General features: G+C 41.8%; 43 protein-coding genes and 1 other RNA gene (2 of these 44 cut by a window edge). 26 read left to right on the top strand and 18 right to left on the bottom strand.

Translation table 11 applies throughout. The features are described 5' to 3' along the window. The 8 genes from menD to alaE all read left to right on the top strand — a co-directional run. Positions 1-1,131, top strand: the 3' portion of a protein-coding gene (menD, locus tag CXF93_RS07385; RefSeq protein WP_101061784.1) for a 2-succinyl-5-enolpyruvyl-6-hydroxy-3-cyclohexene-1-carboxylic-acid synthase. Its footprint begins 720 nt before the window's first position; only the last 1,131 of its 1,851 coding nucleotides appear in the window; the start codon falls outside the window, past its left edge; its stop codon occupies positions 1,129-1,131. Beyond that, on the top strand, positions 1,115-2,011 hold the full coding sequence (menH, locus tag CXF93_RS07380) for a 2-succinyl-6-hydroxy-2,4-cyclohexadiene-1-carboxylate synthase (protein WP_101061783.1): 897 nt from the start codon (positions 1,115-1,117) through the stop codon (positions 2,009-2,011). Before menD ends, menH begins: the two co-directional genes overlap by 17 nt. 149 nt (positions 2,012-2,160) lie before the next feature. Continuing rightward, the gene (menB, locus tag CXF93_RS07375) at positions 2,161-3,027 is read left to right on the top strand and encodes a 1,4-dihydroxy-2-naphthoyl-CoA synthase (RefSeq protein WP_101061782.1); all 867 of its coding nucleotides are present in this window, start codon (positions 2,161-2,163) and stop codon (positions 3,025-3,027) included. A 21-nt stretch (positions 3,028-3,048) separates the two neighbouring features. Continuing rightward, positions 3,049-4,140, top strand: coding sequence for an o-succinylbenzoate synthase (gene menC, locus CXF93_RS07370; RefSeq protein WP_101061781.1), 1,092 nt, complete (start codon positions 3,049-3,051; stop codon positions 4,138-4,140). After that, on the top strand, positions 4,133-5,635 hold the full coding sequence (menE, locus tag CXF93_RS07365; RefSeq protein ID WP_101061780.1) for an o-succinylbenzoate--CoA ligase: 1,503 nt from the start codon (positions 4,133-4,135) through the stop codon (positions 5,633-5,635). Before menC ends, menE begins: the two co-directional genes overlap by 8 nt. Before the next feature lie 152 nt (positions 5,636-5,787). Continuing rightward, a complete protein-coding gene (locus tag CXF93_RS07360) occupies positions 5,788-7,674 on the top strand; it encodes a bifunctional diguanylate cyclase/phosphodiesterase (RefSeq protein WP_101061779.1) in 1,887 nt (628 codons plus the stop codon). A gap of 141 nt (positions 7,675-7,815) precedes the next feature. Beyond that, positions 7,816-7,912, top strand: an RNA gene (gene ffs / locus CXF93_RS07355) — signal recognition particle sRNA small type. 714 nt (positions 7,913-8,626) lie between these two features. Then, on the top strand, positions 8,627-9,061 hold the full coding sequence (gene alaE / locus CXF93_RS07350) for an L-alanine exporter AlaE (RefSeq protein ID WP_101061778.1): 435 nt from the start codon (positions 8,627-8,629) through the stop codon (positions 9,059-9,061). A 293-nt stretch (positions 9,062-9,354) separates the two neighbouring features. On the opposite strand, the gene CXF93_RS07345 is transcribed toward alaE, so the two are convergent. Beyond that, positions 9,355-9,858 (bottom strand): Spy/CpxP family protein refolding chaperone, encoded by a 504-nt coding sequence (locus CXF93_RS07345; protein WP_157824429.1) that lies wholly within the window; start codon positions 9,856-9,858, stop codon positions 9,355-9,357. Positions 9,859-10,485: 627 nt separating this feature from the next. Beyond that, the gene (locus tag CXF93_RS07340; RefSeq protein ID WP_101061776.1) at positions 10,486-11,751 is read right to left on the bottom strand and encodes a PD-(D/E)XK nuclease family protein; all 1,266 of its coding nucleotides are present in this window, start codon (positions 11,749-11,751) and stop codon (positions 10,486-10,488) included. A 410-nt stretch (positions 11,752-12,161) separates the two neighbouring features. On the opposite strand from CXF93_RS07340, the gene CXF93_RS07335 reads away from it, so the two are divergent. The 3 genes from CXF93_RS07335 to CXF93_RS07325 all read left to right on the top strand — a co-directional run bounded on the left by CXF93_RS07335 (position 12,162) and on the right by CXF93_RS07325 (position 14,947). Then, positions 12,162-12,950, top strand: coding sequence for a hypothetical protein (locus CXF93_RS07335; RefSeq protein ID WP_101061775.1), 789 nt, complete (start codon positions 12,162-12,164; stop codon positions 12,948-12,950). A 443-nt stretch (positions 12,951-13,393) separates the two neighbouring features. Further along, the gene (hxpB, locus tag CXF93_RS07330) at positions 13,394-14,059 is read left to right on the top strand and encodes a hexitol phosphatase HxpB (RefSeq protein ID WP_101061774.1); all 666 of its coding nucleotides are present in this window, start codon (positions 13,394-13,396) and stop codon (positions 14,057-14,059) included. Between the two features lie 570 nt (positions 14,060-14,629). Then, a complete protein-coding gene (locus tag CXF93_RS07325) occupies positions 14,630-14,947 on the top strand; it encodes an HPF/RaiA family ribosome-associated protein (protein WP_101061773.1) in 318 nt (105 codons plus the stop codon). 80 nt (positions 14,948-15,027) lie between these two features. Here the strand turns inward: CXF93_RS07325 and CXF93_RS07320 are convergent, their stop codons facing one another. Continuing rightward, positions 15,028-15,933 (bottom strand): LysR family transcriptional regulator, encoded by a 906-nt coding sequence (locus CXF93_RS07320; protein ID WP_101061800.1) that lies wholly within the window; start codon positions 15,931-15,933, stop codon positions 15,028-15,030. A 180-nt stretch (positions 15,934-16,113) separates the two neighbouring features. Between CXF93_RS07320 and CXF93_RS07315 the strand changes: the two genes are divergently transcribed. From CXF93_RS07315 to CXF93_RS07290, 6 genes are all read left to right on the top strand, one after another. Further along, positions 16,114-17,112, top strand: coding sequence for an NADP-dependent oxidoreductase (locus CXF93_RS07315; protein WP_101061772.1), 999 nt, complete (start codon positions 16,114-16,116; stop codon positions 17,110-17,112). An 82-nt stretch (positions 17,113-17,194) separates the two neighbouring features. Next, the gene (locus tag CXF93_RS07310) at positions 17,195-17,863 is read left to right on the top strand and encodes a DsbA family oxidoreductase (RefSeq protein WP_101061771.1); all 669 of its coding nucleotides are present in this window, start codon (positions 17,195-17,197) and stop codon (positions 17,861-17,863) included. Between the two features lie 408 nt (positions 17,864-18,271). Next, a complete protein-coding gene (locus CXF93_RS07305; RefSeq protein ID WP_101061770.1) occupies positions 18,272-19,429 on the top strand; it encodes an HNH endonuclease signature motif containing protein in 1,158 nt (385 codons plus the stop codon). A 189-nt stretch (positions 19,430-19,618) separates the two neighbouring features. Beyond that, positions 19,619-20,056 (top strand): hypothetical protein, encoded by a 438-nt coding sequence (locus CXF93_RS07300; protein WP_101061769.1) that lies wholly within the window; start codon positions 19,619-19,621, stop codon positions 20,054-20,056. A 193-nt stretch (positions 20,057-20,249) separates the two neighbouring features. Further along, positions 20,250-21,359: a site-2 protease family protein gene (locus tag CXF93_RS07295; RefSeq protein ID WP_101061768.1), complete on the top strand. Its 1,110-nt coding sequence runs from the start codon at positions 20,250-20,252 to the stop codon at positions 21,357-21,359. Between the two features lie 271 nt (positions 21,360-21,630). Next, on the top strand, positions 21,631-24,720 hold the full coding sequence (locus tag CXF93_RS07290) for a hypothetical protein (protein WP_101061767.1): 3,090 nt from the start codon (positions 21,631-21,633) through the stop codon (positions 24,718-24,720). A gap of 165 nt (positions 24,721-24,885) precedes the next feature. Here the strand turns inward: CXF93_RS07290 and CXF93_RS07280 are convergent, their stop codons facing one another. Further along, complete coding sequence (locus CXF93_RS07280; RefSeq protein ID WP_232784135.1) at positions 24,886-26,310, bottom strand: discoidin domain-containing protein; 1,425 nt, start codon at positions 26,308-26,310, stop codon at positions 24,886-24,888. 293 nt (positions 26,311-26,603) lie between these two features. On the opposite strand from CXF93_RS07280, the gene CXF93_RS07275 reads away from it, so the two are divergent. After that, entirely contained in the window at positions 26,604-27,242 is a 639-nt protein-coding gene (locus CXF93_RS07275) for a LysE family translocator (protein ID WP_101061798.1), read from the top strand. 70 nt (positions 27,243-27,312) lie between these two features. Here CXF93_RS07275 and CXF93_RS07270 read toward each other — a convergent pair whose 3' ends face one another. The 7 genes from CXF93_RS07270 to CXF93_RS07240 all read right to left on the bottom strand — a co-directional run bounded on the left by CXF93_RS07270 (position 27,313) and on the right by CXF93_RS07240 (position 36,961). Beyond that, entirely contained in the window at positions 27,313-28,074 is a 762-nt protein-coding gene (locus CXF93_RS07270) for a spermidine synthase (protein WP_101061766.1), read from the bottom strand. A 369-nt stretch (positions 28,075-28,443) separates the two neighbouring features. Continuing rightward, entirely contained in the window at positions 28,444-29,655 is a 1,212-nt protein-coding gene (locus tag CXF93_RS07265; RefSeq protein ID WP_101061765.1) for a bifunctional alpha/beta hydrolase/OsmC family protein, read from the bottom strand. Between the two features lie 331 nt (positions 29,656-29,986). After that, positions 29,987-30,619 carry a copper resistance protein CopA gene (locus CXF93_RS07260; protein ID WP_101061764.1) on the bottom strand — a complete coding sequence of 211 codons (633 nt, stop codon included), beginning with the start codon at positions 30,617-30,619 and terminating at the stop codon, positions 29,987-29,989. A gap of 21 nt (positions 30,620-30,640) precedes the next feature. Then, positions 30,641-33,814, bottom strand: a complete 3,174-nt coding sequence (locus CXF93_RS07255) for an efflux RND transporter permease subunit (RefSeq protein WP_101061763.1) — start codon at positions 33,812-33,814, stop codon at positions 30,641-30,643. Then, entirely contained in the window at positions 33,814-35,361 is a 1,548-nt protein-coding gene (locus tag CXF93_RS07250) for an efflux RND transporter periplasmic adaptor subunit (protein WP_101061762.1), read from the bottom strand. Before CXF93_RS07250 ends, CXF93_RS07255 begins: the two co-directional genes overlap by 1 nt. Positions 35,362-35,369: 8 nt before the next feature. After that, the gene (locus CXF93_RS07245) at positions 35,370-36,626 is read right to left on the bottom strand and encodes a TolC family protein (RefSeq protein WP_101061761.1); all 1,257 of its coding nucleotides are present in this window, start codon (positions 36,624-36,626) and stop codon (positions 35,370-35,372) included. Between the two features lie 38 nt (positions 36,627-36,664). Then, positions 36,665-36,961 (bottom strand): hypothetical protein, encoded by a 297-nt coding sequence (locus tag CXF93_RS07240; RefSeq protein WP_157824428.1) that lies wholly within the window; start codon positions 36,959-36,961, stop codon positions 36,665-36,667. 322 nt (positions 36,962-37,283) lie between these two features. Here CXF93_RS07240 and CXF93_RS07235 point away from each other — a divergent pair, with 322 nt between their 5' ends. The 4 genes from CXF93_RS07235 to CXF93_RS07220 all read left to right on the top strand — a co-directional run bounded on the left by CXF93_RS07235 (position 37,284) and on the right by CXF93_RS07220 (position 44,981). Further along, positions 37,284-37,607 (top strand): hypothetical protein, encoded by a 324-nt coding sequence (locus tag CXF93_RS07235; protein ID WP_232784137.1) that lies wholly within the window; start codon positions 37,284-37,286, stop codon positions 37,605-37,607. Between the two features lie 225 nt (positions 37,608-37,832). Further along, on the top strand, positions 37,833-38,273 hold the full coding sequence (locus CXF93_RS07230) for a DUF411 domain-containing protein (protein ID WP_101061758.1): 441 nt from the start codon (positions 37,833-37,835) through the stop codon (positions 38,271-38,273). A 589-nt stretch (positions 38,274-38,862) separates the two neighbouring features. Beyond that, entirely contained in the window at positions 38,863-43,470 is a 4,608-nt protein-coding gene (gltB, locus tag CXF93_RS07225; RefSeq protein ID WP_101061757.1) for a glutamate synthase large subunit, read from the top strand. Between the two features lie 20 nt (positions 43,471-43,490). Continuing rightward, positions 43,491-44,981 (top strand): glutamate synthase subunit beta, encoded by a 1,491-nt coding sequence (locus CXF93_RS07220; RefSeq protein ID WP_101061756.1) that lies wholly within the window; start codon positions 43,491-43,493, stop codon positions 44,979-44,981. Between the two features lie 223 nt (positions 44,982-45,204). Here CXF93_RS07220 and CXF93_RS07215 read toward each other — a convergent pair whose 3' ends face one another. The 7 genes from CXF93_RS07215 to lamB form a co-directional block, all read right to left on the bottom strand. Continuing rightward, positions 45,205-46,641 (bottom strand): ATP-binding protein, encoded by a 1,437-nt coding sequence (locus CXF93_RS07215; protein WP_101061755.1) that lies wholly within the window; start codon positions 46,639-46,641, stop codon positions 45,205-45,207. Continuing rightward, entirely contained in the window at positions 46,628-47,287 is a 660-nt protein-coding gene (locus tag CXF93_RS07210; RefSeq protein WP_101061754.1) for a response regulator, read from the bottom strand. Before CXF93_RS07210 ends, CXF93_RS07215 begins: the two co-directional genes overlap by 14 nt. A gap of 2 nt (positions 47,288-47,289) precedes the next feature. Further along, positions 47,290-47,961 carry a tetratricopeptide repeat protein gene (locus tag CXF93_RS07205; RefSeq protein ID WP_101061753.1) on the bottom strand — a complete coding sequence of 224 codons (672 nt, stop codon included), beginning with the start codon at positions 47,959-47,961 and terminating at the stop codon, positions 47,290-47,292. A gap of 23 nt (positions 47,962-47,984) precedes the next feature. Next, a complete protein-coding gene (locus CXF93_RS07200; RefSeq protein ID WP_101061752.1) occupies positions 47,985-48,788 on the bottom strand; it encodes an SDR family oxidoreductase in 804 nt (267 codons plus the stop codon). 31 nt (positions 48,789-48,819) lie between these two features. Continuing rightward, positions 48,820-51,009, bottom strand: coding sequence for an AMP-binding protein (locus CXF93_RS22465; protein ID WP_101061751.1), 2,190 nt, complete (start codon positions 51,007-51,009; stop codon positions 48,820-48,822). Next, positions 51,006-51,644 carry a thermostable hemolysin gene (locus tag CXF93_RS07190; protein WP_101061750.1) on the bottom strand — a complete coding sequence of 213 codons (639 nt, stop codon included), beginning with the start codon at positions 51,642-51,644 and terminating at the stop codon, positions 51,006-51,008. Before CXF93_RS07190 ends, CXF93_RS22465 begins: the two co-directional genes overlap by 4 nt. 259 nt (positions 51,645-51,903) lie before the next feature. Continuing rightward, positions 51,904-53,106 carry a maltoporin LamB gene (lamB, locus tag CXF93_RS07185; RefSeq protein ID WP_101061749.1) on the bottom strand — a complete coding sequence of 401 codons (1,203 nt, stop codon included), beginning with the start codon at positions 53,104-53,106 and terminating at the stop codon, positions 51,904-51,906. A 292-nt stretch (positions 53,107-53,398) separates the two neighbouring features. Here lamB and CXF93_RS07180 point away from each other — a divergent pair, with 292 nt between their 5' ends. The 4 genes from CXF93_RS07180 to treC all read left to right on the top strand — a co-directional run. Further along, positions 53,399-54,358 carry a glucokinase gene (locus CXF93_RS07180; RefSeq protein WP_101061748.1) on the top strand — a complete coding sequence of 320 codons (960 nt, stop codon included), beginning with the start codon at positions 53,399-53,401 and terminating at the stop codon, positions 54,356-54,358. An 87-nt stretch (positions 54,359-54,445) separates the two neighbouring features. Then, entirely contained in the window at positions 54,446-55,462 is a 1,017-nt protein-coding gene (gene treR / locus CXF93_RS07175) for a trehalose operon repressor TreR (protein WP_232784134.1), read from the top strand. Between the two features lie 137 nt (positions 55,463-55,599). Next, a complete protein-coding gene (gene treB, locus CXF93_RS07170; protein ID WP_101061747.1) occupies positions 55,600-57,048 on the top strand; it encodes a PTS trehalose transporter subunit IIBC in 1,449 nt (482 codons plus the stop codon). Positions 57,049-57,132: 84 nt separating this feature from the next. After that, positions 57,133-57,671 carry the 5' end (the start) of an alpha,alpha-phosphotrehalase gene (treC, locus tag CXF93_RS07165; protein WP_101061746.1) on the top strand. Its footprint extends 1,144 nt past the window's final position, so only the first 539 of its 1,683 coding nucleotides appear in the window; it begins with the start codon at positions 57,133-57,135; the stop codon falls past the right edge of the window.

The following is a 57,671-nucleotide window of genomic DNA, read 5'->3' as shown; positions in this document are numbered from 1 at the left end:
GTTATTGGCGCGATGAATACTGCTGACATGCAAGCGATTAAACAATGGGCTAAGGTCATGGGCTGGCCAGTATTGGTTGATCCACAATCTGGTGGTAGCAGTGCTTGGTCGCATTATGATGTTTGGCTACAGAACCAAACCTGTCAGGATAAATTAGCGGAAGCTGAGATCTTAGTGCAATTTGGCGCGCGGTTAGTATCAAAACGTTTGGGTCAGTTCATCGCCCTGCATGACTGGCAAGATTACTGGTTAATCGCCCCACAAGCGGGACAGTTAGACCCTTACCATCAGCGCTGTAAGCAATTTGTTAGCCCAATACAGCATTGGCTAACCTTGTTTGCCAATGGCGAATTAAATACTGAATTATCTACAAGTGGCAAGTTAGCTACAGGTCGCAACACTTTCGCCGAACTTGATGTGCAACACAGTGATGTTGACGGCTATGAATGGGCCAGAGTACTAACGGTTGCTAGTGTAACTGTTCGACAGTTGATTGAAATTAATCATATTGATGAGTTAACTGAGATTAGTTTTGCCGCCACCTTAGATACCTGCTTCTCCACAACATTGCGCAACAAGCCGACTAGTTTATTCATTGGTAATAGCTTAATTGTCAGATTATTAGATATGTTTGCAGCATTACCCAATGTCCCGGTATTTAGTAACCGTGGCGCGTCGGGTATTGATGGTTTATTAGCAACAGCGGCGGGTGTACAGCAAGGCCAGCAGCAAGCGATGCTTTGCCTGTTAGGTGATACATCCTTGTTATATGATTTGAACTCGCTGGCGTTATTTTCTAAGCCGACGCATCCGAGCGTTATTGTGGTATTGAATAATGACGGTGGCGCTATTTTCGATATGCTACCTGTTGCAGAAAAGCAAAAAGAACAGTTATATCGTATGCCGCATGGGTTTAATTTCTCACATGCAGCAGCGATGTTTGATTTAGATTATGTTCAACCTAAGAGCTTGGCTGATGCACTTTCTGTGATCCATCATAGCTTACACCCGATGACTGAAGTGACAGGTGAAGCCCGTACTTTACTTGTCGAGATAGTGACACCCGCAGGGGCCGCCGCCAAGCAACTGAAGCAATTATTCAGCGAGGTAAAAGATGCGAAATTTATCTAGCATGATTATCAAGACACAAACGCTATTACCGTTATATTCAGAATCTGTTGAGTCTGCCAGCAGCCTTTCACAAGGCGCTGTCGCCAAACCAAGCTTGGTATTTCTACATGGCTTGTTGGGATCTACGCAAGACTGGCAGCAAATCGTGTCGCATTTATCGCCGGACTATCAGTGTATTTGCATTGATTTACCTGGCCATGCTGGTAGCCAAGCGGTGACCGCGAATGACTTTCAACATGTGCAGCAACTTATCATTGCGACCTTGGCACAGTATGAACTTGAGCATATCGTTTTTGTTGGTTATTCGTTAGGGGCGCGTATTGCCATGCACATTGCTAGCGAGCCCGCGGCTAATTGGCCGTACAGCATCGATGGCATGTTATTAGAAAGCGGTAACCCTGGTTTAAACAGCAGCGCCGAACAATTACAACGTGGGTTACATGATTTAGGTTGGGTGACACGTTTTAGCGAAGCACCATTATCGCAGGTATTACCCGATTGGTATCAGCAAGGTGTATTCGCCTCATTAACCAATACGCAAAAAACCGCCCTGATTGCCACGCGCAGTCATATTCAAGCTGACTACAATGGATTTAATGGCGGTAAGCAGATAAGTAAAATGCTGGCGGCAACGTCACTGTCGAAACAAGGTTATTTATTACCACAATTACAAGACACCGCATTTCCGGTGTGCATGGTATGTGGTGAATTAGACCCTAAATTTGTGCAATTAACCCAAGCCAGTCAGCTCGACCATCATGTTGTCGCCGATGCTGGGCATAACGTACATGCAGACCAGCCGATTGTATTTTCAGCGTTAGTCAGAGGGTTAGTTAGTGACAGCATTAAGAATAAAGCTGCACAACAGAGCGCTGCTTAAGGACGTTGTTTCGACTGTAGTGGTAGAATGATTTTAGAAAGTAGATGTAGACATTTAGTTTTGAGATTTAGTTTAGACATGCAGATTAGACATTTAGCTATTTATACATAAAAGATTAGCTATTCATATATACAAGATCAGGAATTATTATGAGCAGAACAGTTGGTATTACCGAAGAAGAACTATACGCACAGGTTGAATGGCAAGATTGCACAGGTGAATACCAAGATATTCATTTTCATAAATCGTTAGATGGTATTGCAAAAATCACCATAGCCCGACCACAAGTACGTAATGCGTTCCGTCCACAAACTGTAAACGAAATGATGCAAGCGTTAGCTGATGCGCGTTATGACTCAAAAGTAGGCGTGATCATTTTAACTGGCCTAGGCGAACATGCATTCTGTTCTGGTGGCGATCAAAGTGTTCGTGGCGATTACGGCGGTTATAAAGACGACGAAGGCATGCATCACTTAAACGTATTAGATTTCCAACGTCAGATCCGTACCTGTCCAAAACCTGTTATTGCTGCAGTCGCGGGTTATGCCGTGGGTGGTGGTCATGTATTACACATGATGTGTGATTTAACCATTGCAGCAGACAATGCTCAATTTGGCCAAACAGGTCCTAAAGTGGGTTCATTTGACGGCGGCTGGGGCGCATCATATATGGCGCGTATTGTTGGTCAGAAGAAAGCCCGTGAAATTTGGTTCTTGTGTCGTTTCTATGATGCTAAAGAAGCCGAAGATATGGGCTTAGTGAATACGGTTGTGCCACTGGCAGATTTAGAACGTGAAACAGTCCGTTGGTGTCGTGAAGTATTACAACACAGCCCTATGTCATTACGTTGTTTAAAAGCGGCATTAAATGCCGATTGTGATGGTCAAGCTGGCTTACAAGAATTAGCCGGTAATGCCACTATGATGTTTTACATGACGGAAGAAGGGCAGGAAGGCCGTAATGCCTTTAATGAAAAACGTCGTCCTAATTTCGATAAATTCCCGCGCAACCCTTAATGAGCAAGTGGAGCATTATTAATGCCACGTAAGGTTAAGCTGTATCATTATCAGTTACCTTTAGACTGTGCCATGATATTACGTGGCCAGTCTGTAAATGTACGTGAAGGTTGGCTGCTTGAACTGCAAGAAAATGAAGTGCAGCAAGAGCAGAACAACAGCTCTCAAGTCATGAATATAGGGCGCGGTGAAATTGCGCCTTTACTTGGTTTTAGTACAGAGACAGCAGCACAAGCAAAGCGACAACTAGAAAGTGTGATTAAGATCTGGTTAGATCAGGGTGTCGTAGCGCTAAGCGGCTGTTACCCCTCAGTGGCGTTTGGCTTTAGCATGGCGCTGTTAGAATTAGAAGATGGGCTACCGCAAACTACTCATAGCAACAATAATGATAATAACGCTAACAGTGCGTTATTATTGCCTGCTGATATTGGATTAATCACCGCTAAACATAACCAACTGGTGCAGAGTGCGTTATGTAAGTTGAAAATAGCGACGCAAACAACGGACGAAGCGGCTTGCCAAGACGGTGGCATTGCCCAGCACTTACTACAGACATATCCCCATTTACGCTTACGTTTAGATGCTAACCGCCGTTGGTCATTAGCTGCAGCACTGGCTTTTGCAGAGCAAATCCCTGTTGACTATCGCCAACGTATCGATTTTATTGAAGAACCTTGTCATACCCCGAATGACTGTTTACGTTTTTCCCGAGAAACGGGCATTGCCATTGCGTGGGATGAAAGCTTACGTGATGCACAAGGGCGGGGCGCTTTCGACCTTATTTCCTCGGCAAACAGTTCATCGAATGCCACTGTTAAAGCCATTGTCATCAAAGCCGTTGTTATCAAACCTATGTTGACGGGCACGGTTGCTTATTGTGCTGAGTTAATTGCCCATGCCCATCAACAGGGCTTAACAGCTGTAATCAGTTCAAGCTTAGAATCTAGCTTTGGTTTAGTGCAATTAGCACGTTTGGCACAAACCTTTACCCCTGAAACGACACCCGGCTTAGATACCGTCAATGTATTTAAACAGCAACTGGTTCAGCCTTGGCCAAATTGCACCTTACCCTTACTCCCATTATCTAACCTGCCAGTGACTATCTATGAATAACAATAAAACTATCATTACAGATAACGTTAACTTTACCGATTGGCCTTGGCTACATTGGGCTAATAGCAATCCAGCCCAAGTCGCTCTGGTGTATGGTGAACAGCAATTCACTTGGCAGCAGGTTAATGATCTCGTTAACGATCATGCTAAACAGTTAACAGGGCAAGGTGTTGGGAAAGGGCATGTTATAGCAGCAGTAAGCACTAACAACTTAACTGTGCTGTGGTTGTACTTGGCTTGCTTGCGACTCGGCGCTTGTTGCGTGATACTCGATCCGAAGCAAAGCTGCGAGCAGCTAAATGACAAGCTGGAAACCTTGGCGGCGAAGTTTATTTGGTTATCTGCTCCGGAGTTACATGTATTAGCGGCCCTGAATGATGACGGCGCTAAGCAGTTAGTCTTTACTTACGGTGAAGAGTCTTGCGTTGCAGGGGCTTGTACCCACCATGACCTTAATAATGCCGCTGTCGATGACGTTAAATGGCAAGCGCAGCGAATCGCCAGTATTGTCTTTACGTCGGGCTCAAGTGGCAAAGCCAAAGCCGTGGCGCATAATGCAAACAACCACTTGTATTCTGCCGCAGGTTTATTGCAATCCTTCGCTTATAGCGCGCAAGACAGCTGGCTATTATCCTTACCTTTATTTCATGTATCGGGACTGGCGATTGTCTGGCGCTGGTTATTTGCTGGTGGACAACTGGCGTTACCGGCAACAAACAGCTTAGTCGAACAGTTAGCAACAGTGACGCACGCCTCTTTAGTGCCAACGCAATTAAAGCGATATCTTAGTGAAATAGATTTAGATAAAGACACCATTAGCCTGAAACGTATTTTGTTAGGGGGTGCGGTCATCCCTGTGGTTTTAACCGATAAAGCCAAGTCCATGGGTATTGAATGTTGGTCTGGATACGGCATGACAGAAATGGCATCGACTGTTACCGCTAAACTAGCGGATAGTAGCGCGGGTGTTGGGACTGTATTGGCGTATCGTGAATTAATTCTGAGTGATAAAAGTATCAAAGTACGTGGCGCGAGTTTGGGGATCGGCTATTACAATCGTGGCGTATTACGCAGCATGACTGACGACAACGGTTGGTTGGTCACGGGCGATCTTGGCGAGACAAGATGCACTGATACACTATCTAATAAGCTACTCGATGAACTGTTTATTCTAGGACGTAGTGACAACATGTTTATTTCTGGTGGTGAGAATATTCACCCAGAGCAGATAGAGCGCGTTTTACTTTCGCATCCGTTAATTAATCAAGCGTTAGTGTTCCCACACGAAGATGCAGAGTTTGGTCATCGGCCAATTGCGGTGATTGACGCGATTGGACACTTATCAGTCAGTGAAATGAATAACTACTTACAAAACAAGCTGATTAAATACATGCGACCAGTAAATTATTATGCATTACCAGAGTCAATAAATGTGACCGGTATCAAGTTAAATCGCGCTGTTGTTCAACTATGGGTCACAAGTTTGTGTAAATAGTTGAGCTAGATGAGAATTACTCTTGCTTGCCATAAATCTGACTTGGTGTTCGCTTTGTTTTCTTGTAGTATAGCTATTCTTCCTTATTCATCAGAGGAATAGCGGTAAGGTACTTATGATTTACGATGCGATGTAACTAACAGAGATGTAGTATGCTTAATATTAATACTCAGGTAATTGAGATCCCGGAACCTATGTTTCGTGGTTGGCAACAAACTGTAGAGTTGATCGCTGGAATAATGAATTTACCAGCAGCATTAATTATGCGCGTTCACCATAGTGATGTACGCATATTTTCTTCAAACGACACCGCTAATCCAATATCTTCGCTATTATCTGAATCCAAGCAATTAAGCTGTTATAGCGCGCAGGTTATTTATAACCGTGCAGCAGTATTAATTGAAGATGCGCGACTCGATTCAATCTGGTCTTTTGACGATAATGTTAACGCTGACATTATGGCTTATTATGGTTTGCCGCTTACTTGGCCAGACGATCAAGCCTTTGGTACACTCTGTGTTTTAGATACCCAAGCGCGTGAATTTACCCCGCATTGCAAATTGCTGGTGGCGCGTTTCCAGCAATCGATGAATGCTGATCTCGCTGTTCTTTACGAAAAAGCAGAATTACAACAGGCTAACCGTAAATTACAGAACTTACTGACTAAAAAGACAATGGCGTTGAGTTTGTCTCATCAAGCGTTATTGCATGAACAAGATAGCCGTTCGGCACTAGAATCTACACTTATATACCAACAAGAATATGATGCACTTACCGGTGTCGCTAACCAGCGTTCATTAGTGCAACAGATGGAAAGCATGCTGAAATCTGTTGATGATGAAAATGAACTGGCGGTTATTTACCTTGGTATCCGCAATTTTAAATCGATTAATAACAGTTATGGCTATGATATTGGCGATAAAGTGCTGTTAGAAGTCAGTCAGCGTATTCATCAACAGTTAACGACTGAGTATTTAGTTGCACGTTGTTGGGGCGATTCGTTTGCGATAGTGGTTCGCGATGAAATTGTCGTTGAACAAGTGATTGATCTCATATCTCGTCTTACAGACGCTTTTGAATCGACGTTTCTTATTGATGATTTTACTATCACCACGCGCGTGTGTTTTGGTATTGCGTTAGCAGGGTCAGCCGCCGACAAAGGTATTTCCTTAGTTGAGAAAGCGGAAGCCGCGATGACGGCGAATAAAGATAAAGGCACGCATTACAATTTCTTTACCGAAGAATTAAGCGCGGTTATTGGTGAGCGTCATTATTTAGAATCGCATTTAGCTGAAGCACTGGATAAGCAAGAAATGTCGGTACATTACCAGCCGATGATATGTGTTAAAACTCAGCAGGTATTAGGTGCAGAAGCATTAATCCGTTGGCATAACCCAATATTAGGCGCGGTCGCTCCTGATCGCTTTATTAATTTAGCTGAGCAGAATGGTCAGATCTTAGCATTAGGTAATTTTGTATTACGTACGGCAATGAAACAGGCTGCGCAGTGGCGTAACAGCTTTGGTGATGACTTTTGTATTGCTGTGAATATATCGCCTGTACAGCTCCGTGATGACAATTTAGTGTCTCGGGTCGCTCAGCTATTGGCTTATTATCAGTTACCGGGTAGTTCGTTAGAGCTTGAAATCACTGAAGGTGTATTACTACAAGACGAGCAGAAGGTGACTAAATCGCTTGCTGGCTTGAAGAAGCTTGGTGTGAGTATTTCGTTAGATGACTTTGGTACGGGTTATTCGTCATTAAGCTATTTGCAGAAGTATTCGTTTGATACCTTGAAGATAGATCGCAGCTTCATTATGAATTTAATGGAATGTGAGCAAAATAAAGAATTAGCGCGCGCGATTATAGCCATGGCGAAGAAGCTTAATTTGCAAGTTGTGGCAGAAGGTGTAGAAACGCCAGAGCAACATCAGTTTATTGTTGATGAAGGTTGTGATTATGGTCAGGGTTATCTGTATGGTAAACCAGTACCAGCGACTATGTTTACATCTCAGTACCTTAGCCGACAAGCTATTTAATTGCGCTGGAATCGATCGACTTGGTTGGATAGTGTGCAAACGATGTTTATAGTGAATAAAACTACTATAAACGGTTGCAAAGAATCGGTGAATAGTTAATAATTCACTCGTTGTCAAGCACAACACGTTTGATGGGTGCCTTATGGGTCCCTCCGCATTGATACTCTGTGAACTCGGCCAGGTCCGGAAGGAAGCAACCGCAGCAGATGATTCAAGTGCCGGAGTGAGGCTTGTAGGGTATCCTTCAAAAGTGTTGTGCTTTTCGCGTTTCTGACGTTCTGCTTTTCAAATCAATCTCTTACCGAATAATCTTCATACCACCTATCTTAGTTACACTGCTCTTTGTAGTTATAGTCCTGTATCCGTTATTAATCCAGTTTTGTATTACATTACTACAGCGGTATGCCTGATATATATTGCTGCATCATCGCGCTACGCTGTGTCATTAGAGCATTAAATTGTTCTTTTTGAGGTTCAGTTAATACTTGATGGCGAGTTTTTAACATATTTAATCGGACATCAACCATGCAGATTTATTAATTTTTTATCTTGAAAAAAATAATGAAGTGGTGAACTAATTTTGGCTACTGAATCGGGTTTAGTTTTAGGGGGGGGCGGGATTAGAAGTACAACCTACTTTCTTGATTTTAAACATGATTTAATGCTGAATTTGTGTTGATTTGCAGTATGAAAGATTATTATAATATGTGTATAAGCAACCGCTCATTCTATTTAGGTTAACTCAGTGCAAACCGCTATATTTACGCCCCTAAACTTAACATTGTTTAACACTCTCACCGCTTTATTTGGCGGCCGTTGTATTTCCATTTTTTACGATTAATACCTTGCTGCGCTTCTCATTGCAATCTCCACTGCAACTTTTACATAAAAATTCATAACGACTCCATTTTTGGGGCTAACGAAGTGTGCGTTTAAAAGGTATTAACATTCAATGAAAATTAACCGACTTTGGCTGGCAGATACGCTCGCGCTTATGTCATTTACCATTATTACCGGCATGTTTATCGAAATTGCTATCGTAGGAATGACAGTACAACAATCGATTCAATCGCGCATACTGTGTCAACCCATCAATATATTGACGGGACGTATGTATGGTATTTATCGAGATAACATAATAGTTCAAACGGATAAGAAAATACCCGGTAAAGGCGCGAAAATAATCGGTGATATCCTTGCCTATATTACGTTTCAGCTCCCGCTTTACATCGGTATTTTATGGGTAATTGGGATGGATATATCCAGTATCGTCAAAGCGGCGTTCACCCAGACCGCTGCACTACTGGTATTAGGTGCGCCATATGGCTATTGGTTAACTAAAGTGCGAGCATTTATTATTCCCGCCCCCGTATCGGTTAAAATTTAAAACAAAAATATCCGTCTAGTGGTTCACTTTATTAATCTTTTTGTTTTTCGTAAACTATATGCCTGCTAGTAGTTAGTGAGTTTACTACACTAAATGAAGCATAAGCTGTCTACAAATTTTATTGTGACAATTTATGCTTCAAACTACAGCTTTTCGTGTTTCAGATGTTCTTATTTTAAATCAATGTCTTATCGAACAATATTCGCTTATTTATTAGTTAATTCTTTCTTAGTTTACTGCCCCATGTAGTTATAGTTCTGTATTCGTTATTAAGAAAATTTTGTATTACATTGCTACTGCGGTATGCCTGACATATATTGCTGCATCATCGTGCTACGCTGTGTCATTAAAGCATTAAATTGTTCTTTCTGAGGCTCAGTTAATACTTGAAATACTTGATGGCGAGTTTTTAACATATTTAATCGAACATCAACCATAGACGCCTGATGTTTGGTTATCATTTCACGTGCTTTAGATTCGTCAAACGTTGCACTGTTTATTAGTGATTGAGATTCTGTCATATGAGTTTGCATACTTGTTATCATGCTTTTCCCTCCTGACTTTTCCTCCATTGCCGTTGTCATAATTGATTGAATTTGTTGCTGCTGTGCTTTTGTCAGGTTTAATTGAGAGTACATCATGCCGCCGTGCATCATGCCTCCGCCTCCATGCATCATACCGCCGTACATCATGTCACCATGATTATTTTTCATGTTATCGTTCGCCTGACTCACTGAGATACCAGCGGAACTAAGGCTAAGTGCTAATACGATTATGCTAAATATATTATTGTTCACATCATGCTCCATATATTTTAAGGTTAAATAATTGGAAGGCTCAGAGCTTGTATTTTGCTACATAAAATAGAACACAAGAGAGGGCCACTTGATTCATATAACTGATGATTACAAAAGTATAATACGCCTTGCATAATTAAGCTCAACGATAGCGATAATAATCGAAAATAAGAAATAAAATACAGCGCCATTATTTTTAAGTTGTCGATATAGTTAGTAATGACGGTGTTATTTTATGAGTTGAATAGGGGAGGGCGTTCGATGTCTTCACTTCAGCTACAGCATATAATAAGTATCACCATCGGTTAGTACAATAACTTAACACTCTTATGGCCTACTGTGGATTGGTGCAATAGCGCTAAGCCGAATTTGCCCAGAAGTTAGTTAGTGCAACTACTAATGCATATTTTATTCATGACAGTTTGCCATACATTTACTCATGTAAGGAATGGGAGTGATTTGTCATATCACGACTGCACACTCGCTTTTGTCCCTGTAGCGATTTGTATTCTAAGATCAAAAAACTCCAGTTAGGAGGCCAATTTCAATGAACCACAATAACCACTACAGTAGTGGTCAACTAATTAGTTTTATCGATAGTTGTGGTTAGAATTAAGCCACAAAACTCTACTTACATAGCACTCTTAACTCACTATCCACTTTATCAAGCCGGTCGTATAACCCCTTAGGCTCAGACATTATTTTTTCTCTATATTGACCTATAGAAATCCGATTAGTTTCATCCCATTTATATGGTTGGCTATCCCATTTAGCCAAATATATGTGCCAATCGGCTAATAAAAAATACACCCTGTTATCGCTATATTTACTCTTTGCTACAAAGCCCACGTTTTTCCAATCACTTTTTTGACCAGTTTTATTAATCCAATTACTAATGTGAGTGCTAGTAAATTCGTTTAGTGCAATATCAGTAATATCACCATGCTTTAATGTGGTAATACTGCTGTCAATTTCATATTTATATTTTTCCAAAGACTCGGTGATACTTTTATTTATTTTACGGCTTATAAAATTCACTAAGTTGGTATTTGCTTCCACCATAAAATCATACATTTCTTTTTCTTCGTCTAGAGGTAAATTTAAGCTGTAGTCAGATAGGGTCATAATTTTTTTCCACGGTTTGTTTTTATTTATTTTGCTAATGATTAGCTGATATTCAATAAAAGCATTTTTGACATTCGTTTTATTACAAGAGGCACAGCAATTAGCAACCCAGGCATCGATCCCTTTTTTAGCGGGAGAAACCGTTGAAAAGTAGGGATAATGATAGAAGGGAATTTCCACTTTTCCTGATAATGAAAGATTGCATTTGTGTAAATCCACGTTAGTCTTTTGCCATACCAAAATATCTTTTTCTAACTTAAAACCCTTGTAGCTTTGAGGTTGTGGAACAGTATTTTTTTTTGATAAATAGATGACCGAAATTCTAGCACTCATCTCGCTATCAGGAATATTAAATTTTTCTTTAACCGCGGTGATATAACGAGAAATTTGATGCTTTCCATCCTCCGCATTCAACTTATTTTCTATGATCATAAAATTATTATTATCATGAATAAGTAAGTCTATATTATCTTTTTCTATTAGCACCTGGGCATCTGTAAGGTTAATAAAGTTACATAGTTTTGGGTGCTTAATTAAGTCTAGAAAATGATGAAGGAAAGAATGACCACAATAGTGCAAACTTTTAGGGTTTATCATTGAATAGATAAAGCGAGTATGTAGCCTTACTTCATCATTTATTTTTAGTAGGGAATTAATTAAACTGTAATCATTGACCCCAAGTCCTTTCAGTTCTTGTCTTTTTTCGTTGAACATCGAATAAGTCGTAAGTGACTTTTGCCATCGTTTATTCCTCGCTGTGTCGGTCATACTTTTCCTTTTGATAAGTTAGAACTGTTGTCTCAAATATGCTGTCTTATGTAAAGCGTAGGATATTATATGTGGCAGATTTTAACTAGCCGTTGATAAAGTACAACCGTCACTTATAGGCGGCTTGTAGTAGTACAGTGAATTTGGCTACGGCTTTGAAATTTCCAATACAATTTTGTAATGCATAATTCGTTATTTTTTATAGAGCCACCTATAACTACAAGTCTCAACTTTGCGGGATCACATGCTCAAAACATAGCTATTAACTAACAGTTAATGCATTGATTTTAAAAATAGTTTAAGGTAGCACCTTGATTTTTACAGATGTTTTTCAAAATCACTTATAAAGACGCCTGTATAATAAGCTGTTAAATACTAAGACGTTAGCTGACGTTGGAGTTTAAATTATAATGAATGATTCAGAAACGTTATCTGATAAAGTTAGTAGGTTTCAAATGTACTATTTGGATCTAATTAAGACGGCAGAGTGTGAACCGAACCTTGCTAACCAAAAAGTCCATTCTAAGATTCTTTGCTGTTCAATATTTGATGCTATTTCAAAAAGTGTGTTCCCTGATATAACCTCTAATCGCGAACGCTTTGTTTCACTTGTTAGATTATGCGAAAGCTGGCCTGAAAGCCAAAAAATTAGTTTGCTTCATTTGGTAAGACTGTTTGAAGTAACACAAAATTTGCCATCTAATGTAAAGAAGCTCAAAGAGTTTTCAGAGAACACATTTTCAAAATTATTTCCTATATCGAACGGACTAGATACTGAGAATAAACCAATCAGTTTGGATACAGATATTGACAGTATTTTACTTCATTGGCCTAAACAAAATGGTAAACCAATCAAGATTGGCAGAGTATTACCACATCAATTCAAGCATGAAAACTTACTTTGGCTCTATAGAAACTCTGTAGTACACGAGTATCGAACCCCTGGGAAAGGTGTAGAACTAGGGCAATATAATCCGGAATCTGCCTTCTACCAAAAAGTATCAAACGTTAGTTCCTTCACTGATAAAGGAATTATTTACTCTAATCAATGGGAGCTTGTGTATCCAGCTAGTTTCTTTGTTGAGCTTTGTAAGCAAGCTATCAATGTAGCGTCTGCAATCCACTTAAAAAATAATACATGTCCTTTTACGGCTTATTCCGAAGGCACTTATTGGATTCCAGATTTTAATAATATTTAAATCAGTAACAAGGTATTTAAACAGAACTAAAAAGTGGATTAGGTTTAGCTGCCCTACACATTATAACCAACGATTTTAGTCGCCTTAATTCGGAGCTCATCCAACTTTGTAATACTTTCTGTAATGCGAACAGTGCCCTTTGATGCTAATACTCTAAGCCGTTTATGTCCATAAATGGTTTAGGATGCTCGATCTAAGCTTTGTGATCTCTCTAAGCCTAATTTGCACCAAAGTAGCTTAGATCTACAACTCTCTCATAATATGTTGATACCGATTAACCATAGATTTAGTTATGTGCGGAGTAGGAATCATTTTTCATACACATACCTTGCAAGAATTAATCGAGAACGGTCGATAGGGTTTAACTTGCAGTATTATATTGGTAAGGTGTCGTAAATAAAATCAATGACAAATCCCCTCTGTTGGGCTCTAAATGGATCGCTATGATACAAGCTGTAATTTTTGATATGGATGGAGTTCTTATTGATTCTGAACCCATGTGGAAAGAAGCTGAGAAGCAAGTCTTTTCTTCTGTCGGAGTTGAAGTCAGTGATTCGCTATCGGCTTATACTGCCTCAATGACGACACGAGAAGTTACCGAGTTTTGGTATAGTCATTTTCCTTGGTCAGATAAAAGCTTAGAGCAAGTCGAGAATGAAGTTGTTGAACGCGTGGAATTTTTGATTTCTGAAAAGGGGGAACCGATGGAAGGTGTGAAAGAAATTTTAGATTTTTTTCAACATCAAAATATCAAAATAGGCCTTTCAACGAACGCTCCTTTTAAATTAATATCGGTAGTGCTAAGTAAACTTGATATTGCTCACTACTTTCAAGCTATTTCTTCTTCAGAGCATGAAGCCAAAGGAAAACCTCATCCAGCGGTGTATTTGTCTACCGCTAATAAGCTAAAAGTTGAACCTTCAAAATGTATCGCATTTGAAGATTCAGTGACAGGGATCATGGCGGCAAAAGCGGCAAACATTAAAACTATTGCAGTACCACCGAACTTAGAGTTTACAGACGACAAGTTTGAAATATCTGACTTTAAACTTAGGCGGTTATCAGATTTTACCTTTCTCCATCTAAAAGAAATCGCAAACCATATCTAGTTTAAAGCTTTACCCTTAAGCTGTTATATCCATATACCAGTTAGAAAAAGGTCTTTCTTATTTAATGATCTGCTCGGTCTTTAATCTCATCTTTTTTCGTCTTCTCTTGGAAAGACGGCCTGCTCTTTTTATGGTCACCTAAAATCCCTTTGGCTAGGCATATTTTATAAGCTGGGCATTTTTTGCAACTAAAAACAGCCGCTATTGGACATAAAGTCATAGTGTATTTTCCTTAATTGTTTGAAAAAATTTAAACAGGCATTGATGATTTTTGAAATATTAGAATAAATTGGGACACCAGATGATACCTCTAATGATTAGAAAGGGGATTCAAAGTGGCCTGTGTCAGTTAGCCAAAGTAAGGTTTAATCGCTTGATTCATTCCTGTGTTTATCCTGAGGTCAAAGCTGCTTTTGCATTGCGATGTTTGCGTTAACTGGTGTTCTTAGCTATATCTATGATATTCAAATAAATCAGACGTAGATATAAAGGTGCAACAATTTAAATTTATTGAATCAAAATTAGCGCTGTTATGCCTACCATAAACTGTAAATTACAGGGAACATGACCATGAAAATCCAGATCAATACAGATAAGAACATCTCTGGACAAGATGAACTGACTCAAAGTGTCGAAGATGTTTTGAGATCCGACCTAAGCCGCTTCAGTGAACAGATCACGCGTATTGAAGTACATTTAAGTGACGAGAACAGCTCGGCCAAGTCTGGCGCGGCGGACAAGCGCTGTTTGCTGGAGGTTAGGCTTGCCGGGGAACGACCAATTGCAATCAACGAGCATGCGGAAACGATTTGGGAAGCGGTTACAGACGCGAGCCAACAAATGGTTAATTTGCTAGAAACTGAGTTGGCTAAGCATAGCAAGTGGTAACCGTTAGCCTTTTGAAGGCCTAGCAAGCGCACAAAGAGCGTCGCAAAAATCGCACCGCCTTGTGCCGCTCGTATCCAATCCTAATAAACCCCTTTAACTCTTTCAACTAGAAAGTCCACTGCGGCTTTTATTTTCGGTACTTGATAGCGCTGCTTTTGATACAACAAAAATACCCCCAAGTTAGCCTGCTGCGTGATATTAATGCTTGGTGTAATAGTCAGCTCTGTGAGTGCACCGGATTCAATATACGGTTTTAATGCCCAGCGTGGCATCAACAAAATACCTAATCCTGCCACGGCTTTCTCTACTAGCCATTTGCCATTGTTGCTGATGAGAACCCGCTCTGCGGAAACATCATGCCACTGATTATCTATTTCACAGATCCAAGGGGTAGGGCCATTCGGGGCTTTAAAATACAGGCCTTTGTGTTGCTTTAACTCCATGGCATTAACGGGCACACCGTAGGTTTCTAAATAACTGGGGGCGGCGACGGCGATGAAATTATTATCCATCAACTTGATAGCCAGTACGCGTTCATCGGGTGCATAGCCGCCACGAATAGCGAGGTCGACTTCATCACGACCTAACGTCGATAAGTCATCACTCAGGCTTACATTCAAGGTGATCTGCGGATATAGCGCTCTAAATTCGTCTAACAGCGGTAATAATATGCGTTCACCAAAACCCACCATCGAGCTGATATTCAGCACGCCCATTGGTGTCGACTGATAGTTTCTTACCGTTTCATCACTGTGTGCTAATAAAGACAGCACTTCGTTGACCTGTTGATAATAGATTTGACCTATTTCAGTTAAGCTCACCGCTCTTGTCGTACGTTTTAATAGCGTAGCGCCAAGGCTTTTCTCTAGGTCTGCAACCCTGCGCGACAACGATGAAGGCGGCACAGAAAACAACTCAGCGGCTTTACTAAAACTGCCATGTTCTACCACTTTTACAAAATACTTTAATGCTCTTAATTGATCCATCATTCACTCTCATCGCCATTATTGTCTTTATAACAATAAACATTCGCTAATTAGTATCTATATCTTACATTAAAATAAGACAATAATGACTCATAGTTAATTATCTTTCAGACAATATGACTCACCTTTAAGACAGTACTCTTAACCTTTAAGACAATATTAAGCACAGGAAGCAAGCACATGACAACATATACAGCGATCAATCTTATTAAACGTCCAACTGGCGGTCCAATCAATGCAGCGCTATTTGAAACAGTGCAAAAACCAATGCCGACTGTGGGCGAGGGCGAGTTTTTAGTTAAGCAAAGTCATATGTCACTTGATCCTGCTATGTTTGGCTGGATGAGCCCTGATACCAACAGCTACATTCCACCAGTAGGCTTAGGTGATGTGATGCGTAGTTCTGGTATCGGCGAAATTGTCGAAAGTAATCACCCTGATTTTAACGTTGGGGACCGCATGATGGGCATGATGGGTTGGCAGGAATATTTCCTAAGCAACGGCCAAGGTCTAAATAAAGTAACAGCGCCATTACCTGATGAAGCGATATTATCAATTTTTGCGTTACCTGGATTAACTGCTACTCAAGGTTTATTTAATGTGGGTAAACCTAAAAAAGGTGAAACCATTATTGTTACGGGTGCAGCAGGTTCGGTTGGCTCTATTGTTGGTCAGTTAGCAAAAGCAGATGGCCTGAAAGTAATTGGTGTTGTTGGCAGTGACGAAAAAGCTGATTGGATTGTTAACGAATTAGGTTTTGATGCAGCGATTAACTACAAGAGTGATGATTTAGACGCGCAACTTGCAGAGCATGCCGCTGATGGTATCGATTTGTATTTTGAAAATACCGGTGGTGCGATCCAAAGTTTAATTGTTGATCGTATGAATCCACATGGCCGTGTGATGGTATGTGGTCTGATCGCGGATTACGCTAACGAAGTACCAACACCAGGTCCAAGCTGGTTGAACGTGATTAAACGTCGCCTGACTATTCAAGGTTTCACTATGCCGGATCATTTCCACGAAGTACCTGCATTGTTAGAAAAACTAACACCTTACGTAATGGCCGGTAAAATCAAGCACAGATCGCATGTATTAGAAGGCTTGGAATCATCTATTGATGGCTTAAACTTATTCTTTACTGGTGAGAACAAAGGTAAATTGATTGTAAAACTTTAATTACCAATGTAGTGACTGTTTTATGAAGTAAGTGGCTAATCGTCACTTACTTTTTGTTTTATTAAACGGGATTAAATTTAACATGAGTCAATTTAACATGAGTCAATTACAAATCGATATTGTGTCAGACGTGATGTGCCCTTGGTGCATCGTTGGATACAAAGGCTTAGAGTCTGCGCTGGCACAACTTGCGCCGGGCATTGAAGCGACAATCAACTGGCTACCGTTTGAACTGAATCCGCAGATGCCGAGTACAGGTCAAGACATGCAAGAGCACTTGGTTGAGAAGTACGGTATCAACGAACAGCAAAGTGCGCAGAACAGAGAGATGATCAGTCAACGCGGTAAAGATGTTGGTTTTGATTTTAACTTTAATCCCAATATGCGCATGATCAACAGCTTTGATTTACACCGATTATTAGCGTGGGCTAACGAGCAAGGCAAGCAACATGCATTACAAATGGCCTTGTTTAGCGCGCACTTTACTGACAATGTATCTTTGAGTGATGATGCAACGCTTATTAAGGTCGTTGATTCAGTTGGTCTTGATGTTGTAGTAGCTAAAAACATCCTCGACTCTGATGAGTATGCTGCGCAAGTACGTGCAGAACAAAAGCTGAGTATGGACAGGGGCATTAGTTCGGTGCCGACTTTCATTATTAATAATCAGTATTCTATTGCTGGTGGCCAAACTGCAGATACATTCAAGCAGGTATTAACGGAAATTACCCAAGAAATACAAGGTAAGTAATGCAGTGCGTCTTTAATGGCTAGTTATAGCTAGCCGTTAAAGGTGCCAAGTTTATCCCCGCCTATTTATAACTCCCATTAAAGCTTTTATCCGCCAACTTTTATCGTTCGTATATAAACACTGGCATAGACCGTATTGGTCATTGCTTGGTTGTTAGCTAGTCCTTATCTTATAGTCGTATCTGCCAGATTCGAAGTGTTGTTATCCCATTCGATAAATACGCTGAACTGTTGTGCTTGGCGTAAGTATTTATCAATAATACGATCTAGCATTATAAATAATAATAAGTTAATTATTCAATCGGTTATAATTAATTTAGATATGATGTAACGAACTGATGGACAATTTATTAGTCACTGTGAAATCCCATTAAGTGGGACTGATTCAGAACTTTAAGGATGATGTAGCATGAATTTAAAGAAAGAGAAAAACTTCGATTTTGATCGCAGAACTAAAATGATTATCGAGAATTTTGTAAATAAATTTGATGATAGTAAAAAAGAGGATGCTGACGTATTCATTAGTCAATGTATTGATGCCATAGCTAATGACCGTATGATTATTAGAGATATAATTAAGGAGGAAAACAAGAATATTGTACTTTCTATTGAATCTAGGGAAGGTAAGAAAGATGAGGTTGCACAAAAAACAGGTCGAATTGAGTTTGGTGTCATTGATAGCAATCACGTCGGCATAATTATCATGTTTAAATCGGGATTAGATGACATCAATCTAGTTGAAGCAATGAATGCTCCTTTTATAGACATTATAATTAAGGGTCATACGGTCAATAAATTAAAGAGAAGTGATACTAAATTTAATCAATGGTTTTTTGATAAACATCCAAGTAAGAATCATGGGCATTTATTTCATTATTTAGGCATGAAAATAAATTTAAACGATACACCTATAAAGAATTTAAAAGAATCGTTTCAAAAATTAATCGAGCATAAGCCATTATTTGAAATTCAGCATTCTATTTTATCTCTTTGGTTGAATGACAAAACGACTTTAAAAATAAATGATATTGAAGGTAAAAGTAACCAAGTAATATCATCAAGTACTCCCACTACATCAAGAGGGAAAACTGAACAATTACATCGTATTGGGCAGGGGGCGTTTAGAACTGCATTGCTAAATGAAAGCAAAGAGAGGTGCATGATATCTGGAAATGTACCAAAAGAATCATTAATAGCATCACATATAATACCTTGGAGTCCTAAATCTGACTTTATAGCTGAATCTGGAATTACTAATGAATTTAAAGAAATTAAAAATGAAATTCCAGAAGAAATGTTGAATGCGTTTCGCCTTAATCCTAATAATGGGTTAATTTTAACAGCTGCTTATGACTCATTGTTTGATGTGTTTTTGATGACTGTATTACCTGATGGCAGCCTTAAATACAGTAGTAAATTTAGTCAAGAACAATTAGGAAATCTAGGGCTATGTAAGGGTGACAAGAAAATAGTGTCAAAAGAATATTTGACCGAAGAGCGAATATCTCATCTTATATTTCATAATAATATCTTTGATTATATTGAATCTAAAATAGCGAAAGAGTAAATAGACTCTTTATTTTCAATTGCTTATAGTATATGTGAACCTCAAGTTTAAATGGTTTTATTCTTTAAGTGATTGAAATGTAAGTACTGTTGTTTAGCTGTGCTTTCATGACTAAGTGAATTTGTATAGCTAATTTACTCTCGAGCTAGAAAGTTAATATAACTATTCATCTAGTTAATAGGGCAAGTTATGAAAAATATAATTGAAAACACAAAACAAGCGACACCCAAAAATTGTTCCGTCAATATTTCAGCTTCTTTTGAACTCCAACTAAAATATCATTTTTCTGATGTTGAAATACAAGAATCAGGAGGATTAATTACAGATGCTTTTGATAACTTGATATTTGCAATTGAAGAGGACTTCTCTTCTATCAGTATTGATATCTACTTTGAAAGCGCTAAAAGAAGGCGAAAAGATAATACTTACAAACTAACGGGTAGTATCGAACGATGTTATTTATTTTCTGAAAACGATATTGATGACGATGAAGAACTTTTTGATGGTGTATTTGAAAGCGAACTTCAAGACATGAAAATGGCTGTAGAGCATGCATGTGGAATGGGTTACGAGTTGATTATTATTAACTTTAATTGGATTTATGATGAAGTTGTTAATGTGTACTAGCCGTTTCCAGGTTTCTGTTAGTCAGTGATGCTTCGCTTACGGTAAATTTAGGGTACTGTTATCGGTTTTTTATTTTTGCTAATGCCTTTGCTAAACTTTTTGTTATACTCTGCCATCGACAAACATACTGTCACGGCAGTAATTTAAATTCTATTTACTCGGCCTTACCGCCGCATAAATACAAAGGCTTAACTTGGAATTATTAAACATTGACTGCCTTGGCAAATCGCTACGGCTAGAAGGCTCGTTAGCGGGCTGGCAACAAGTATTTTGGGGCGACAAACTCGTTTCAGTAATCAACGCGTCTAGTGATAACGAGGGCAGTAAAACGCACGAATTTGAACTCATGCAACATAGCAATGAGGCTCTAGACTCGCAGCCAGCTGCTAACATTATCGTCAAGCTCACCACAGATCTGCTCTGGCAACCCTTCAAAATCGATTATGCGCTGTATGTGAACGAACAGCTTATTAACGAAGGTCAGCGCGACACCAAAGATATTGAACGACAAACCCCGCAACATCCGGTTGCCGTACAGAAAAAATTTAGCTTAATTGGCTTGGGCTCGTTGGCACTTAAATTATTAAAAAGTGCCAAGGTTATCAAGGTTGTATTAGCGGGCGCGAGTCTAGCGGCTTATTCATGGTTATTTTCATGGGAATTCGCACTGGCCTTAATCGCTTGCTTAGTATTTCATGAGTACGGTCATGTTAAAGCGATGAAATACTTTGGCATGAAGACCAAGGGTATTTACCTGATCCCGTTTATGGGCGGTTTAGCATTAGGCGATGACAAGATTAATACTCGCTGGCAAGATGTCGTGATCTCGATTATGGGCCCGACCTTTGGCTTGCTCATGTCGTTGCTATCACTTATAGCTTACTGGGCAACAGGGGAGATATTCTTTGCTGGACTAGCTAGCTTTAACGCCTTGCTGAATCTCTTTAACTTGTTACCGATTTTACCGCTAGATGGTGGTCACATCCTTAAAAGTATTAGCTTTTCGATGAACAGTATCGTTGGGCTGGTGGCTTGTATCGCTGGTGCAGTAGCAGGGATATTTATCAGTTATAGCTTAGGACTAGCGCTGCTTGGTTTCATGCTATTAATCGGTAGTGTCGAGATCATATTTGAATGGCGTAACCGTCATCAAAGCCATTTATTGCCGCTGGATAAATACGGACAAGTGTTTTCTGCTATCTGGTATATGACTACAGTTGGCGCTCTTATTGGCGTTATTTGGTACTTTGCTGGTATGGGCGATGAATTACTTGCTATGCCATTGATGATATTACAAAGCTAGTTACTAGCTAACGATTAGCTGTATTATTATCAGTATCAGTACTATTACCAGCCGATTGCAACTTAGTTTCTGCAATCGGCTGATTATTCCCTCTGTAGTTATCGTTCCGTATTACACCAATCCCACAATTGCCAGTTAAATAGATCCTTAATTTATATATTTAAGACACACTGTTGCATTTTTAGAGTAAAAGTTCTAGAATCGCCAAGATAAATAAAATATTATAAATTAAAAAATGTCTAGCATGGAGAGCTGTAACTGGGATCTGTACATGATAACAATACGAAGATTAACAATTATACTTGTTGGCACAATGCTTGCTGCTGGAACTCTGTCACTATCTGGTTGCGGTAGCAGCGGTAGTGATGATGGTGGTAATAAAAGCACCCCATCAGATAAGACTCAACGCCGTGCTCTAGAAGTTGAAGACATTACAAGTAACTATACTGAGCAGTTGTTTATCAACCCATGGGTTGACAATATCATGGGCACTCCAACTTACCGCTTGATTGATAGTATCCCAGAACATATTGCGTACATCGATCCTCAAAATGGTAAAATTTCGGTATCCAGTCCAGGTACACTCACGATTGAAGTGACAGATACTAGTACGGTATATGAGGATTCGATCACCACCTTTACAGTTACAATTGACAAGGGCATTAACTACGCACTAAGTGCGCAGCCTCAATATATCTCAGTCGACAGTATCGGAGTCGTTAATGCAGAAAATAACAAGGGAGCGGTGAGTTACAGGCTTGCAGATGACAGCCTAAGCCTTCTCGCTATCAATGCCGAAAGTGGTGAACTTGAACCCCATCATGTAGGACACGCTACTGTTATCATTGAAGACGCGGGGAATGACAAATATGCCCCTGCGAGTATCAATATTCCAGTTTTCATTAAAGCGCTCACTCCGGGTATTGTTGAATGTACCAACTTTACCGATATTGTATATTCACAAGGGTTGACCTTGTCGCCGCAATGCTTGAGCGGGGATGACGGCACTAAATATAATTATAAGATTTATTCCGACGGCAATATCGATCAAGACGTGATTGATATTGATAGCCAGAACGGTTTGATGACGGTCAAAAAAGTGGGACATACAGTTGTTGAGGTTACGGTAACTTATGATGATCGCTACAATGAAAATTCTAAAACGGTGTATTTCAGAGTTGATATTTCGCAGGGTCACCGCCAGACTATAAGTGTTGAAAATCAGATCTTTACCTATTTAGATAGAAAAATAATCCAACCGAATGTGAGCAATGTGGTTGGTCATCCACGCTATGAAATTGAGGACGGCAACAATGTTATCAAGATCAATGAAATATCGGGTTATCCGCAGATCATTGGTGTTGGTACAGCTAACATCAGAGTGATTGACAGCAGTAACTCAAACTATCCGTCGTCATTGAATGATTTTCATTATACCGTTACCAAGGCGCCGCATCCCGGTCTTAAATCTGATAACAAGATTAAACGCAGCTATGCCGACGATTTAGTCATCACGCCTGAAATTGAGGGGCAGAAAGGAAAACTGGTTATTACCAGTAATTCTTCTGCGGTTGTTATTTCTGGTCAGCTTGTTGAAGTTAAAAAGGCTGGAAAAATAAAGTTGACAGTCAAGGATCTCGGTGACGATTTTTATCTTGAGTCTGACCCCGAATCACTGGTTTTGGATATTGCTCCTGGTGATCATCCGGCAATGAAGGTTGCAGGGCTGACTACCGACTATGCCGCGGGCTGTTTCTCTATTAGCCTTTATGTGCAAGGTAACAAAGGTCATCTTGTGACAATGGCCAATAGTGATGAGAGCATTGCGAAATATAATGAAAAATTAAAGTGCATTAATTTGTTTAAGGCTGGTTCGACAACTCTTTCTCTTTATAGTGACGCGAGTGCCAACTATAAGCAGTCTAAGCCAGTAGACGTGCCAGTGATCGTCAATAAAGTGGGCTCAACGCTTAAAGCAGCGGGTAATGTTACGAGTAATTACGATACGACTCTGCCGACAATCCAAACCCCGACGATTTCTGGTTCTCACGGTAAACTGACGTTTGCATTGGCTCCTGAGTCAGCGACAGACGTGGTTAAAATGAATGATGATGTCAGTACGAGTGGTGGCTCGATGACAGTGCTCAATGCTGGCACTACTACGATCAGTGTTACCGACAGTGGCACTGAACAGTACGTGGGAAGTATGGCCTATTTCAACGTCACTGTAGGGCAAGCGGAAAACCGACTTAGTGTTGCCTATCCGCTAACTGTATTTGAATCGGGAAGATCTATCACGCCAGTATTCAGCAATAGTGCTGAAGAGATGAAGATGACTTTCGAGTTAATTTCGGGCCATGACAAGGTCGAATTAGTAAACCGCAGCACGGGCGAGCTTAAAATTAAAAATGGTGGTGATTACAGTCTGAAGGTGAAGGCGTCATCACGTAACTACAAGTCAATAGAGCTGACGGTGCATGGTAAGGTGGAAAAAGCGCCTCATCCAGGTCTTGCAACTCCGATTGTTAATATTGAATATACACCGCTGAAAAAATACAGATTGGAACTGAATACACCAGCAATTGGTACTCGGGTCTTTGCTATTGATCCTGGGTTAAGAGATGATTTCGCTAAAATAGATTCAAACACAGGTGAGTTAACTTTACTTAACTATGATATGCCGAATATGATTCGCGTGCATATTACTGAAACTGGAAATGGTAATTATGAGGCGCTTAAAAAAGTGCTACAAAAAATTATTGTTACAGCACCTAGCAAAGATGCTTCGCACCAAAATTTGACCATTGGAAAAGTTGGAACGCTTTTTTCCAGCCGTCTCAATCAAGAGACTTTTAAAGCGCTGAAAGAAACCAAGGTCAGCTTTGCTGGCATTGTTCCGGTTAAGGCAAATGATAATCAGCTTCAAAAATTTGGTATCGGAAGCAATTTGATGATCAAAATGAAACCGGTCGATGAAACTGCAACGATAGAAAATATGAAGCAAGTATTAGTTTATGTACAGCGTTTTGATGGCTGCAGTTCAACCTATGATATAGATAGTGTTTCTAATGGTACTGCTAAACCAGTGGCGATGGTAGATAATGTGGCTTGTTCTAATGCTGGTGGTGTGACTCAACGTTACCTCAAATTTATTGTTGTCGATGATCATCACCTTCAACCTGGAGATTGGGAAGCCGTGACACCATTTGTGATCTATCGTCATTCCAGCCGTAAGTTTAAGCCGACGTCTTACGGTGGCTGCTATGTCTCGACTAATAATAGCTCGTGTACAGGTGGAATAGAGCCGGAGTCAAATATTCATGAGTGGAATCTGGTAGACGTGAAGCTTACTAAAGAGTAGCCATAAATGGTTAAAGTGTAGTCTCTAGCATAGTGCGGAGCATCCTAAATTTAGACTATACCCCTCGCTTACGTTTGTCTGAATTTACAGGCAAACGTAATCCGAGGTTTTTGATTAAAGTGAACAGAGCTTTGGTTTACGGCTCTTGTTTATTGCTCTTTTCTGTTACTCTTTTCTGTTTAATCTGGCATCTTTTATATCAACAAGATTAATGTTTGCTCTACCGCCTGTTGCATGCCAAAAGTTTCGACTTGAAAACGCGCCGCCATTGTAAATCTTGTGCTTACCATCAGTTCTGGCAAAGTTGGCTATATTGGCACTTAGTTTTTCCCTCATCACGTCATCAAGAGGTTTGTCTTTCTTGGTTAACAGCACGACTAAGGCTCTATATGAAGTTTGAGCATTGCCTAACGCTGGTTTTATTTCTTCATATTCAGGGCTGTCTTTCCACATGTTATAAACGGTTTCACTATCTAGATCCCAAACATCTTTATCTTGCCCATCTGGAGAGCTAATTAACCCCATAAGGTAGAGTTCGATAGGCGCAAATTCACTTTCGTTTGTCAGAACACCTTCCACATTATCCCAATGAGAATAATAAGATTGTTTAATTATCCAGTTACCCCAGCGATGAAACATTTCATGTAAAGACGCATCAAGGTGCATCGCCTTCAAAATACTTTGTTTATTCATTGAACCATAAAGTGTGAATATACCTTGCAGTGTCCCTTGTGCTCCAAAGTCTTCACTACTGTCGAACTGATGTAGACCTAATCCTTTGGTATCATTTTTCACAAAAGAAAACTCACCAAATGGCATTCCTTGCGGTCGTGTATCGTTGTTCATAACGTACATGATAAAATCAAAGTCATCGTTGAACTGAGAAAGTATTTCTTTGGTTAGGTTTTTGGCATGATCACTGCCATTAATTCCCTGGCTATTCCAAGTGTGATATTCGTCTGCACTTAATTGAACGTTAATAAAATCATCATTTTTATTAATCATGATCCTACTATCTTTAGGTAATTCGACATCATCACCCTGAGACATCAGCTTCACTTCTGTGATTGCAATGGGTTTGACGTTATTAGGAAAGTAGAAACGGTAATAGCTGTAATCGGATTGGCTATCTTCAGGAATATTAAAGGTTTTAGTCTCCCGAGAATCAAATTCCATATCCTGTTGTTCATCAATTGTTATCCACGATTGTCCATCTTGGCTACCCTGTAGCTGCCAATTCTCAGGGTACATCTCATTACTTTCCCCTTGAATAGAATATGTTGTCACTATCTCTGGTTTAGCAAGTGTCTGCATTAACCATTCATTAGATTGTTGGCTTGGACGCCAATAGGTATTTAATCCATGATCTTGTGAGTATTCGTGGGCGATATTGTCAAATGCAAATTCAGCCATTTCTGGGTATGAGCGATAACTGTCAGTATATATCCAAGCATAACTACTGGCTGTTGCGGCTTCTTTTCCAGACACAAGAGTCAAATTTGTGTCAGGCGCTGAGATCGCCATTGGCGAAGCACTTAAAGCCAATAATGTAATGGCTAATTTATGTTTTTTAAAATTCCGTTTTTTCATGAGTCCATCCTATCTGTGTAAGAGTTCTTTTATTTATTAGAATTAAACAGTTAATTCAATTCATCGTTGATATTAGGAGACTTTTTATTTTACTTCCACAGCAAGAATGTTTAGTTATCAATGTTTTAATGCCTAGTTTTATGTTTGTTTCTCATTAACTTTATCCAGCTTTAGCTAGGTTAAAAAATTATTACTCCTAATTAAGTGATGCGTTTCCAATTAATCATCAATAAGATTTTACTCCGACCTTAGTTTCTTGTTATACATAGACTTTGCCTAATAGAGTAACAATGATGCACATTTTAAATTTCGAAGCGTTTTTGATTGCGATCACCATTTTGACACTAACACCGGGTCTTGATACCGCGCTGGTGATCCGTAATAGTAGTCGCTCGGGATTCGTAGATGGGTGTGTGACGAGTCTCGGCATTTGCTCGGGGTTGTTTGTGCATGCGATGTTCTCGGCGCTTGGTATCTCGGCTATTTTGTTACAATCGGCCGATCTGTTTCAATTAGTGAAATGGGTTGGTGCGGCATACCTAATCTGGTTAGGTCTTGGCAGTCTTCGCGCTATCTACAAAGGTAGCAACAAAGTTACAATGCTTCAGGAAGATAATGCGTTATCTAGCTCTAGACGTTCATTGCGTGAAGGCTTTCTATCTAATGTGCTTAATCCTAAAACGGCGATTTTTTATCTCGCGTTTTTACCGCAATTTATCGATCTTAATCACTCACCGATTGTGCAATCTTTTACCATGGCAAGTATCCATTTTTTAATCGCTATGGTCTGGCAATGTAGTTTAGCTTTTGCCATTAATTCAGCCAAGAAGCTGTTTAAAAGCAGTGCCATGATGAATTGGATGGAAGGTGTAACAGGCGTAGTGCTGATTGCATTAGGTGCGAAGTTATTGTTATCGGATGACAAGCTTTAGTTTTTCTTTGATCGCTGGAGCTAAGCCACTCTTGTATTACGCTGCTTAGCTCAGCTGAAAATGTATGTCCTTACCAGCCTTGGCTATCACACAGTAACTGGGCATAACGTGCTATCGGAATGTTCATTTCTTCTTGCAACAATGTCCCTTTCTCAAGTAACTCTTCTCGGCTTATCGACGGCATATCATTTTTGAATGCCAGTACAACCGTATTGTGACTGTCGACATCGAAACTGATTAATTGCTTGTCAAATTCTAGCGCCAGCAACTCATCTAACTCTTTGCGTAACTCCAGTGTGGTATGACAGATATTGAGCACTAGCACACCTTGCTCGTTGAGTGCATTTTTACAATCACGCAAGTAGGATAGTTGTACTTGTTTCGGTTCCATACCTTGTGAGTTGTACAGATCTGAAAAGATAATATCGCTTTTCACGTCGGTGTTTTGCATGTAGTTCACCGCATCGTCGATATGAATGACAAGGCGATCTGTATCAGGTAAGTAAAAGTATTCTTTTGCGGTCTGCGCAACCGCTGCACGGTATTCAATCGCGTGTACGTTCAAGGCGGGGAAACTATGAAGCAGGTTCTTGGCCATTGAACCCGCGCCCAATCCCATGATGGTCGCTGTTGTTACGCTAGGGATAAACAATAATCCCGTCATCATGGCTTGGGTGTAGCCGAGATGTAAGCCATTAATTTTTTTAAGTTTCATACAACTTTGATAGATTTTGCCATCAAAGCTGAGAATGCGGCTGTTCTTGGTTTCGTAAACATAAATTGGGCCGTGCTCATCTGCTATCGATGAGATGCAAGTTCCTTTGATATCCATGGTATTTTAATATCTCTTAAGTACGTGCATATAACTGATTAAGCATTATAGCGGAAAATGAGGTAATAGAAGTCATATCACAATATTTCAATGAATTTAGCTTGAAAGGTAAGTTTCGGTGTTATTTTGTGAGGTGTGTAAAGAGTTGGTGTATTAAAAAAGGCACGTATAAAAATACGTAACTACAATATGACAATGTAACTCTAATGGGATAGGAATATCATGAGACAATTCTTATTAAACATATTTAAGAACAAACGAAAATCTGTGTGTTTGAATGAAAGATTAAAGCATGCAATGATTGAAAACCCAAAGAGAGAATAAGCTGCATGCACCTTCACGGTGCAGTATTTCCGTCTGTAATAATGATTAAATAATGTCATCCACCAGTGTCGTCACCACTTGTGGATTACTGTGTAATGTTCGATGTACTGGACACCTGTCTGCGATCTCCATGAGTCGTGTTTTTTCGGCATCACTTAATGGCCCTAACAGCTGTACTTTACGGATTAATAACTCTATTTGTTGGTTCGGTTCCGTCACATTACTGGCATCTTTTATATAATCACGCTCGTGAGATAAAGACACTTCGACATGCTCAAGTGGGATCTTTTTGTGGTTGGCATACATTCTAATTGTCATGGCGGTGCAAGCACCTAACGCTGCCAATAAATGCTCGTAGGGATCGGGGCCTGTATTTTGCCCTCCGGCCTGTGTGGGTTCATCGGCATACCAGCTATGATGATCACTAAAAACGGACTGCTGAAATTTATGATCTAATTCTGCGACGGTAATGTGTCCTTTAGTCACGCTTGGGCGGGTGATATCGGCTGCGGGGATATAGCGACTTGCCCATCCTGAAATTGTTTGCGCGACATATTCACTGTCTATTGATTTTGATAACAAATGGTCGGCGGTATCTAAGCTGACAAAACTTTTCGGGTGCTTGGCTGCTTTATAGATTTTCTCGGCATCGGCAATATCGACGGTTAAATCAATAGGCGAGTGTAAGACCAGTAACGCCTTATTCAGATGCTGTATATGCTCTGTGGTTTGGCTACGTAAGTCATCGATAAATTGTTTTTTAATGGTGAATTCTCGCGGCCCTAAACTTACTTTGGCACTGCCACTTTGTTCTATTGTGTCGAGGTGGGCATCAAAGTTGTGTATCACATGACTGGCTTCAAACGGTGCGGCAATGGTGACGACTGCTTTTACTTTTGGCAGTTTGCCTGCCATCGCTAAAACGGCGGCGCCACCGAGACTATGTCCGATTAATAACTGCGGTGCTTGATGCTGCTGTTCAAGAAACGTAGCAGCGGCAAGTAGATCTTCGGTATTGGATGAAAAATTGGTATTGGCAAAATCCCCATCACTATTGCCTAATCCGGTGAAGTCAAAGCGGAACACTGCAAATCCATGTTGCACCAAAAATCGGCTAATTCGCGATGCGGCGGCGACGTCTTTACCACAGGTAAAACAGTGAGCAAATAATACATAGGCTCGTATTGGTTGGTCGGGCGTCTCAAGTAAGCCCGCGAGGTTTTGTCCTTGACTCGGAAATTCAACTTTTGTTCTCATCGATTTTATCCTAGGTTTGTAATAAACATGTCGGAGAAAAGCCACTCAATGCTTTACCCATAATTTGAAAGTCGTTTATGGTGCTTTCTTATCTGTAATCGCATCTGTAATCGCATTTGTAATCGAATCTGTAACGTATAAGTATAGTTGTAGTTACAGCGCTATTTGTCCATAAGCTGAAGACTCATTCATGCATATTTTTAAAATTTGGGCGTGAGAATGCAGGAAAAGATAAGTAGTGTTAGTGAGGGGTTGTGTGAGCGAGTGTTATTGAAATAACCAAGCTGCCACATGATTAATGACAGCTTGGTTACTGGAGGACTAGTGGGAATTAGTCACATTTAATACGATATGCTTTATGGCTTTTCTTAGTGTGTTGCTTGATTTCATTCAGCACAGTTTTAACTTCTTTTTTGCCGTCTGCTGTTTGTAATTGTTTAAACAGACCGGTCAATTTTTCAATGCCTTGCTGATAGCCCTGATGCTGCATATGAGTTTGGTGGTCCATGCCTGGCATATTATCCATTTGGCTATGGTCCATCGCAGGCATATCCTTATTCATCGCAGCCATGTCATGATCCATAGCAGGCATGTCGTGATTCATAGCAGGCATGTCGTGATTCATAGCAGGCATGTCATGGTTCATAGCAGGCATGTCGTGATTCATAGCAGGCATGTCATGGTTCATAGCAGGCATGTCATGATTCTTCAGCTTTGTCGGAACTTCATTTCTCGCCTTCATTGAATTGGCGATTAACTTCGTTACCTGAGCTTGCATAGCCGTGGCATCGCTACGCTTAAACGCCGCGACATAGGATTTTAAGTCGTCATTCATTTCTTTCATCACGCCGCTTAGCTGAGTATCTTCACAGTGCGTTTCGCCATCATGAGCGAATACTGGCAGACTTAGTGCAGCAGACAGTACCAGCGTTCCTGCTATGGTTTTTGTCATCTTTTTTAACATGGTCTATTCCTTGTTTTTATTTTAATTGTTAATTGTAGTTGTTAGTTTTTTATTAGAGGTTGCAGTACTGTCATCGTCACCGGTCATGATTGATTTCAAACTGAACTGTTTCCACAGGTAGAACATGGCCGGTAGTACCAATAAGGTCAGCACTAACGCTGAAGCCATACCGCCGATCATCGGTGCGGCAATACGCTGCATCACTTGTGAGCCAGTACCTTCACCAAACATAATGGGCACAAGGCCGATGATAACAGTCGCGACGGTCATCATCACTGGACGTACCCGTAAGCCAGCACCTTCCATTATTGCCTGACGTAATTTGGCTTTGGTTAGCTGGCCAGCTGCAATAGCCGCATCGAGTGATTGATTTAAATAAACCAACATGATGACACCAATCTCAACGGCAACACCAGCGAGGGCGATGAAACCAACACCGACTGCAATCGAAAAATTATAGTTGAGCAAGTAAAGTAACCAGATACCACCGATCATAGCCAGAGGTAAAGTACCCAAAATCAGTAATACTTCACCGACACGTCTAAATGCCAGATAGAGTAATAACACGATAATAGCGAGTGTGGCAGGGATCACCACCGTTAAAGTTTCCTTCGCACGCTGCATATACTCGTATTGACCAGACCAGGTAATAGAATAACCAGCAGGCAAGACGAGTTGTTCTGCCACGGCTTGTTGTGCGTCTAGTACATAAGAGCCAAGGTCGCGGCCAGCGATATCAACATAGATCCAACCGTTAGGACGGGCGTTTTCAGTTTTTATCATCGGCGCACCATCTTCGACATAGACGTTAGCGACATCGCTTAAGGCAATACGAGCGCCTTGCGGTGTGATTATCGGCAACAACTTCATTTGCTCTATGCTGTCACGGTAGGTTTGTGGATAACGCACATTAACCGGATAGCGTTCTAAGCCTTCAATGGTCTGAGTAACATTCATCCCGCCAACTGCGGTAGATACAACGGCTTGCACATCTGCAATATTAAGACCATAACGTGCGGCTTTTGCGCGCTGAATATCGACCTTAACATAACGGCCACCGGCGACTCGCTCGGCATAAGCAGAGGTTGTACCTTCAACGTTAAGCAATATTTTTTCTATGTCTTTACCAATTTTTTCTATTTCCGCTAGTTTCTCTCCGGCTACCTTGATACCGATAGGGGTTTTGATACCAGTGGCTAACATGTCGGTGCGGGTTTTGATTGGCATTACCCAGGCGTTGGTGACACCAGGGAACTTGATCAACGAGTCTAATTCTTCGCGTAAACCTGCAGATGTCATGCCGTCTCGCCACTGATCTTTGGGTTTTAAACTGATGAAGGTTTCTATCATCGTTAATGGCGCGGCGTCTGTTGCTGTTTCTGCACGTCCAGCTTTGCCCCAAACGCGTTCCACTTCAGGCACGGTTTTGATCAATTTATTGGTTTGTTGCAGCAATTCTCTGGCTTTACCGATACTGATCCCCGGATAGGTAGTCGGCATGTACATTAGATCACCTTCATCTAGAGGTGGAATAAATTCACTGCCGATCTTGTTTACCGGATAAAAGCCGACGACAAGTAAACCTGCAACCAGGAATAACAGCAGTAAAGGTGCTTTTAAGCTGAATGTTAGTAGCGGTCGATACAGGGCAATAAGACCACGATTAATCGGATTTTTGTGTTCTGGTAGTACCTTACCGCGAATGAAGTAACCCATCAGGATAGGCACTAAAGTCACCGCGAGTCCGGCTGCTGCTGCCATCGAATAGGTCTTCGTAAAGGCGAGGGGAGAAAACATCTTGCCTTCTTGTCCCTGCAGTGCAAATACTGGCACGAAACTAAAGGTAATGATCAGTAGGGAAAAGAACAGTGCTGGACCGACTTCGGATGCAGCTTTGCTGATCACCTGCCAACGATTTTCATCCGTCAACGGTGTTTTTTCCATGTGTTTATGCACATTTTCAACCATCACGATAGCACCGTCGACCATAGCACCAATGGCGATAGCGATACCGCCTAATGACATGATGTTGGCATTAATACCCTGCCAAGACATGACGATAAAAGCCACCAAAATACCGACGGGTAAACTGATTAAGACCACCAGTGAGCTGCGGATGTGGAACAGGAATACCGCGCACACGACAACGACCACTAGAAACTCTTCAAATAGCTTTTCGTAGAGGTTTTCTACTGCATTATCGATCAGGGTAGAGCGATCGTAAGTCGGAACAATTTCAACACCTTCCGGTAAAGATCCCTGCAACGTTTTAAGTTTAGCTTTGACGGCTGCAATGACATCACGGGCATTTTCGCTGTAACGCATGACGATGATACCGCCAACAACTTCACCTTCACCATTAAGCTCCGATACACCACGGCGCATTTGCGGCCCGATAACGATGTCGGCCACATCACCGAGTAATAACGGCGTGCCAGTTGCGCTCAGTTTTAACGGGATGTTTTTCAGATCTTCAATAGAACTGATATAACCATTGGCGCGCACCATATATTCCGCTTCAGCCATTTCAATCACACTGGCGCCTGCTTCTTGGTTGCCCTGTTTTATGGCGTTGCTAATGGCAGACAGTGGAATTTGGTAACTGCTTAATTTATCTGGGTCAACGCTGATCTGGTATTGTTTGACCATACCGCCGACCGTAGCCACTTCCGATACACCCGGTACGGTTTGCAGTTCATACTTTAAGAACCAATCTTGTATACTGCGTAATTCGCTAAGATCATGATTACCGCTGGTATCGGTTAACGCATAGGAATAGACCCAGCCAACGCCTGTTGCATCAGGTCCTAATGCTGGTTTGGCTGTGCTAGGCAGATTCGGTGTTACCTGAGAAAGGTATTCAAGCACCCGAGACCGAGCCCAGTACATATCTGTACCATCTTCAAAAATGACATAAACATAAGAGTCGCCAAAGAAGGAGAAACCACGCACTGTTTTTGCACCTGGTACGGATAACATCGCGGTGGTTAGCGGGTAAGTGACTTGGTCTTCAACTACTTGTGGCGCTTGTCCTGGGTAACTGGTTTTAATTATCACCTGTACATCGGAGAGATCTGGGATCGCGTCGATCGGGGTATTTTTGACTACAAAGCTACCGTAGACAATAATAATAAAGGTCGCTAACAAGACTAGCATCCGATTGTGGATCGACCATTCAATAATGCGTTTGATCATTACATGTCACCTTCTACGTCGTCATCATCAAAGTCTAACCAATCCAAAGCGTCATCACTATCAATTTCAGTATCTGAATTAGTACTAGTTTCAGCCTCCGTTTTTTGCTGCTCCATGTCGGAGTGATCCATTGTCGAGTGGTCCATAGCTGCATGGTTCATGGCCGAATGATCCATCGCCATTGCAGGTTGTTGTGGTGATTGTTGTTGCGAAGAGACTGGATCGATGCGACTAAAGTCTGCTGTTAAGCTAGATTCAGAATCTATCAGGAACTGAGCACTGGTCACGACCTTGTTCCCGGCGGCTAACCCAGTCATTACTTCAACATAACCCGCTGATTCTCGTCCTATCGTAACCCTGACAGATTGATATTGACCGTCGCCTTTGGCCAGTACTACCCGATCAAAATTGCCAGCACGGATCACGGCTTCGCGAGGTACCTGTAAGCTGGTGGACTGAGTTTGGCTGAGCAATTTCAGCTTGGCGAACATATTAGGTTTTAGCTGTTTATCTTCATTACTAAATTTAACGCGGACTTTCAGTGTTCGAGTCGCTGCGTTTAATTCTGGATAGATGTAATCAACCTCGCCATGCCAAGTTCTGCCTGGGAAGCTATCAAGTTGCATTTCACCCTTATCGCCGACTTGTACTAAACCTGCTTGCGATTCAAATACTTCAGCTTGCAGCCAGATCTCATCTAACTGTCCCGCTTCGATGATCTGTGCGGCTGGCGTGATGTAAGCGCCTTCACGTACGCCTAACTTGGTAATAAAACCAGACTCAGGTGCGAAGACCGTGACATTCTGTTTGGCTTTGCGCTTGCTGCTAATCTGACGGATCTGCTCTTTGCTGATACCGAGTGCAGACAAACGGTTTTTTGATGATGAAATTAAGGTTTTATTGCCGATACGTAATGCATTGAGCAACTCTTCTTGGGCTTTAACTAATTCAGGGGAATAAAGTGATAGTAGTTTTTGGCCCTTCGTTACTTGCTCTCCTTCTTCTTTGATGTAGAGCTTTTCTATCCAACCAGATACGCGGCTATTAATTTGCCATAGCGTATGTTGATTAAACTCGAGCAGACCCACGGTATTGATTTGTGGGATGAAGGGACGCTGGCTGACGGTTTGAGTGCGCACGCCTAAATTGTTTTCTACGCGTGGAGAAATGGTGACTAACCCTGCATCACTTGCAGCTGCAGATGATTCGCCGTAGACAGGGACAAGATCCATGCCCATCGGTGATTTACCGGGCTCATCGCGACGATAATTGGCATCCATCGGAGCGACCCAATACAGCGGTTCTTTCTCTGCTGACGCTGACACTGGAACATCGGGATAAACTGGCACGAGATCCATGCCCATCGGTGATTTACCGGGTTGATCACGGCGATAGTTGGCGTCCATTGGTGCTACCCAATAAAGAGGCGTGGCTTCGGCACTATTAGCCGCACTATTAGCGAAACTATCAGCTTGATAAGTTGTAAACCAAACACCTGCGGCCAACCCGAGGGCAAGCGTAATTGAACTGGCTATAATTGTTTTCATGAAAACCTCTATAATGCTTGAAAATAACGAATGCGGGCTAATGTTTTTAGACTCTGAAAATGCAGTTGCTGGTATTCCAGCTCTAGCGCTTGCTCATCCATAAATGCCTTGATGATTTGTTCAAAGTTATTGGTATTGAGCTGATAACCTTGTAAGGATGCTTCGGTATTGCGTTTGGCATGAGGAAGTAGCGTATCCTGATAGCGTTGCAGTCGAGATTCGGTATTCAGAAAATTGGCGATAGCACCGTTTAAAATGCCATTGAATTTAATCAATAGCAGATCTTTCTCTGCTTTTTTGATGCCCTTACCCTGGGTGGCCGCGATGACAACTTGGTCTTGGCGATTACCGGTAAACAAGGGGATATTCATGGTGACAGAACCACTGAGTAAATCACTGCGCGCTGATCCTGTTGTCATGTCTAATGCTTCTCGGTGGCCGTAACCCACATCGACTTTAAAAGCCGGTTTATAGGATTCATTGGCTATTTCGATGGTGTTTTCAGCCACATCAATAGCTTGCTGCGCGGCCAGTACCTGAGGATGGCTTGCTAGCAGTTGATAATGCACAACCTTACCTTGCTTGGCATAATCACGGCTTGTTTGCCATTCAGGAATTTGTGAGTCGAGTTGTTCGAAAGCTTGTGAACCAATCCACGCAAGCAGCTGGCCACGTAATGCCTGCTCTTGTTGAGCGAATGCTGCAATTCTGTCGTCGAATTTAGCCAGCTCGAGTTCGGCATTAATAAGGTCTTGATTTTGCTTATAACCGAGCTCAAATTGACGGTAGAGGTTATCTACATTCAACTTAAATAAGGCTTGGTTTTTTTGCAAAATCTGTTGAGCGAGTTTGGTAAAGCGGATATCAAACCACAGTTCTCTGATCTGTAACTTTAGCTCGGCCTGGCGATTGGCTGACAGTTGCACGCTTTGCTGCGCCTGCAGGTTGAAGTTGTTGGCGTTTAACGCCAGCGTATCCCCGCGAGAAAACTGTTGTGACATACCGATACTAAACTGCGTCATGGGATCGTCAGTTAATGAGAAACTGTCTATCGGTACATTGGCGAGGCCGAGTTTTATCATCGGATCCGTCAGTTGTGACGAACTGATCGCTTGCGCTTGAAAACGGGTCTGCTGAGCAGTATAGATCTGCGCTGTTGGATCGCTGTGCAGGGCAAGATCTTCCGCGACAGATAGCGTTAACAGCTGAGCATTAACATTAAATGTAAATAACGTTAATAGCCCAAAATAAATTTTGGATGGCATTTTTATTCCTTATTAATTGATTTTTAGAGTAATTAAAATCAACCAATAAGAGGGGGACGATATAAACTTTCTGGATGTTGTTCAGGGAGAAAGGCAGGGGAATACAATACGGACGTTGTTTGAGCGCTGCTCGCAACCATTAATACATTGATGCTGATAAAAGGCAGTGAGCTAGCTGTGCTGCAATTGCTACTGTTGGACATATCACAACTACTTTCAGTCACGGTAGTAAGCTCCGCACTGGTTGACATATCATTCATTTGACAGTGGTTGTCGGTGTTAACGTCTGCACTGTCTTGCTGAGCCGTCGCAACTTTAGCCATCATTCCTGGCATTGTGTTCATATTGCAGGGGATATTTGCAGACATAACGTGGCTGTTCATTGCCTGAAGAGGTAATGAAAATGAGTTTATTAATAATAATAAAACCAAAGCCAAGGCGCGCATGAAAGACATCTTTTAATGAAAGTACATGTAATTTAAGCATTACCCCTATGGTAAGGTCAAGAGGGTAAGAGCAAGTTTTTGCGGCGCTGTTTATTTATACACCGCATATTGACAATATAGCAGGTCTTATAGATAATTCATCGTAATTAAGTAAGAAGAGTTTGTGATGCTAATACCAAGGCGTGTAATTAAGGTGATCTGTCTGTTGCTAGTGAGTATTGTACTCTCGAGCCAGCTTGCCTATGCGCCACTTTCTGCTCATGAACGGTCAAATAACATTGCAGCCATCGATAATGCTATGCATTGTGATGCCGGGCAGATGATGGCTAACAACGCAAAAGATAACTGCTGTGATTCTTTGGAAAGTAATATTGAAAATCAATGTTGTTTCTCCAGTGCGACCACAAGTTATGCCATTATTTCATTATCCCCTTTGAATACCGGTCAGCCTTACACGCTAAGCCTGATCCACAATGATTCATTCCAAGCTCGTTTTGCCATCCCAGATCTCCTATATCGACCTCCTATCGCTTAACATTTGTTAATACCACACTCCTGCTTGTTGCTGAATTTTCATCAATTGAGATTGAGATTGAGATTGAGATTGAATCAGATGAGGCCAAAGTAGACCACTGCAATTCAGTCAATGCCAAAAGAGCAATGATTGAACTAGTCTATAAGTAGAGTGTGTTAGCTAGCCAAATTAAGTGATATATAGTAAGTCATATATAGTAAGTAATAGATATTTAGGGAATTTAAAATGAAAACAATTACAAAATTAATTGCAATATTAGCATTCAGCTTTAGCGCTGTCGCATTCGCCAAACCAACTATTGAGTTATACAAATCACCATCATGTGGTTGCTGCGTTGAATGGGCAGATATCATGGAAGAAAAAGGCTATAAAGTGAATGTGCATCACCAACGTGATTGGTCAGCAGTGCAGAAGAAATTCGGTATGCCGAGTAACTTACAGTCTTGCCACACGGCTGTTGTAGACGGTTATATGGTTGAAGGACACGTACCAGAAAAAGACATCGCTCGCTTACTTAGCGAACGACCGACTAATATTACCGGTCTTTCCGCTCCAGGCATGCCGCAGCATTCGCCAGGTATGGCTGCACCAGGTAAGGACTACAAAGACTTTAACGTGATTGCGTTTGATAAAAATGGCAACTTGAGCTTATATAAAAAGTACTAAGATAATGAGGAAATAGAGCAGTAAGTACTGTTCTATTTTCACAATATTATTCATAATATTTCCACAACCTCTCCAGCATATCTAAACCATACTTAAACTACATCCACACCATTTCGACACCACACCAACTCTAAACCACATCTAGGTCATATATTTGCCATGAAAAGTAAGCTGGATTTATCACAGTGATAATGACTTATTTACTGCTGATGGTCGATTAAACCCCGAGCTATGAGAATTATACTCAGATTTTTGCCGCTGACCATGTACTGCTTTCAGTGGTTCAAACGATGTATTGGGGGGAGGGGAGTATTCTTGCTAACTAAGCGCGCTACAGGGCGTAATTTAGTGACTGTTAAAATAGATGCCATTACCTATAAGGAAGTAATAAAAAGAGGTTGTGGACAGATTCTTTACAGAGCGCTATCTTATCTAATACAACAAATCACAAAATAAGTGATAAAAGGATGAAGCCAAGGTTTTTAACCACAGGCTTTACAAGAATGACAGACGACTTAATAACCGGGTGATTGTTCGAAAAAATACCCTGCTTATAATTTTGGGTAAGAATTTAAAGGGAAGTTTATATATGATGAGCAGAAATACTAAGCATCACGGTCTCTATCGTTCAGAGTTTGAACACGATAGCTGTGGTATCGGCTTTGTTACCAATCTAAAAGGTAAAAAGTCGCACGATATTATTCAGAACGCACTTACTATGCTGGAATGCATGGAACACCGAGGCGGTACTGGCTTTGATGTTAAAAGTGGTGATGGTGCAGGAATATTGATCCAGATTCCGCATGATTTTTTCAAAGCAGAAGCCAGTGAACTTGGCTTCCAGTTACCTCCTGAAGGCGAATATGGCGTTGGGATGATCTTCTTCCCTAACGATCCCGAGCAAGCGGAGAAAAGCCGTGAGGTTTTTAATGCTGCTATTGAAGAACTTGGTTTAAGCATACTGGCTTATCGTTCGGTACCAACGGATAATTCGATGTTGGGGGTAGCCTCGTTTGACTCTGAGCCTCAGATTGAACAGGTATTTATCCAAAAACCGAATGATCTTACCCAGCAGGTTTTTGAACGTAAGTTATTTGTGTTACGTAAATACACGTCACACAAGCTTAACAGAACCATCGCTAAAGAAACCGATGAGTTTTATATCGCTTCTATGTCCTCCCGTACCATAGTGTATAAAGGGCAATTCACCACCGCGCAGGTGAAACAATACTACCTCGATTTGCAAAATGAACGCGTGACGACTGGCCTCGCCATGTTCCACTCCCGCTTTTCAACCAATACATTCCCGGCATGGCGTCGAGCACAACCGTTCCGCTATTTATCTCACAATGGTGAAATTAATACCGTTCAGGGCAATGTCAATTGGATGAACGCGCGCGAAGCGATGTTTAAATCGATAAACTTCAGTGACGCCGAACTGAAAATGATCAACCCGGTATGTAACCGTGGTAATTCAGATTCTGCAAACCTTGATATGGCGATTGAGCTGCTTGTGCTCAGCGGACGTCCACTGGCTCAGGTCATGATGATGATGGTGCCGGAAGCATGGCAATCTCAGGAAGACATGGATCCGGTTAAGCGCGCTTTTTATGAGTATTACGCTTGCATCATGGAACCATGGGATGGCCCAGCTTCTATTTCGTTCACCGATGGCAAAATGATTGGCGCCACACTCGACCGTAATGGCTTACGTCCTTCGCGTTACTTGCTCACCAATGATGGCACGTTGATCATGGGCTCTGAAACGGGCACCATCTGTATCGATCAATCGACTGTCGTAGAAAAAGGTCGCTTGCAACCGGGCAAGATATTTATTGCCGATTTGGAACAAGGCCGCATTATCAGTGATGATGAGGTTAAAAATGGTATTTGCTCTGCACAACCGTATGAACGATGGCTGAGCGAAAACAAAATACTGTTGAACGAACTGCCAACGCCAGCAGCATCTGTCACTCAAGCTGAGTTGCCAAACCTGAGAAAAATTCAAAAAGCGTTTGGCTACAGCAGTGAAGATCTTAACCTGATTTTGGCGCAAATGGTCGACAGCAGCAAAGAGCCGCTTGGTGCTATGGGTACAGATACACCGTTAGCGGTACTTTCCGATCGCCCGCAGCAACTATCTCACTATTTTAAACAGTTGTTTGCTCAGGTTACTAATCCGCCGATAGATCCGATCCGAGAAGAGTTGGTGATGTCTTTGCGTGGTTATGTCGGCAACTCGCACAACTTATTGACAGAGACGCCTGCGCATTGTCACAAGATTGAAATTGACCAGCCAGTGCTGACCAATGAAGAATTTAAAAAACTGCAGCAAATTGACCATAATCATCTGCAGTCTAAAACCATTGATATTACCTTTAGAGCGACAGGCAAAGAAGGGGCACTGAAGGCTGCACTTGATCGTATCTGTTTGTATGCCAAAGATGCGGTTAACAATGGTTATGCGTTGTTGCTATTGAGTGACCGTAATATCGACACCGATCATGCGGCGATACCGTCGGTACTGGCGACTGCTGCGATCCATCATTATTTGATCCGCGAAGGTTTACGTGCCAAAGCCGATCTTATCCTCGAAGTTGCCGATATTCGTGAAACGCATCACTTTGCTACTGTGTTAGGTTTTGGCGCAGCAGCGGTTAACCCTTATTTGGCGCTTGAAAGTTTGTATAGCTTGCGTGATGACGGCGTTATTAATCCTAAATTCAGTAATGACGTCGTTGTTGCTAAGTATATCAAAGCCGTTGGTAGTGGTTTGTTGAAGATCTTCTCGAAAATGGGGATTTCAACATTACAGTCTTACCAGGGTGCTCAGATATTTGAAGCGCTGGGTATTAACAGTGATGTTATTGATAATTACTTCACCGGTACGGTAAGCCGCATCGAAGGTATTGGCCTAGATCAAATCGCGACAGAGGCGTTAATGCGCCACCGTGACGGTTTTTTACCTGAAGATCGTATTGCCGCTGATGATCTGTTGAAGACTGGTGGCGAATACGCTTGGCGTCATGATGGGGAAAAACACCTGTTTAACCCAACTACTATTCGCTTGCTGCAGCATTCTACAGCGAGTAACAATACTGAACAGTTTAAAGAATATGCAAAAGTCGTTGATACACAGAGTAAAGATGCATTTACTTTACGTGGTTTGCTCGAATTTAGTGCGGACCATAAATCTATCCCATTAGATGAAGTGGAGCCGATCGAAAATATTTTCAAACGTTTTGCTTCCGGTGCTATGTCCTTTGGTTCTATTTCTTGGGAAGCGCACACTACGCTCGCCATTGCCATGAATCGTATTGGCGGTAGAAGTAACAGTGGTGAGGGCGGTGAAGATCCGATTCGCTTTAAGCCGATGGAAAATGGCGATTCGATGAAGTCGCGGATCAAGCAGGTTGCTTCTGGCCGTTTTGGGGTAACCAGTCATTACTTGACTAATGCAGACGAATTACAAATTAAAATGGCGCAAGGTGCCAAGCCGGGCGAGGGTGGCCAATTACCTGGGCATAAGGTTGATGCCTGGATTGGTCGTACACGTGGCTCTACGCCTGGTGTAGGACTAATTTCACCGCCGCCGCATCATGACATCTATTCTATCGAAGATTTGTCACAGCTCATATTTGACCTTAAAAACGCTAACCGTGAAGCGCGGGTAAATGTGAAACTGGTATCTGAAGCGGGTGTTGGTACTATCGCATCGGGTGTGTGTAAAGGTTATGCCGATGTAGTTCTGATTGCTGGCCATGATGGCGGTACCGGTGCTTCACCTCTGAGCTCGATCAAGCATGCGGGTCTGCCTTGGGAACTTGGCCTCGCTGAAACCCATCAAACACTGGTGCGTAATCATTTACGTAGCCGTATTACGGTGCAAACCGATGGGCAGTTGAAAACACCACGCGATCTGGCGATAGCGACCTTGTTGGGTGCGGAAGAATACGGTATGGCGACAACTGCGTTAGTGGTTGAAGGCTGTATCATGATGCGTAAATGCCACTTAAATACCTGCCCTGTCGGTATCGCGACACAAGACCGAGAGTTGCGCGGTCGTTTTAGTGGCCAGGCTGATATTTTGGTTAACTTCTTTACCATGATGGCAGAAGGCTTACGCGAGATCATGGCCGAACTGGGCTTTAAAACCATTAACGAAATGGTTGGACAAACCCAGTACTTGAGAACGCGCACTGATGTCGACCATTGGAAATACAAGGGTGTTGATCTCTCGCCGTTGCTGTACAAAGAGAAATGTGCGGCTGACGAAACCCTGTACTGCTCTAAAGAACAAAAACACCTGATCGACGATATTATTGACCGTCGCATGATGGAAGACGCCAAGGATGCACTGGAAAGTCAAACGCCAGTTAATCTTGAGTACGATGTAGTGAATACCGATCGTACTATTGGCGCCATGCTGTCTAACGAGATCTCGAAGAAATATGAAGCTGACGGTCTGCCGGAAAATACCATCAAGGTTAAGTTTAACGGTTCGGCAGGTCAGAGTTTTGGTTGCTTCTCAGCTAAGGGCCTTCGCTTTGAGCTTGAGGGTGATGCGAATGACTATTTTGGTAAGGGATTATCCGGTGCCAATTTGGTTGTTTACCCACCTAAAGTGGCCACTTTTGAAGCCAGTAAAAATATCGTCATTGGTAACGTTGCCTTGTTTGGTGCCACTTCAGGTAAAGCCTTTATTCGCGGTATTGCCGGTGAACGTTTCTGCGTCCGTAACTCAGGTGCTACGACGGTTGTTGAAGGTGTGGGCGATCACGGTTGTGAATATATGACGGGTGGTAAGGCTGTTATTCTTGGTCAGACCGGGCGTAATTTCGCTGCGGGTATGTCAGGTGGTATTGCTTATGTTCTAGATGACAACAATGATTTAGCCAGCAAATGCAACATGGAAATGGTGCAGCTTGAAATGCTTGAAAACGTTAATGATATTGCTGAACTAAAAGCCCTCATTACCGAGCACAAAGACAATACTCAATCGGATGTGGCAGAAGACTTGCTCGCCGACTGGGACAGTGCCGTTAAACGTTTTGTAAAAGTCATGCCTGTTGATTTCAAAAAAATGCAACAGTATATGGACCAAGCACGTAGCACGGGTAAATTTGAAACTGAATATGATGTGGCAGTCGAAGCATTCGACATGCATCTTGCAAATCTGGCAGCTCAAAGCGCCTGAGCTGAATAGGAGACAATATTATGGGAAATCCAACCGGATTTATGAAAGTAGCAAGAGCCTTACCAGAAGATCGCGATCCGAAGACGCGTTTGATTGACTGGCAAGAAGTCCATCATCATATGGAAACTGCAGATATCGAAAAACAGGCATCACGCTGCATGGATTGTGGTGTGCCGTTTTGTCAATCGGCTGTATCACAATACGCCCCGGCGGTTGCTGGCTGCCCGGTCAATAATATCATTCCGGAGTGGAATGATCTGATCTATCACGGCCGTTGGAAAGAAGCGGTACAGTTGCTGCATAAAACCAATAACTTTCCGGAGTTTACAGGTCGTGTTTGTCCGGCTCCTTGTGAAGGGGCTTGTGTACTGGGGATCAATGCTGAACCCGTCACAATTAAACTTCACGAGTACGCGATTATCGAAAAAGCCTTCAAAGAGGGCTGGGTTGTCGCTAACATTCCAAGCAAGCGCACGGGTAAAACGGTTGCGGTTATCGGTTCTGGCCCTGCAGGCATGGCTGCGGCTGCGCAGCTTAACTCCGCAGGCCATAGGGTGACTGTCTATGAACGCGCCGACCGTATCGGTGGTTTGTTGATGTACGGTATTCCTAATATGAAACTGCAAAAGGAGATCGTTCAGCGTCGTGTGGATCTACTTGCTGAAGAAGGTATTGTGTTTGTAACCAATACTGAAGTGGGTAAAGATATTTCTGCAAAGCAGCTTGAACAGGATTTTGATGCGGTGGTGCTGTGCGTCGGTGCTACGGTCCCTCGCGACCTGATGGTTGAAGAAGGTCGTGAACTTAATGGTATCCACTTTGCCATGGACTTTCTAAAAGCGAATACCAAGAGCTTGTTAGACAGTGATCACGCAGATGGCAACTACATTAATGCTAAAGGTAAAAATGTGGTTATTATCGGTGGTGGTGATACCGGTACTGACTGTGTAGGCACATCGTTACGCCATCAGTGTGAAAGTGTTGCCCAGTTAGAGATCATGCCGCAACCGCCGGCATCACGACAGGACAATAATCCTTGGCCACAGTGGCCGAAACAACTTCTAGTTGATTACGGTCAAGAAGAATCGATTGCCGTGCAAGGACAGGATCCACGCCAATACTTAGTGATGACCACTAAAATTGAAGGTGATGATAACGGCAATGTTAAAGCCGTGCATACGGTTAATGTTGAGTGGCAACGTCAGCCTGATGGCGCAATGGTGCCGAATAAGATCCCTGGTAGTGAGAAAGTACTTCCTGCCGATATGGTCTTGTTAGCAATGGGTTTCATGGGGCCAGAAGGTGGCTTGATTGAGCAGTTTGATCTTGAAAAAGATGGACGTTCTAACATTAAGGCTGAATATGATAAGTTTGCGACGAGCAAGCCGGGCGTATTCGCCGCAGGAGACGGACGTCGTGGACAAAGCCTGATTGTTTGGGCTATTGATGAAGGTCGCCGCGCTGCCCGTGAGGTGGATTCTTACTTGATGGGGAAAAGCTACTTGCCTTAACGCGCATTTGAATATTAACAAGGCGAATCATTCATGATTCGTCTTTTTTATGTCAGTATTTTAAGTGTGAGAAGATGATGGTGAGATGTTGCGACCAAATAGGTGATCACGAGATCTATATTTCGACCGTAATATGTGAAAGTCCATCAGTGCCTAGATAGCCAATATCACCCGTTGCTATGTATTCCTGTTGGGTGCTACTTTGCTAGCGCCTCACTAATATCTACGATAACCTCAACATCACTTCAAACGTATTGCCTTTTGAGCTTGGATTATCCAGCAAGGTTAATGACCCCTGATGTAACTTAGCGATATCACTGGCAATCGACATACCTAACCCCGCACCATCGCCTTTCTCTGTGTGAGCTCGAAAAAAACTTTCAAATATTTTAGCTGATATTGCTGCTGGGATGGCTTTGCCATTATCAGTAATGAGGATAGTAATGTCATTTGAGGCTGCTGTTGGCGTAACTAATTGCACTTCAATCTTCGAATTAACGCCTGAATAACGGATGGCATTATCAATTAAATTACTGAATAAGATCGACAGTAATATCGGGTTGCCTTGCACATCGCAATGCTTGGGGGCATCAAGCGAGATGTCTTGTTGTTGCTTTAATGCCAAAGGCACAAGCGCCGCGATGGTTTCTTGTAAGCACTTCACCATATCCATTTTTTGAAATTTAACGTTATTAAGTGACTGTGCTTCAATACGCGATAACATCAGCAATTGTTGTATTAGCCGATCCAGTCGATCAATACCAAATAATATGTTGTTCAGGTCATTTTTTAATTGTGCTTCATTTTCGCTATGTAAGGCGTTTTCGGCATTTAATTTTAGAATGGCTAACGGGGTTTTTAATTCATGCGCTGCGGTGCGGGTTAAGCGTTTTTCCCGTTGCCATGCATTGTTTAACTCACTAAAAAGATAGTTTAATTGGCTGATTAATGGCATTAGTTCGGTAGTGGCAGTCGGCACTTTTATTTCATCTAAGCAATCAATGCCACGTTGCGATATGGCTAAGCGCAGTTCATCGATTGGGCGTAAAAAAGTATTGATTAAAAAGATGAAAATAATAATGAGAACAGGAATTAATATAAGTTGAGGAATGCCTGTTGAAACGGCTATTTCATTGACGATTTCATCTCTAATGACGCGTTTTTCGGCGACGATAAAGATGGCTTTGTCGTTTGTTTTAAACGGAATTGTGAGTTGGAAGTAACGCCATTCATCGTTATTTTCAATACTGGTACCAAAGCCATCTTCGCCTGCTTTGCCAAGCAGTGTTGTTGGAGAGCTAGGTGAATTGAATAGCATTTCATTATTAGCATAAAATTGGAAAATGATGTTTTGCTCATAAGGATGGCCATACTGAGTAGGGTCGTCATTATCGCCGTCGGAGGCCTGTAATATTTTGTTAAACCATATTTTATAGTGCGCGATAGAGTCGCTATGATCTTGAGTAAATAAGCTCGGTATACTTAAAGCAATAATTTTTGCAGATTGACCGAGTCTGGCATCATATACTTCATCAATTTCATGCTTAGTTTCATTGTAGATCATCACCCAAGACAACAATATAAGGATCACAGTGGCTAAGACAGTCGATACAATTAAGCGCTTACGAATGGAAAAAATGGCTGTATTAGTCTTTTTCAATGATATACCCCACACCACGAATGTTCTTGATCAGTTTACTGTCTATTTTCTTTCTTAAATTATGAATATGCACTTCAATGGCATTATCACTTGCCGCTTCATCCCAGCCATGAAGGGCTTGTTGTAACTGATCTTTACTTAATACCCGACCTGACTTTGCCACTAAGGTCGCGAGTAGTTTAAACTCAACTTTGGTTAATTTAATGGGTTTATCTTGATAATGTACTTCATTATTTTGCAATGAAAGACGCAAGCCTTTGCATTCAATTTCAGATTCGGTATTACCGGATATACGGCGGATCATGACCCGAAGTCGGGCTAACAACTCTTGCAATGCAAAGGGTTTTAATAAGTAATCGTCTGCGCCGTCATCCAAGCCTTTGACACGGTCTTCAATGTCATCGCGGGCGGTTAGAATGATAATCGGGATCTTATGGCCGGCTTGGCGTATTTTCTTTAGTACCTTTAAACCATCAATATCTGGCAGAGTAAGGTCTAAAATTATCGCCATAAAATCTTCGGTTTTTAAACTGGCTTCAACTAAGTTACCTAATTGCAGCCAGTCGACAGTAAAACCATGACGACCGAGGGAAACCATCATCGATTCCCCTAATAGAATGTCGTCTTCGACCAATAAAATCCGCATTATTATAATTCCTTCATTTTTTGAGCTATTTCTAGTTGGCGACCTTTATCTGCTAAAGGTCTGTCAGGTCTAGGTGCGGCCTGCTTCGCGTGTATAAAATAGCGGCGCGCTTCTGCTGTTCTGCCATCTTGTAATAAAAAGTCGGCATAAAAATAATTTGGGTCGATGCCATCCGGGTTTATCGATAACGCTTGTTTTAACCATTTCTCTGCCGTGTCATCATCGCCGAATCCAAGTGGCCATCCCGGAACTTGATAATAGAGCGAGCCTAAACTGGTGTAAGCGGAACCATCGAGCACCGTTGGGTTTTCTTTTATCGCCTGTTCAAGTAACACTTTGGATTCTTTCACTAAAGATAGCGCACCTAGACCGCCTTTTGCACCTGCTAAAGTACTTTTATTGATGGCAAGCCATACTTTTAGCTCCGTATTTTGTGGTGAGTTGGTGGATAAGGTCTGCGTGCTGTCGACTAAGGCCTCTAGACAAGACTCTTTTATATCCTCATTTTCAGACTGATATTGGCATTGTGCCCATTGATGCTGAACATTCAGTAAGGTGTTTGGCGGATCAATGTCATTGGCAAAGCTTGGGGCGGTAAAAAATAATAACCCTGTTGCGGCCAACGTTACTGGTAGCGAACTGTTTTTTATATATTGCATGAGTGATGTATTCATAGTGTGTACCTGCCTTTTTAGCATTAAATGGGTTTTTTCATAAACTCGACGATGACCGCGTGTTGCTTACGAATAGAAGAAGAAACCAAAGATGGAAACAGTTGGTTAATTTTCACAAACAATTTTTCTGGCCAACCAATCCAAGTGGTGGTGTGTTCTTTTTCTAACACCTTGATGACGTTGAGGGCCACTACTTCGGGTGAGTCCATCGCATTGCCAAGCTGATGATTTAAAGCCGTGACATTGGCACTGTTTAGTTCTGTGGTGGTGGCGCGCGGCGCGAGATAAAGTATTTTCGTCGCACTACCTTGTAGCTCGCGTTGCATTGCTTCACTAAAGCGGTGTAGGCCAGCTTTAGCCGCGCAGTAAGTGCTGTAACCTGGGTAACCAATAGAGCCAAAAGTGGAACCAATATTAAGGATGATATGCGGTTTTTTTGACCAAGATAGGGCACTTTTAGTCAGTAACATAGGGGCTAATAAGTTGAGGTATAATTCTGCTTCAATGGCATCATCATCGCGGCTATCTAATGAATCAAAGGTATTGATACCAGCATTATTAATCACACCATCAATAAGCATGTGGTCATCGACCATGGCGGCACACTGCTTGCCTAGCGCTTGAATACCCAGTGTATTACTGAGATCGGCAATTAATATGCTGTGTGTTTCTGGCATCGCCAGAGACTGTTTTAATACCTCTAACTTAAGTAAATCTCTTCCGACTAGGATGATAGAGCATCCCTGTTTTGCTAGGTTTGAGGCTATACAGCGGCCAATGCCACCTGTTGCGCCAGTTAAGATAAAGCGTTTATGTTGTAAATTCATGTTATTTCCTTAAGCGATAAACGGATTAACTTTAATGCGTCGCAGATAAACTGTTGAGCATATCGCCATACAAAGAGAAAACCATGTTGGCACCAGCAATAATGGCTTGTTGATCGTCGGGGTCGGTGATGTTGTTCATCAATTTTTCAAAGGTTTGGATGTGTTCTTGATCTAATGTGCTGTGAGAGGTTAAGTAGCTCATTGCGGCATCAGGTAATTCAAGTTTGCTTTGTACTAATGCGGCGATAGAGCCGCCGACAGTGACGCTAGTACCTTCCAATACCCAGACCATGCCAAAGAAAGCCAATGGATTTTTACGATCTATTTGGTGATACAAATACGCTACCATCAGCTCAATCGCGCGGCATGCTTTACCTTGATGCTGATCACGGCGAACATCGTCGGCGTTGGCTCCACACGCGCGAATGTCATTTAAGATCCATTCATGGTGTCCCTTTTCTTCTTCGATGTATTCACTAATACCACTTTGTAACCATTCATATTTTTCTGGCAAGCGTGAACCACAAGCCATTAATAGTGGCACTGTATGTTTTACGTGATGAAACGCTTGAGTAAGAAAAGCGGTGTAATTGGCTAAGCTGATGTCGCCTTGTTGGCAAGCTGTAAAAATAGGCGCTTGATACATCAGCTCTTGCTGTTGTTGGGTTGCTTGTTTTAGTTGCTCAAAAAATAGTGGTGTTGATGTCATGTTATTTACCTTATTAGAGTCTGAAGACGATAAGTCGAGTGTGCTAACTTGTTTATTAAATGGTTTACCAAATAGCGCCTGAAATTCGTCCCGTTTTGGGCGACCATTGGCGGTAAATAAGTGCGGGTATTGCGTAAATGAATCAACCAATATCCACTGAGACACTGCGGCATAGTCTGGCAATGTTTGGTTTAATTGCTTTATAGCATCGCGCACCTTGGCTGGTGTTTCTGTAATAGCTGCACTCGCGGCAATGATGGCAAGCAATTGGTCATCTTGATCACTCATTACTAGCATGTTGCGAATTGCAGGGTAGGCTTGCGCTTCTGATTCAATCCATTCTGGCGAAATGTTACGACCAAACGGGGTGATCACCAGGTTTTTATGTCTCCCGGTAATATGTAAAAAGCCATCGTCGTCTAGGTAGCCAATATCACCGGTTTCTATGTATTGCGGAGGTGTGCTATCACCTAAATAACCCAACATCGAAGAGCCAAAGATTAGCACTTCACCATCGTGGGCAATTTCTACTTGGCAATGTGGTAACACCTGCCCACAACTGCCAAATTGAAAAGCAGAAGGGTGATTTAGACTGACAACAGAACCGCACTCTGATAGTCCATAGCCTTCATAAGCTGGAATGTTCAGTTGATGGGCGAGTGCCATGATTGAACTTGGCACCCGCGCGCCGCCAACAGCAACGAAAACTAAGCGTTTAGCTATTTCCGGTTGTGCTTGTACGGTTTGAATTAAGGCGCCAAGTAATGCTGGTGTGAGTACTAAGCTTTGTGGGGTAAAGGTCAGTAATGCCTGCATAAAAGCGGGGGCTGCAAATTGACTCGAACCAATAAGACCGACTTGCTCCCCAGGTAAAATGATGGTGCGGACCCCAAGCATTAATGGCACGTAAATACCTGTGATGTTCTCGAGTAATGTTGTCAGTGGCAGTAATACCAAATGCGAGCTTGGTATCTCGCCTTCGCTGAGTGTATCGAGTAAGCTTTGAGTGACTGTTTCTAAGTGTAAGGCGCTAAGACAGACACCTTTCGGGTTGCCGGTAGAACCCGAGGTAAAGGTGATTTTTACGCACTTTTTTGGGAACTCTGGCGCAGTCAGTGCTTTGCTTTTTGTATAAACAGCCATGCCCAGTAGCGTTAATTCTGAGCGCTCTATATTATCAGCCCAATCACCAATGCAGAGATCTGCGCCACTTTCATTAAGCGTATGTTCGACTTGTTGTGGGGTGAAGAACATCGGCATAGGCACGATAGGAATGTTGGCTGCTAGGGCGGCTAAATCTAGAATTGCCCAATCAATGCTGTTGGGCGCTCGAAGCGCAATGCAGCGTGGATTTATATCCAGCAGTGATGTTTTTGTCTCTTCAATTTCTAGCCACAATTGGGCGTAAGTCATTTCAACCACAGCTGAGCTTGATGCTCTGTATCCCGTCAAGGCAATTGCATCAGGCTGGGTTAATCCGTAATTATAGATGCACGTTAATAGAGCGCTCATGAGCAGACCTTTTGCGATTGTGATTGAGAGTATGCACGTTTACGTGATGTAAGCAGCGACGTTAATTGCGCTAAACCTTGCTTTAAATTACCAGCAGATACTTTCGGATTATGGTGATAATAATTCCCCCAAACCTCTTCACCATCTTGCACACAGTTGGCGTTGGCAGGTGTTAATATGACGGGCTGCAATCTTAAGCGAGTCATCATGGCGTGAAGCGGATCTGTGGCTGTAAATATGCACCACTCATAACCTTCGTTAACAAGGTGCTCAGCCATTAACATAAAGTGCAGAGGTGACATGCCTTTGGAAAATGAAGCAAGCTGACCAAATTCAATCAGCTTGTTTCTTGAAATCGGTTGCTCAAACGTATCAGCCATTAATTGGTCGGCAGGCGCGTGAAGATATTGCTCCAAGAACAGCGGGGCGCTATCTGCCTCACGATAACCACAGGCCGAAAGGATCGTGTTGTTTTCATCTAAAATAGCCACAAACATGGGCATAAATTCATGGATATGCGCATTGAACGCGAGGCTGTATCGCGAATAAATATAGTGTTCAACATGCGCTCTTAAAGGGTGATTAGCATCAATTACTGCAAGCGTGTAATTGTTTGTCGATTGTTCATAAGCCATAAGCTTTACCTTGTTTGTTGGTTCTGTATTCACTTTAACAAGGGAAACTTAAGGAAAACTTAAGGAAAACTTAAGGAAAAAAATAGCGGTAAAAAATAGCGGTAAAAAATAGTGATAAAAAAGAGTGGTAAAAAAGAGTGGTAAAAAAGAGTGGTAAAAGCACTGCAGAGATCGAGAAATGTTACATTATCTGGATAAGAAAGCTAAACCCCTCGCGCCACTGGGGGAGGGGGGTATGCTAAGTTAGCCTAATTTAATTTTACCACCATGCTTCAGCTTGCATGCCAACACTTAGTTCGCTATTTTCGTGTAGTGCGAAGGCATTGTCATTTTTGGCGTCGTTTAGGTAGGTAGCGAAAACGCGGATTTCAGGGCGTGACCAGAAACCGGATCTTGGTGCCCATGCTTGCGCAATGGTAAATTTACTACCGGCACTATCAATATCATTGATTGTTTCTGTAAAACCACCGACCTCTACGATAGTACGCATCAGATCATTCCATTTGTACATTGGACGAATGACGACGCTTAATGTCGAATCATCTGTGTCGGTACCGTCAACGTTAGTCGCTGCAGCGTAACGAATTGAGTGACCAAATTCGATGTTATCACCGACAGAGAGTACACCCCAGTTAATAACTCGGAAGCCTTCTGCATCGTTATTCGCCGCGTCACGCACTAAGCCGTTACCATGACCGAACGTAGTCATCTGCTCTGCATAACCGGAATTGGCTACTTGCAGGATGGTTTTATTGAAGCCAGTATTTAAATTTTGCGTCAGGCTTGCCGTCAGCATTACGCTATCATCAGCGTCAAGTGATTGCTCTGCTCTCTCATGGCCATAGTGGTAGTCAACACCAACTTCTAAATCAGCCTTGTTCCATAGCGGAATACCTGCATAACGGACATCGACGATGACGGCTGTGGTTTCTTTACCATCCTCAATGTCATTGGCAACAGTATCTTGAATTAAGGCAAATGATAATTTACCTGGACCTAGATTGATGTGCTCAATACCGCCACCGATACCACTTACATCCCAATAATAGTTATCAACAATATGCACGTCATGACGTTGGTAATAACGATCACCAGCCCAAAGTGTAATATCTTTATCAGCAAATAGGCCATTTGCTTGCACATTCAACTGCACCACATCTACGTTTCTGTCAGTCGAGTTTTCGTCCTGTCCTTCCCAGTAAGCCAGCATTGAATCAACAACAAATGAGACGTCATCTTCAGCGTAAACTTCTTTCTTAAGGCCGAACTCACCGTACAGGTCATTTTCATTACCTAAACGACCGACTTTGTTGACTTCCCATTTATTGTTAGCACCGCTTTCAGTGCTTAAACCAACACCGCCACGCATGTAACCGTAAAATTCGACGGGCGAATCTTCTGCTATTGCATTTGATGATAATAGTGCACCCAAAATGGCGCTGGCAAGAGGTAGTAGTTTCATTGTGTCATCCTTGTTGTGTTAACGTTTAAATTATTTAAGCTCTTTATTATTAAAATTAGAATGAGCTTTGGGACCGCTCCCAATTCGTGTATGGTGCAGTGATAATTAATCGGATGAAAGTCATAAACATGAATATTGTGATCAAGATAACTATAAAGACTTATGTTATAGTTATTTTTTAGGGAGCGCTCCCATTGTTGTTGTATTGGCTAACGCATGAGTAGTATTGGCCTGAACCAAGTTCACATATTTAATGCATTTGGTATGACTGTAAATTATTTAAGGAGAGAAAATGTTATCTGTTGTTGCTGATGTTGGTGGTACAAATATCCGATTTGCTGTTTGTGACCTTGAAACTGGGGCATTGAGTGAATTAAAGGAATTTGCTTGTGCAGAATTCGTAACCCTAGAGGCTGCACTTGCTCAATACTTTGCTGCATTGTCGGGTGAAATAACACACCTTTGTGTTGGTATTGCTTGTCCTGTTGAAAATGATCATGTTGTGATGACCAATTTAAACTGGGCGTTCTCTAAACAAGCGCTTCAAGATAAATTAAAATTAGCATCGTTACATATCATTAATGACTACACTGCAATTTCATTAGCAGTGCCGTTTCTTTCTGCGGAAGAGAAAATACAAATTGGTGCTGGTGAATGTCAAACGGATGGGGTAACCGCAGTTTTTGGTCCTGGTACGGGACTTGGCGTGTCACACATTGTTAAAGCGGCGGGTAAGTGGATAAGTTTAGATGGCGAAGGTGGGCATGTCAGTTTCACACCTAATACACCAGAGCAGGCTGATATTTTATGCTTGTTACAAGCACAGTTTGGCCACGTTTCTGCAGAGCGTATTTTGTCCGGGCAAGGTTTAGTTAATCTATACAAAAGTCTGTGTACTTTATCTGAGCAGGAGGCTAAATTTGATCAACCTAAAGATGTCACTAAAGCTGCATTAGATGGCAGTTGTGATATCGCGCGCAAGAGCCTAGCGGTATTCTGCCAAGTAATGGGAGGTTTTGCAGGTAACCTTGCGTTAAATCTAGCTTGTACAGGTGGTGTTTATATCGCTGGTGGTATCGTGCCACGCTTTGTTGATTTCTTCCAAGCGAGTGAGTTCAGACGTTGCTTTGAAGATAAAGGGCGTTTTAAGGATTATCTTGCAGCAATTCCAACGTTTTTAATCACGCATGATAACCCCGGATTATTAGGTGCAAGTGTTTATTTACGCCAAGAGTTAGCGTCTATTAACTAATCTTTCGGTCAATAAAAGCCCTTAATCATTGCAAAGTGAAAGGGCTTTTTTTATTTGTGTGACTTGTCCTAAATAGTAGTAGTGAAAATGATTGAAATCCGGCCACGAATAGCGATAATAAAGGAGTATTCATTAGCTAGGCCGAATAAATTGATAGCAAAAAAACTCACCATTCTTGATATTGCAAAGTTAGCCGGGGTTGGAAAATCGACAGTTTCCCGTGTATTAACGAATGATCCTAAAGTAAAGGACAGTACCAGAGAAAAAGTTGAGCGGGTTATTCAAGAGTCTGGGTTTGTACCGTCCAAATCGGCTCAGATTCTGGGAGGAGGGAGTGCCAAGGTTATCGGTATTATTTTATCTCGACTAGACTCAGCATCAGAGAACAAAGTTGTGAGCGGTATTTTAGACGTTATTTACGCTGCTGGTTATGATGCTTTGATTATGGAAGGCCAGTTTGACGTCGAAAAAACCAATGAACATTTAGCTGTTTTGAAGAAAAGAGATGTAGATGGTGTGATCTTATTTGGTTTTACTGGATATGATTTATCTGCAGTTGAAAAGTTAGCACATAGAGCGGTTGTTATTGCGGTTGATAGTGAAAGTGTTTCATCTGTTGGTTATGATAATTATGGCATTATTGAAAAGGCAATGGCTCACATTCAAGAGCAAGGAAAACAGCATATTAGCTATATTGGTGTTGATGTTAAGGATAAAACGACGGGGTTAATGCGTCTTAATGCTTATTTGGATTATTGTAAATCAGCGAATATAAAACCTAATTTTCAAACTGGGCAGCTTAGTTATAAAAGCGCTTATGAGCTGACAGATCTGGTACTGACGCCAGAAACCCAAGCGATTGTTTGTGCTAGTGATACTTTGGCAATGGGCGTGGCTAAACGTCTGCAGGTACTGGAACGCAATGATATATTGGTTTCTGGGGTAGGCGCGACAGAACTGTTAGTATTTGTTTTTCCTAATACATTCAGTATCGATCCCGGCTATTATTCGGCGGGTAAGACCTCTGCTAACTTGCTGATAAAACAGCTTCAAGGGCAGCGTGAAGTTACTCACTTAACCCAGGAAACGTTCATAGCACATTAACGTCCCCTGAAGATATTTTGTGATTCCCACCTCAAAATGGGAGCGCTCCCGTTTACGCTGAACTACGGTTGCGTTATGCTTCTCGTCATTGGGAGCGGTCCCATTTAATTAACTCTAACAACAAAAGGGATAGTGAAATGAGTAAAATTGATCAGAAACAAGTTGAGCGCTTGATAGACTTTATCGGAGGACAAGACAATATAGCAAGTGTCAGTCACTGTTTAACACGCTTACGTTTCGCCTTAGTAGATCCTGAATTAGCAAATATTAAAGACATTGAAAAAATTCCAATGGTAAAAGGCTGCTTTACTAATGCGGGGCAGTTTCAGGTCGTTATTGGCATTGAAGTTGATGAAGTTTATAAAGTATTAACGAAGATAACCGGTGCTAAAGGCGCTGATAAAGAAGCGACAAAAGTGGCTGCACGACAAAATATGAATCTGCTCGAGCGAGGGATCTCTCATATGGCAGAAATTTTTGTCCCTCTTTTACCAGCAATTATTACCGGTGGTTTAATTCTTGGTTTCCGCAACGTGATCGGTGACATCCGCATGTTCGATGGTAAAACCTTGGTTGAGATTAGCCAGTTCTGGGCTACCGTTCACTCATTTCTTTGGTTACTGGGTGAAGCGATTTTCCACTTCCTACCCGTTGCAGTTTGTTGGGCTACGGTGAAGAAACTCGGGGGCACACCCGTTCTCGGTATTGTATTAGGTATTACCTTAGTTTCGCCACAATTGATGAATGCATATGGCATCGGCTCACAAGTTCCTGATGTTTGGGATTTTGGTTTTTTCGTGATGGAAAAAGTCGGCTATCAAGCGCAAGTGATCCCAGCAATTTTAGCTGGTGTGGTATTGGCGATGATTGAAACAAATCTTAAGAAAATTGTTCCTGCGTACTTATATTTAGTGATTGTACCTTTTGTATCATTGCTTGTTGCCGTTGTTTTAGCGCATTCGATTATCGGTCCAATTGGACGTGACATTGGCAATGCTGTTGGTTATGCCGCCAAAGTTGCAATGACGGGTGATTTTGCCATTTTAGGTTCGATGATCTTTGGTTTCTTTTATGCCCCATTGGTTATTACCGGTATTCACCACACGACTAATGCGGTCGATTTACAGTTAATGCAAGATATGGGCGGGACGCCAATCTGGCCAATCATTGCTTTATCTAACATCGCACAGGCTGCTGCGGTTACAGGTATCATCTGGATTAGTAAGAAAAATAACGAGCGTGAAATCTCAGTGCCTGCTGCAATCTCTGCATACTTAGGTGTTACTGAACCTGCTATGTACGGCATTAACTTGAAGTATAAATTCCCAATGTTATGCGCAATGATCGGTGCTTCTGCCGCTGCTGGTATTTGTGGTGTGGCTGGCGTTATGTCAAATGGTATCGGTGTAGGTGGTTTACCTGGCATCTTATCAATCAAGCCAGAATTTTGGTCTGTTTACGCGCTAGCGATGGTAGTTGCTATCGTTGTGCCAATTGCATTAACAGTAATGCTTTACAAACGAGCTGAGAAAAAAGGCGAGATTGACAGTGAAGGATTAGTTAAAGAAGAGGCTATCGCTAACTAATCTATAACCGTCAATAATACTACAGTTGGGCAGCGCTGCTTGCTCAATGTTTTAACCCCCTAAGGCAAACCCAAGAGTTAAAATATGAATCAAATACACAAAGACTGGTGGCGCACTGCGACCATTTATCAAATATACCCTAAAAGTTTTTTCGACAGCGGAAGCAAAGGGGTTGGAGATATCAAAGGTATTATTTCTAAACTTGATTATCTTAAAACTTTGGGTGTTGATGCTATTTGGCTTACGCCTATTTATGAATCACCAATGATTGATAATGGTTATGATATTTCAGATTATTACAATATCAATCCTGATTTTGGCTGTATGGCAGATTTTGATCTGCTGCTCGAACTGGCTCATCAAAAAGGGCTCCGCATTATCCTTGATATCGTGGTTAATCATACTTCCACGGAGCATCAGTGGTTCAAATCGGCGTTGGGTAATAAAGACAGTGAATATCGCGATTATTATATTTGGAAAGATCCGATTAATGATCAAGCGCCGACTAACTGGGAGTCAAAGTTTGGTGGTAATGCTTGGGCGCTGGATGAAAAAACGAATCAATATTACCTGCATCTTTTTGCGAAAGAGCAAGCGGATCTGAATTGGGAAAATCCTAAAGT

The sequence above is a fragment of the Moritella sp. Urea-trap-13 genome (assembly GCF_002836355.1).
In the GTDB taxonomy this organism is placed as follows: Bacteria; Pseudomonadota; Gammaproteobacteria; order Enterobacterales; family Moritellaceae; genus Moritella.
Note: the sequence above shows the minus strand (reverse complement) of the source record. Positions and strands in the feature narration are given on the sequence as shown.

Coding starts and splice junctions, on each gene's coding strand:
- CXF93_RS07280 (WP_232784135.1), bottom strand. CDS start 26,310: ATGAAAAAACGGAATTTTAAAAAACATAAATTAGCCATTACATTATTG.
- CXF93_RS07205 (WP_101061753.1), bottom strand. CDS start 47,961: ATGAATACATCACTCATGCAATATATAAAAAACAGTTCGCTACCAGTA.
- CXF93_RS07270 (WP_101061766.1), bottom strand. CDS start 28,074: ATGGATATCAAAGGAACTTGCATCTCATCGATAGCAGATGAGCACGGC.
- CXF93_RS07190 (WP_101061750.1), bottom strand. CDS start 51,644: ATGGCTTATGAACAATCGACAAACAATTACACGCTTGCAGTAATTGAT.
- CXF93_RS07250 (WP_101061762.1), bottom strand. CDS start 35,361: ATGAAAACAATTATAGCCAGTTCAATTACGCTTGCCCTCGGGTTGGCC.
- CXF93_RS07200 (WP_101061752.1), bottom strand. CDS start 48,788: ATGAATTTACAACATAAACGCTTTATCTTAACTGGCGCAACAGGTGGC.
- CXF93_RS07310 (WP_101061771.1), top strand. CDS start 17,195: ATGAGTCAATTTAACATGAGTCAATTACAAATCGATATTGTGTCAGAC.
- CXF93_RS07180 (WP_101061748.1), top strand. CDS start 53,399: ATGTTATCTGTTGTTGCTGATGTTGGTGGTACAAATATCCGATTTGCT.
- CXF93_RS07305 (WP_101061770.1), top strand. CDS start 18,272: ATGAATTTAAAGAAAGAGAAAAACTTCGATTTTGATCGCAGAACTAAA.
- CXF93_RS07230 (WP_101061758.1), top strand. CDS start 37,833: ATGAAAACAATTACAAAATTAATTGCAATATTAGCATTCAGCTTTAGC.
- menB (WP_101061782.1), top strand. CDS start 2,161: ATGAGCAGAACAGTTGGTATTACCGAAGAAGAACTATACGCACAGGTT.
- CXF93_RS07340 (WP_101061776.1), bottom strand. CDS start 11,751: ATGACCGACACAGCGAGGAATAAACGATGGCAAAAGTCACTTACGACT.
- CXF93_RS07290 (WP_101061767.1), top strand. CDS start 21,631: ATGATAACAATACGAAGATTAACAATTATACTTGTTGGCACAATGCTT.
- lamB (WP_101061749.1), bottom strand. CDS start 53,106: ATGAAACTACTACCTCTTGCCAGCGCCATTTTGGGTGCACTATTATCA.
- gltB (WP_101061757.1), top strand. CDS start 38,863: ATGATGAGCAGAAATACTAAGCATCACGGTCTCTATCGTTCAGAGTTT.
- CXF93_RS07260 (WP_101061764.1), bottom strand. CDS start 30,619: ATGTTAAAAAAGATGACAAAAACCATAGCAGGAACGCTGGTACTGTCT.
- menE (WP_101061780.1), top strand. CDS start 4,133: ATGAATAACAATAAAACTATCATTACAGATAACGTTAACTTTACCGAT.
- CXF93_RS07335 (WP_101061775.1), top strand. CDS start 12,162: ATGAATGATTCAGAAACGTTATCTGATAAAGTTAGTAGGTTTCAAATG.
- CXF93_RS07325 (WP_101061773.1), top strand. CDS start 14,630: ATGAAAATCCAGATCAATACAGATAAGAACATCTCTGGACAAGATGAA.
- CXF93_RS07210 (WP_101061754.1), bottom strand. CDS start 47,287: ATGCGGATTTTATTGGTCGAAGACGACATTCTATTAGGGGAATCGATG.
- CXF93_RS07275 (WP_101061798.1), top strand. CDS start 26,604: ATGCACATTTTAAATTTCGAAGCGTTTTTGATTGCGATCACCATTTTG.
- CXF93_RS07220 (WP_101061756.1), top strand. CDS start 43,491: ATGGGAAATCCAACCGGATTTATGAAAGTAGCAAGAGCCTTACCAGAA.
- CXF93_RS07265 (WP_101061765.1), bottom strand. CDS start 29,655: ATGAGAACAAAAGTTGAATTTCCGAGTCAAGGACAAAACCTCGCGGGC.
- treB (WP_101061747.1), top strand. CDS start 55,600: ATGAGTAAAATTGATCAGAAACAAGTTGAGCGCTTGATAGACTTTATC.
- CXF93_RS07320 (WP_101061800.1), bottom strand. CDS start 15,933: ATGGATCAATTAAGAGCATTAAAGTATTTTGTAAAAGTGGTAGAACAT.
- CXF93_RS07245 (WP_101061761.1), bottom strand. CDS start 36,626: ATGCCATCCAAAATTTATTTTGGGCTATTAACGTTATTTACATTTAAT.
- hxpB (WP_101061774.1), top strand. CDS start 13,394: ATGATACAAGCTGTAATTTTTGATATGGATGGAGTTCTTATTGATTCT.
- CXF93_RS07315 (WP_101061772.1), top strand. CDS start 16,114: ATGACAACATATACAGCGATCAATCTTATTAAACGTCCAACTGGCGGT.
- treR (WP_232784134.1), top strand. CDS start 54,446: ATGATTGAAATCCGGCCACGAATAGCGATAATAAAGGAGTATTCATTA.
- CXF93_RS07240 (WP_157824428.1), bottom strand. CDS start 36,961: ATGCCAGGAATGATGGCTAAAGTTGCGACGGCTCAGCAAGACAGTGCA.
- CXF93_RS07300 (WP_101061769.1), top strand. CDS start 19,619: ATGAAAAATATAATTGAAAACACAAAACAAGCGACACCCAAAAATTGT.
- alaE (WP_101061778.1), top strand. CDS start 8,627: ATGAAAATTAACCGACTTTGGCTGGCAGATACGCTCGCGCTTATGTCA.
- CXF93_RS07255 (WP_101061763.1), bottom strand. CDS start 33,814: ATGATCAAACGCATTATTGAATGGTCGATCCACAATCGGATGCTAGTC.
- menH (WP_101061783.1), top strand. CDS start 1,115: ATGCGAAATTTATCTAGCATGATTATCAAGACACAAACGCTATTACCG.
- menC (WP_101061781.1), top strand. CDS start 3,049: ATGCCACGTAAGGTTAAGCTGTATCATTATCAGTTACCTTTAGACTGT.
- CXF93_RS22465 (WP_101061751.1), bottom strand. CDS start 51,009: ATGAGCGCTCTATTAACGTGCATCTATAATTACGGATTAACCCAGCCT.
- CXF93_RS07360 (WP_101061779.1), top strand. CDS start 5,788: ATGCTTAATATTAATACTCAGGTAATTGAGATCCCGGAACCTATGTTT.